Source organism: Mesorhizobium muleiense, from assembly GCF_900099905.1.
Lineage (GTDB): Bacteria > Pseudomonadota > Alphaproteobacteria > Rhizobiales > Rhizobiaceae > Mesorhizobium > Mesorhizobium muleiense.
Genome location: NZ_FNEE01000007.1, coordinates 168,600 through 225,109, shown reverse-complemented (window position 1 = coordinate 225,109; position 56,510 = coordinate 168,600). Strand labels below are relative to the sequence as shown.

The 56,510-nt window shown below is 61.0% G+C and carries 52 protein-coding genes, 1 tRNA gene, 2 pseudogenes and 1 riboswitch (1 of these 56 only partly in view); of the genes and pseudogenes, 14 read left to right on the top strand and 41 right to left on the bottom strand.

Annotated features, from left to right (window positions below):
• Positions 1–1,012 carry the 5' portion of a threonine-phosphate decarboxylase CobD gene (gene cobD, locus BLT09_RS15545; protein ID WP_091594391.1) on the bottom strand. The gene continues 44 nt to the left of window position 1, outside the view, so 1,012 of the gene's 1,056 nt are visible here — the first part of the coding sequence; its start codon is at positions 1,010–1,012; its stop codon lies beyond the left edge, outside the window.
• Between cobD and cbiB the strand changes: the two genes are divergently transcribed.
• A complete protein-coding gene (gene cbiB / locus BLT09_RS15540) occupies positions 1,011–1,979 on the top strand; it encodes an adenosylcobinamide-phosphate synthase CbiB (protein ID WP_091594389.1) in 969 nt (322 codons plus the stop codon). The genes cobD and cbiB overlap by 2 nt on opposite strands.
• 207 nt (positions 1,980–2,186) lie before the next feature.
• On the opposite strand, the gene cobO is transcribed toward cbiB, so the two are convergent.
• From cobO to BLT09_RS15520, 4 genes are read right to left on the bottom strand one after another with little or no spacing between them, the layout of a single operon-like run.
• On the bottom strand, positions 2,187–2,801 hold the full coding sequence (gene cobO / locus BLT09_RS15535) for a cob(I)yrinic acid a,c-diamide adenosyltransferase (RefSeq protein ID WP_091594387.1): 615 nt from the start codon (positions 2,799–2,801) through the stop codon (positions 2,187–2,189).
• 1 nt (position 2,802) lies between these two features.
• The gene (cobU, locus tag BLT09_RS15530; RefSeq protein ID WP_091594522.1) at positions 2,803–3,300 is read right to left on the bottom strand and encodes a bifunctional adenosylcobinamide kinase/adenosylcobinamide-phosphate guanylyltransferase; all 498 of its coding nucleotides are present in this window, start codon (positions 3,298–3,300) and stop codon (positions 2,803–2,805) included.
• A gap of 22 nt (positions 3,301–3,322) precedes the next feature.
• Positions 3,323–4,087, bottom strand: a complete 765-nt coding sequence (locus BLT09_RS15525) for a CbtA family protein (RefSeq protein ID WP_091594385.1) — start codon at positions 4,085–4,087, stop codon at positions 3,323–3,325.
• 15 nt (positions 4,088–4,102) lie between these two features.
• Entirely contained in the window at positions 4,103–4,282 is a 180-nt protein-coding gene (locus BLT09_RS15520) for a CbtB domain-containing protein (RefSeq protein WP_023798882.1), read from the bottom strand.
• 37 nt (positions 4,283–4,319) lie between these two features.
• A riboswitch (cobalamin riboswitch) is annotated at positions 4,320–4,529 on the bottom strand.
• A gap of 296 nt (positions 4,530–4,825) precedes the next feature.
• Here BLT09_RS15520 and BLT09_RS15515 point away from each other — a divergent pair.
• Together BLT09_RS15515 and BLT09_RS15510 are read left to right on the top strand one after the other, a co-directional pair.
• Positions 4,826–5,818: a heparan-alpha-glucosaminide N-acetyltransferase gene (locus tag BLT09_RS15515; RefSeq protein ID WP_091594383.1), complete on the top strand. Its 993-nt coding sequence runs from the start codon at positions 4,826–4,828 to the stop codon at positions 5,816–5,818.
• Positions 5,815–6,321 carry a methyltransferase family protein gene (locus BLT09_RS15510; RefSeq protein WP_091594381.1) on the top strand — a complete coding sequence of 169 codons (507 nt, stop codon included), beginning with the start codon at positions 5,815–5,817 and terminating at the stop codon, positions 6,319–6,321. Before BLT09_RS15515 ends, BLT09_RS15510 begins: the two co-directional genes overlap by 4 nt.
• Before the next feature lie 12 nt (positions 6,322–6,333).
• On the opposite strand, the gene BLT09_RS15505 is transcribed toward BLT09_RS15510, so the two are convergent.
• From BLT09_RS15505 to BLT09_RS35475, 7 genes are all read right to left on the bottom strand, one after another.
• On the bottom strand, positions 6,334–6,720 hold the full coding sequence (locus tag BLT09_RS15505) for a MerR family transcriptional regulator (RefSeq protein ID WP_023685221.1): 387 nt from the start codon (positions 6,718–6,720) through the stop codon (positions 6,334–6,336).
• Positions 6,721–6,856: 136 nt separating this feature from the next.
• The gene (gene mgtE / locus BLT09_RS15500; protein WP_023798879.1) at positions 6,857–8,269 is read right to left on the bottom strand and encodes a magnesium transporter; all 1,413 of its coding nucleotides are present in this window, start codon (positions 8,267–8,269) and stop codon (positions 6,857–6,859) included.
• Between the two features lie 1,093 nt (positions 8,270–9,362).
• Positions 9,363–10,625, bottom strand: coding sequence for a M15 family metallopeptidase domain-containing protein (locus BLT09_RS15495; RefSeq protein ID WP_091594380.1), 1,263 nt, complete (start codon positions 10,623–10,625; stop codon positions 9,363–9,365).
• A 286-nt stretch (positions 10,626–10,911) separates the two neighbouring features.
• Positions 10,912–12,009, bottom strand: a complete 1,098-nt coding sequence (locus tag BLT09_RS15490; protein ID WP_091594378.1) for a hypothetical protein — start codon at positions 12,007–12,009, stop codon at positions 10,912–10,914.
• A gap of 741 nt (positions 12,010–12,750) precedes the next feature.
• The gene (locus BLT09_RS15480; RefSeq protein ID WP_091594374.1) at positions 12,751–14,076 is read right to left on the bottom strand and encodes an McrC family protein; all 1,326 of its coding nucleotides are present in this window, start codon (positions 14,074–14,076) and stop codon (positions 12,751–12,753) included.
• Positions 14,077–14,184: 108 nt separating this feature from the next.
• Positions 14,185–14,349 (bottom strand): hypothetical protein, encoded by a 165-nt coding sequence (locus BLT09_RS34305; RefSeq protein WP_167366441.1) that lies wholly within the window; start codon positions 14,347–14,349, stop codon positions 14,185–14,187.
• Complete coding sequence (locus BLT09_RS35475; protein ID WP_139172601.1) at positions 14,346–16,934, bottom strand: AAA family ATPase; 2,589 nt, start codon at positions 16,932–16,934, stop codon at positions 14,346–14,348. The genes BLT09_RS34305 and BLT09_RS35475 overlap by 4 nt, the downstream gene beginning before the upstream one ends.
• 471 nt (positions 16,935–17,405) lie before the next feature.
• Here BLT09_RS35475 and BLT09_RS15470 point away from each other — a divergent pair, with 471 nt between their 5' ends.
• The 5 genes from BLT09_RS15470 to BLT09_RS15450 all read left to right on the top strand — a co-directional run bounded on the left by BLT09_RS15470 (position 17,406) and on the right by BLT09_RS15450 (position 22,649).
• Positions 17,406–18,365: an SEC-C metal-binding domain-containing protein gene (locus BLT09_RS15470; protein ID WP_091594370.1), complete on the top strand. Its 960-nt coding sequence runs from the start codon at positions 17,406–17,408 to the stop codon at positions 18,363–18,365.
• Between the two features lie 102 nt (positions 18,366–18,467).
• Positions 18,468–19,382 carry a hypothetical protein gene (locus BLT09_RS15465; RefSeq protein WP_091594368.1) on the top strand — a complete coding sequence of 305 codons (915 nt, stop codon included), beginning with the start codon at positions 18,468–18,470 and terminating at the stop codon, positions 19,380–19,382.
• 205 nt (positions 19,383–19,587) lie between these two features.
• Complete coding sequence (locus BLT09_RS15460; protein WP_167366440.1) at positions 19,588–20,277, top strand: DUF2971 domain-containing protein; 690 nt, start codon at positions 19,588–19,590, stop codon at positions 20,275–20,277.
• Between the two features lie 270 nt (positions 20,278–20,547).
• Entirely contained in the window at positions 20,548–21,879 is a 1,332-nt protein-coding gene (locus tag BLT09_RS15455; RefSeq protein WP_091594364.1) for a glycosyltransferase, read from the top strand.
• Complete coding sequence (locus BLT09_RS15450; RefSeq protein ID WP_091594362.1) at positions 21,876–22,649, top strand: HAD-IIB family hydrolase; 774 nt, start codon at positions 21,876–21,878, stop codon at positions 22,647–22,649. Before BLT09_RS15455 ends, BLT09_RS15450 begins: the two co-directional genes overlap by 4 nt.
• A gap of 20 nt (positions 22,650–22,669) precedes the next feature.
• Here the strand turns inward: BLT09_RS15450 and BLT09_RS15445 are convergent, their stop codons facing one another.
• Complete coding sequence (locus BLT09_RS15445) at positions 22,670–24,382, bottom strand: GH32 C-terminal domain-containing protein (RefSeq protein WP_091594360.1); 1,713 nt, start codon at positions 24,380–24,382, stop codon at positions 22,670–22,672.
• A 410-nt stretch (positions 24,383–24,792) separates the two neighbouring features.
• Between BLT09_RS15445 and BLT09_RS15440 the strand changes: the two genes are divergently transcribed.
• On the top strand, positions 24,793–25,704 hold the full coding sequence (locus BLT09_RS15440; protein ID WP_091594358.1) for a dihydrodipicolinate synthase family protein: 912 nt from the start codon (positions 24,793–24,795) through the stop codon (positions 25,702–25,704).
• Positions 25,705–25,769: 65 nt separating this feature from the next.
• Here BLT09_RS15440 and BLT09_RS15435 read toward each other — a convergent pair.
• Positions 25,770–26,417, bottom strand: a pseudogene (locus BLT09_RS15435) (DUF2213 domain-containing protein).
• 35 nt (positions 26,418–26,452) lie between these two features.
• Between BLT09_RS15435 and BLT09_RS15430 the strand changes: the two are divergent.
• Together BLT09_RS15430 and BLT09_RS15425 are read left to right on the top strand one after the other, a co-directional pair.
• The gene (locus BLT09_RS15430; protein ID WP_091594356.1) at positions 26,453–26,989 is read left to right on the top strand and encodes a hypothetical protein; all 537 of its coding nucleotides are present in this window, start codon (positions 26,453–26,455) and stop codon (positions 26,987–26,989) included.
• A 113-nt stretch (positions 26,990–27,102) separates the two neighbouring features.
• Complete coding sequence (locus BLT09_RS15425; protein ID WP_091594354.1) at positions 27,103–27,438, top strand: hypothetical protein; 336 nt, start codon at positions 27,103–27,105, stop codon at positions 27,436–27,438.
• Positions 27,439–28,286: 848 nt separating this feature from the next.
• Here the strand turns inward: BLT09_RS15425 and BLT09_RS15415 are convergent.
• Positions 28,287–28,723: pseudogene (locus BLT09_RS15415) on the bottom strand (DnaB-like helicase N-terminal domain-containing protein).
• Between the two features lie 62 nt (positions 28,724–28,785).
• Here BLT09_RS15415 and BLT09_RS15410 point away from each other — a divergent pair.
• The gene (locus tag BLT09_RS15410; RefSeq protein WP_091594351.1) at positions 28,786–29,832 is read left to right on the top strand and encodes a hypothetical protein; all 1,047 of its coding nucleotides are present in this window, start codon (positions 28,786–28,788) and stop codon (positions 29,830–29,832) included.
• 72 nt (positions 29,833–29,904) lie between these two features.
• A complete protein-coding gene (locus BLT09_RS15405; RefSeq protein WP_091594350.1) occupies positions 29,905–30,378 on the top strand; it encodes a methyltransferase domain-containing protein in 474 nt (157 codons plus the stop codon).
• 197 nt (positions 30,379–30,575) lie between these two features.
• Here BLT09_RS15405 and BLT09_RS15400 read toward each other — a convergent pair.
• A tRNA-Leu gene (locus BLT09_RS15400) sits at positions 30,576–30,660 on the bottom strand.
• A 180-nt stretch (positions 30,661–30,840) separates the two neighbouring features.
• Here BLT09_RS15400 and lipB point away from each other — a divergent pair.
• On the top strand, positions 30,841–31,584 hold the full coding sequence (gene lipB, locus BLT09_RS15395) for a lipoyl(octanoyl) transferase LipB (protein WP_091594348.1): 744 nt from the start codon (positions 30,841–30,843) through the stop codon (positions 31,582–31,584).
• A 482-nt stretch (positions 31,585–32,066) separates the two neighbouring features.
• Here lipB and BLT09_RS15390 read toward each other — a convergent pair whose 3' ends face one another.
• The 25 genes from BLT09_RS15390 to BLT09_RS15270 all read right to left on the bottom strand — a co-directional run bounded on the left by BLT09_RS15390 (position 32,067) and on the right by BLT09_RS15270 (position 56,254).
• Entirely contained in the window at positions 32,067–32,750 is a 684-nt protein-coding gene (locus BLT09_RS15390; RefSeq protein ID WP_206072800.1) for an ABC transporter ATP-binding protein, read from the bottom strand.
• Positions 32,747–34,033 carry a lipoprotein-releasing ABC transporter permease subunit gene (locus BLT09_RS15385; RefSeq protein ID WP_091594346.1) on the bottom strand — a complete coding sequence of 429 codons (1,287 nt, stop codon included), beginning with the start codon at positions 34,031–34,033 and terminating at the stop codon, positions 32,747–32,749. The genes BLT09_RS15390 and BLT09_RS15385 overlap by 4 nt, the downstream gene beginning before the upstream one ends.
• Positions 34,030–35,358 carry a proline--tRNA ligase gene (proS, locus tag BLT09_RS15380; RefSeq protein WP_091594518.1) on the bottom strand — a complete coding sequence of 443 codons (1,329 nt, stop codon included), beginning with the start codon at positions 35,356–35,358 and terminating at the stop codon, positions 34,030–34,032. The genes BLT09_RS15385 and proS overlap by 4 nt, the downstream gene beginning before the upstream one ends.
• A gap of 576 nt (positions 35,359–35,934) precedes the next feature.
• Positions 35,935–36,219 (bottom strand): DUF1467 family protein, encoded by a 285-nt coding sequence (locus BLT09_RS15375; RefSeq protein ID WP_023798870.1) that lies wholly within the window; start codon positions 36,217–36,219, stop codon positions 35,935–35,937.
• Positions 36,216–36,620 carry a methylmalonyl-CoA epimerase gene (gene mce / locus BLT09_RS15370; protein ID WP_091594344.1) on the bottom strand — a complete coding sequence of 135 codons (405 nt, stop codon included), beginning with the start codon at positions 36,618–36,620 and terminating at the stop codon, positions 36,216–36,218. The genes BLT09_RS15375 and mce overlap by 4 nt, the downstream gene beginning before the upstream one ends.
• Positions 36,621–36,737: 117 nt before the next feature.
• Complete coding sequence (locus tag BLT09_RS15365) at positions 36,738–38,408, bottom strand: ribonuclease J (RefSeq protein ID WP_091594515.1); 1,671 nt, start codon at positions 38,406–38,408, stop codon at positions 36,738–36,740.
• Positions 38,409–38,525: 117 nt separating this feature from the next.
• Positions 38,526–39,347, bottom strand: coding sequence for a biotin--[acetyl-CoA-carboxylase] ligase (locus BLT09_RS15360; protein ID WP_091594342.1), 822 nt, complete (start codon positions 39,345–39,347; stop codon positions 38,526–38,528).
• Between the two features lie 4 nt (positions 39,348–39,351).
• Positions 39,352–40,788: an NADH-quinone oxidoreductase subunit NuoN gene (gene nuoN, locus BLT09_RS15355; protein ID WP_091594340.1), complete on the bottom strand. Its 1,437-nt coding sequence runs from the start codon at positions 40,786–40,788 to the stop codon at positions 39,352–39,354.
• A 19-nt stretch (positions 40,789–40,807) separates the two neighbouring features.
• The gene (locus BLT09_RS15350; protein ID WP_091594338.1) at positions 40,808–42,313 is read right to left on the bottom strand and encodes an NADH-quinone oxidoreductase subunit M; all 1,506 of its coding nucleotides are present in this window, start codon (positions 42,311–42,313) and stop codon (positions 40,808–40,810) included.
• Positions 42,313–44,286 carry an NADH-quinone oxidoreductase subunit L gene (nuoL, locus tag BLT09_RS15345; protein WP_091594513.1) on the bottom strand — a complete coding sequence of 658 codons (1,974 nt, stop codon included), beginning with the start codon at positions 44,284–44,286 and terminating at the stop codon, positions 42,313–42,315. The genes BLT09_RS15350 and nuoL overlap by 1 nt, the downstream gene beginning before the upstream one ends.
• Before the next feature lie 11 nt (positions 44,287–44,297).
• A complete protein-coding gene (nuoK, locus tag BLT09_RS15340) occupies positions 44,298–44,606 on the bottom strand; it encodes an NADH-quinone oxidoreductase subunit NuoK (RefSeq protein ID WP_023798863.1) in 309 nt (102 codons plus the stop codon).
• A 1-nt stretch (position 44,607) separates the two neighbouring features.
• Positions 44,608–45,228, bottom strand: coding sequence for an NADH-quinone oxidoreductase subunit J (locus BLT09_RS15335; protein ID WP_091594336.1), 621 nt, complete (start codon positions 45,226–45,228; stop codon positions 44,608–44,610).
• Between the two features lie 121 nt (positions 45,229–45,349).
• Entirely contained in the window at positions 45,350–45,841 is a 492-nt protein-coding gene (gene nuoI, locus BLT09_RS15330) for an NADH-quinone oxidoreductase subunit NuoI (protein WP_091594334.1), read from the bottom strand.
• Positions 45,838–46,089 carry a hypothetical protein gene (locus BLT09_RS15325; RefSeq protein ID WP_091594332.1) on the bottom strand — a complete coding sequence of 84 codons (252 nt, stop codon included), beginning with the start codon at positions 46,087–46,089 and terminating at the stop codon, positions 45,838–45,840. The genes nuoI and BLT09_RS15325 overlap by 4 nt, the downstream gene beginning before the upstream one ends.
• The gene (gene nuoH / locus BLT09_RS15320) at positions 46,089–47,132 is read right to left on the bottom strand and encodes an NADH-quinone oxidoreductase subunit NuoH (RefSeq protein ID WP_023798860.1); all 1,044 of its coding nucleotides are present in this window, start codon (positions 47,130–47,132) and stop codon (positions 46,089–46,091) included. The genes BLT09_RS15325 and nuoH overlap by 1 nt, the downstream gene beginning before the upstream one ends.
• Position 47,133: 1 nt before the next feature.
• A complete protein-coding gene (nuoG, locus tag BLT09_RS15315) occupies positions 47,134–49,215 on the bottom strand; it encodes an NADH-quinone oxidoreductase subunit NuoG (protein WP_091594330.1) in 2,082 nt (693 codons plus the stop codon).
• Positions 49,215–49,526, bottom strand: a complete 312-nt coding sequence (locus tag BLT09_RS15310; RefSeq protein ID WP_091594328.1) for a pentapeptide repeat-containing protein — start codon at positions 49,524–49,526, stop codon at positions 49,215–49,217. Before BLT09_RS15310 ends, nuoG begins: the two co-directional genes overlap by 1 nt.
• Before the next feature lie 8 nt (positions 49,527–49,534).
• Positions 49,535–50,227, bottom strand: coding sequence for an NADH-quinone oxidoreductase subunit E (locus BLT09_RS15305; RefSeq protein ID WP_091594326.1), 693 nt, complete (start codon positions 50,225–50,227; stop codon positions 49,535–49,537).
• A gap of 150 nt (positions 50,228–50,377) precedes the next feature.
• Complete coding sequence (gene nuoF, locus BLT09_RS15300) at positions 50,378–51,682, bottom strand: NADH-quinone oxidoreductase subunit NuoF (RefSeq protein WP_091594324.1); 1,305 nt, start codon at positions 51,680–51,682, stop codon at positions 50,378–50,380.
• Between the two features lie 10 nt (positions 51,683–51,692).
• Positions 51,693–53,069 carry an NADH-quinone oxidoreductase subunit NuoE gene (gene nuoE / locus BLT09_RS15295; RefSeq protein WP_091594322.1) on the bottom strand — a complete coding sequence of 459 codons (1,377 nt, stop codon included), beginning with the start codon at positions 53,067–53,069 and terminating at the stop codon, positions 51,693–51,695.
• A 35-nt stretch (positions 53,070–53,104) separates the two neighbouring features.
• Positions 53,105–53,512 (bottom strand): hypothetical protein, encoded by a 408-nt coding sequence (locus tag BLT09_RS15290; protein ID WP_091594320.1) that lies wholly within the window; start codon positions 53,510–53,512, stop codon positions 53,105–53,107.
• Complete coding sequence (locus tag BLT09_RS15285) at positions 53,509–54,699, bottom strand: NADH-quinone oxidoreductase subunit D (RefSeq protein ID WP_091594318.1); 1,191 nt, start codon at positions 54,697–54,699, stop codon at positions 53,509–53,511. The genes BLT09_RS15290 and BLT09_RS15285 overlap by 4 nt, the downstream gene beginning before the upstream one ends.
• Before the next feature lie 9 nt (positions 54,700–54,708).
• Entirely contained in the window at positions 54,709–55,308 is a 600-nt protein-coding gene (locus tag BLT09_RS15280) for an NADH-quinone oxidoreductase subunit C (protein WP_167366445.1), read from the bottom strand.
• Positions 55,309–55,316: 8 nt separating this feature from the next.
• The gene (locus BLT09_RS15275; RefSeq protein WP_027156092.1) at positions 55,317–55,898 is read right to left on the bottom strand and encodes a NuoB/complex I 20 kDa subunit family protein; all 582 of its coding nucleotides are present in this window, start codon (positions 55,896–55,898) and stop codon (positions 55,317–55,319) included.
• Entirely contained in the window at positions 55,889–56,254 is a 366-nt protein-coding gene (locus BLT09_RS15270; protein ID WP_023798850.1) for an NADH-quinone oxidoreductase subunit A, read from the bottom strand. Before BLT09_RS15270 ends, BLT09_RS15275 begins: the two co-directional genes overlap by 10 nt.
• Between the last annotated feature and the right edge of the window lie 256 nt (positions 56,255–56,510).

Genomic DNA, 56,510 nt, shown 5'->3' with positions numbered 1-56,510 from the left:
AGTCGGCAAGAGCCGATTCGAGCCGCTGCCATTCCTCGCCCTCGCCCGGCAGCCCGGCGCGCAGCACCTCCGGCCGGCCGGAAAAATGCCGAAGCAGGATGCCGCGCTCGCCGAGCACCGAAAACAGACAGGCGGCGTCGCTCAGCCTGATATAGCGGAACAGCGTGGTGCCGCCGTCGACCGGGACACCGAAGCGGCCAAACAGCGCATCGAGCCTCGCTGCATCCTTGGCCAGACGGCGCCGCATCTCGGCCTGCCAGCCGCTGTCGGCAAGCGCGCGGATGCCATATTCGAGCGCCGGACCGGCAACCGCCCACGGCCCGAACTGGGCCTCCAGCCGTTCGACCGTCAGCGCGTCGGCCAATGCAAAGCCGAGCCGCAGGCCGGCAAGACCAAAAAACTTGCCGAAGGAGCGCAGCACGACGATGCCGCCACGGTCGACATCGCCGGCCACGCTCTCGCCAAGCGGGCCGACATCCATGAACGCCTCGTCGACGACCAGCAACCCGCCTCTGGCGCGCAAACTTTCGGCAAGCGCAAGCAGCTTCTTGCGTTCGATGATACGTCCGTCCGGATTGTTGGGGTTGACGACGATGGCAAGGTCGGCTCCTGCCAGGGCATCGAAATCGTCGACCTCCATCGCCGCGTGGCCGGCGATGGCCGCTGCCCGCTGATGCTCGGCATAGGTCGGCCCGAGCACCAGCGCCTTGCCGGGGCTGACCAGCGAAGCGATGCGCGGCAACAGGATCTGCGTGCCCGGCGCTGCCACCACGTTGGCCGCCGATGGTGCGCCATAGGCGCTCGCCGCGACATCGGCCAGATCACGGACCCGCGCAGCTTCCGGCAATCTCGACAGGGCGGTGGCGGGCAGCTCGAAAAACGGATAGGAGTGCGGATTGATACCGGTCGAGAGGTCGACGAAGGGCTGTGGCGCATGCGGAAAAAGCGCCCTCGCCCGGCCAAGGCTTCCGCCGTGATCCACCACTGCCGCCGCTCCATCAAGAGACTTCATGTCGATCCTGATCGCTTTCCTGTCACTGCTTGTTGAATTCGCTGTCGGCTATCCCAGCTGGCTGCTTGGCGCCATCGGCCACCCCGTCACCTGGTTCGGCAGGCTGATATCCTTTCTCGACCGCAGGCTCAACCGCGATGCTGATTCCGACGCCCAGCGCCGCCGGCGCGGTGTTCATGCGCTGCTGATCATCGTTCTGGTGCCGGCCACCATCGCTTTCGCGGTGGAAACCATGCTTGCGGGCATTCCAGCCGGATTGATCCTCACCGCGCTCCTGGCGACATCGCTGCTGTCGCAGAAGAGCCTGGCCGAGCATGTCGAGGCGGTGGCCGACGGACTCGACAATGGCGGACTCGACATCGGTCGTGTTGCCGTCTCGCAGATCGTCGGCCGCGATCCGGAAAAGCTCGACAGAGCCGGTGTCTGCCGCGCTGCGATCGAAAGCCTGGCCGAGAATTTTTCCGACGGCGTCGTCGCGCCGGTCTTCTGGATCGGCGTCGGCGGGCTGGCCGGCGGCGTCGCCTACAAGGCCGCCAATACCGCCGATTCGATGATCGGCCACCGCACGCCGCGCCATGAGGCTTTCGGCCGGGCGGCGGCGCGCTTCGACGATCTGATCAACCTGCCGGCGTCGCGGCTGACCGCACTGCTTATCGTGCTGGCCGCCTTCCTCGTCAAAGACTCTGACGCCGGCAACGCCTGGCGCACCGTGCGGCGCGACGCGAAAAAGCACCGCTCGCCCAATGCCGGCTGGCCTGAGGCGGCGATGGCCGGCGCGCTCGGCCTGGCGCTGGCCGGGCCGCGCTCCTACGACGGCGTCATGGTCGACGACGCGTTCATGGGCGAAGGCGGCCGCCGCGATGTCGAGAGCGTGGACATCAGACGAGCGCTAAGACTCTATCAGGTTGCCGACTTTCTGCTGATGGGACTGTTCGGCTTGCTGTCGGTGATCGTCATCGTTGCGTGACTGTGGCCTCCCCTTCTCCCCTTGTGGGAGAAGGTGGCCGCCCACGGGTCTTGCCTCCGGCAAGCCCGAGGACAGGCTCCGCGGCCGGATGAGGGGTGTTCCAGCTGGTACCGACGGCGCTCCGTCCAGCACCCCTCAACCGTCTTGGCGCTACGCGCCAATCCACCTTCTCCCACAAGGGAGAAGGAAGAAGAGGCGAACGAAACCTCAAAACTCTATGCCTTGCTGCGCTTTCACGCCGGCGGAAAAGTGATGCTTCGTAACTCCCATCTCGGTGACCAGATCGGCGGCATCGACCAGCGCCGGCTTGGCGTTGCGGCCGGTGACGAGGATATGCAGGTTTTCGCGGCGGCCCTTCAGCGCCGCCACCACCGTGTCGAGATCGAGATAGTCGTAGCGCAGCGCGATGTTCAACTCGTCGAGTACCAGCAGGCTCATCGATGGATCGGCCATCAGCTCAAGCACCTTGGCCCAGGCAGCCTCGGCGGCGGCGATGTCGCGCTTCAGATCCTGCGTTTCCCAGGTAAAACCCTCGCCCATCGTGTGCCAGACGACCCGGTCGCCGAAAGCGGCAAAGGCGTCCTTCTCGCCGGTATGCCATTTGCCCTTGATGAACTGGACGACGCCGACGCGCCTGCCGTAGCCGAGCATCCTCAGCGCCAGCCCGAAGGCGGCAGTGGTCTTGCCCTTGCCGGGCCCGGTGTTGACGATCAGCAGTCCCTTCTCGACCGTCTTGGCCGCGACCTCGGCGTCCTGCACCGCCTTGCGTTTGGCCATCTTGGCGCGGTGGCGTTGCTCGTCCCTGTCGTCGATATCGGTCATATCACTTCACCTTGAGCGGCAGTCCCGCCACCATCAGCAGCACCGTGCCGGCGACGGCGGCGACCTGCTGGTTGAGCCGGCCGGCGGCATCGCGAAACCGGCGGGCAAGCGCATTGTCGGGCACGATGCCCTGCCCGACCTCGTTGGAAACCACGAACCACGGCCCGCGCGGCCGCGACAGCACATCCGCAAGCCCTCGGCATTCGGCCTCAATGTCGCGTTCGGCCAGCATGTGGTTGGACAGCCACAGCGTCAGGCAGTCAATCAGGACTGGCCGGCCGTCAGGCAGCCCCCCGATCGCGCCGACGAGATCGAGCGGCGCGTCGATGGTCGTCCAGCCGCCGCCGCGCCGCGCCCGGTGCAGCGCGATGCGTTCGCGCATCTCGTCGTCATAGGCTTGCGCCGTGGCGATGTAGGTCCACGGCGCCGGACAGGCCTTCACCAGGCTTTCGGCATGCGCGCTCTTGCCCGAGCGTGCACCGCCGATGACCAGGGTCAGCTTGCTGCCTGGAGCAGCGCGATCAGGCAAGGCTGTCGCGCAGGCCGGTTGCGGCGCCGGTCAAGCGGCCGCGCACCACGCCGACGACAGCGCCGAGCACCAGCCAGAACACCAGATTGGTCAGCGTCACCGCCACCACGAACTGGTGGTGCAGGCCTTCCGGGATCGGCGATTCGAAACTGTCGGGCTGCGGCGCGCCGACAATATGCGGCGCCACGATCAACGCCACGGCAATCACCGCCAGCGGCAATGACTTGCGGAAGGCGAGCAGCCCAAGACCGGCCGCGGTCGCCACCACGGTCGCCGTCCACCAGATCTGGCGCTGGGCGAGATCGGCCGGCGGCATCGCCGGCAGTTCGGGCGGCAGGCCAAGGTTCGGAGCCAGCGTGAACACGGCAAAGCCGGCAAGGCCCCAGAACAGGCCCTGACGCCAATTGCCGATGCCGCCGGCGAGCTCCGAAGCGGCGACCAGGATCAGCGCAAAGCCGATGCCGGTGACGACGTTGGCAACGACGGTGAAAGCGAAGCGCTCGAAGCCATCGGCCGGAGCCCAGCCTTCGTCTTCCGCGGTGGCTGCTTCAGCCGGCACGGCGCTGCTCATGGCATTACTGCCTGCTGCGGCCGGCGACAAACCATGGTCATGCGTGTGACCACCGCCGGCCTGTTCGTAGACTTCCGCCTTAAGGATGAGTGGCACCGTGGCGTAGGCCTGCATGCAGGCGAGAACGACGCCGGCCACAAGCCCTGCGATCGCCGCGATGAACACGACGTTGCGAAACAGTGTCATGGTGTCAGCCCCTCGTCAGTGGCAGGGAAAGCCCATCGAATGGCGATAGTCGTGGGCGGCATTGTGGACCGCATCGATATGCGAGAAGCCGACAAAACCCATGACGAAAACGCCGAGAAATGCAGCAAGCGCCAACTGCACGAAGCGCGACTGCGAGGAGACGGAAGCGCCGAGCGAGACGGAAGCGGTATTCATGTCTTGTCCTTTCGCCCTCCACCCGAGGGCATAGAAGTCAGTTCTCCTGTCGCCGGCAGGTCTCCTGGCTCGCGGATCAGCGCCCTTCCCCACCTTCCCGAAGAAGCTCTTCCCGAAGAAAATCTTCAGTGGCATATGGAGAGGACTACCGCACACAGTTGCGGGGGCAGCCACGGCATCGGGCGAATTTTGCCCCTACCGCATTCCCTCTTGGTTCCAAAACGGAACCGACGACGGCTGCGACTATAGGCAGAATCGCCGCGCCCGGCAAACCAAATTCCGCCAGCTAGCAGCTCGAATGCGCCGTCTCTCGTGGGCTCTTCCTTCTCCCCTTGTGGGAGAAGGTGGCCTCGCGAAGCGAGGTCGGATGAGGGGTGTTCCAGCTTGGCACCAACAGCGCTCCGGCCAGCACCCCTCTTCCGTTTTGGCGCTGCGCGCCAATCCACCTTCTCCCATAAGGAGAAGGAAGGGCGGCGCCTGTCTTCTTTTGTCCGGGGCAACCATGATAGTCGTCTTGCAGCACTGAATCAGAATTGCGAGACCATGACCATTCCTACGCTGGCCGTTCAGGACCGATCCAGGCGCATCATCGCTATCGACGTCGCCCGCGGCATCGCTTTGCTTGCCATGGCGAGCTACCATTTCACCTGGGATCTCGAATTCTTCGGCTACACCGATCCCGGCCTGACTGCCTTTGGCTGGTGGAAATTCTACGCGCGCTGCATCGCTTCGACCTTCCTGTTCCTGGTCGGCGTCAGCCTGTTCCTTGCCCATGGCAAGCAAATCCGCTGGAACGGCTTCTGGAAACGCTTCGCCATGGTCGGCGGGGCGGCGCTCGCCATATCGGCCGCCACCAGGCTTGCCACACCCGACAGTTTCATCTTCTTCGGCATCCTGCACGAGATCGCGCTCGCCAGCCTGCTCGGCCTGGCGTTTCTGCGGCTGCCGGCGCTGCTGACGCTGGTTGTCGCAGCTTTCGTCATCACCGCGCCGCTCTACCTCAGGTCCGAGATCTTCGATCATCCGGCCCTGTGGTGGGTCGGCCTGTCGGCAACCAACCCGCGCTCCAACGATTATGTCCCGCTGTTTCCATGGTTCGGCGCTGTGCTTGTCGGCATCGCGGCGGCAAAACTCGCCTTCGCCTCCGGCGTGCTGACGCGGCTGGCGGGCCTGACGCCCGGCCACTGGACTAATCCGCTGGTCTTTATCGGCCGGCACAGCCTCGCCTTCTATCTGATCCACCAGCCGGTGCTGATCGGCTCGGTCTGGCTGATTTCGCAATTCATGCCGGCAGCGGTCGAAACCAGGCAGGTCACCTTCCTGAAAGAGTGCCAGGCATCGTGCGAGCAATCGCGCGACACGGAGTTCTGCAGCAGCTATTGTGTCTGCATGCTCGATACGCTCGAGGGCGAGGCCACGCTTGATCGGCTCTACCGCAACGACCAGGCTGCGGAATGGAAGGCGCATCTCGACGAGCTCGCCGGCGCCTGCACTGCCAAGGCCGACGGCACTTTGATGGAGGGAGGAGCACAATGACCGACCATCAGCAGAAACCGGGCCAACAGAAACCGGGACAGCAAAAACCGGGGTTTATACCGTGGCCGCCGCTGATCTATGTCGCGGCCATCGCCGTCAGCATCGCGCTTGGCTTGCTTTATCCGCTGCCATGGATCGGCGGCCTTTTGGGCGACATCCTGTTCGCGGCCGGCTGGGTGGCATTGTTCGGCGTCGTCGCACTCTGGTTCACGGCGATCCGCATCATGATCCGGGCAAAGACGACGCTCCACCCGAACGCCGTGCCGGACCATCTGGTTACATCGGGCCCCTTCGCCGTCAGCCGCAATCCGATCTATCTGGCCAACACGCTGCTGATGATTGGCGTCGCCCTTATCTCGGGGATCGTGTGGTTCCTGCCGCTGGCGATCATCGCCGCCTTCGCAACGCAGAAAATGGCGATCGAGGGCGAGGAAAAGGTTCTGGCAACGAAATTCGGCAAGAAATACCGGGATTACGCAAAAAGGGTGCGGCGCTGGATTTGAGGCGGCAACCGATCAGGTGTTGACGCCGAGTTCCACCAGCCGCTCGACGCACGACTCTTCGGCCTGGTCGAGTTCGGCCAGGGTCTCTTCGAGGTCGCGGCGCTTCTGGCGCAGATCCTCGCGCTTTTCCTCGATGCGCTTGATCATCAGGTTGAGCTGACCGACCTCGCCGGGCGGCTCCTTGTACATCTGGATGATTTCGCGGATCTCGTTGATCGAAAAGCCGAGCCTCTTGCCGCGCATGATCTGGCGGATCAGATGCCGGTCCGACGGGCGAAATAGCCGCGTGCGGCCGCGCCGCACCGGCTGCACCAGCCCCTCGTCCTCGTAGAAGCGCAGCGTCCGCGTCGAAACGTCGAATTCGCGGGTCAGTTCGGTTATCGAATAATATTCCCGCATCATCACTCCAAATGCCCGGCCGCGCTGCGGGTTCCAACCATGCGGCCTCGCTATCCGCACGCGTTTCAGAATCGGCCGGAGGCTGTTCCAAAATCTCGCATGGCATTTACGTAAAAGTCAATTGAGTAGGCGTCGCTCACACGCCGAACCACCATGTGGCGAGGCCGAGAAAGGCAAAGAAGCCGACGACGTCGGTGACCGTCGTGACGAAAACCGCCGAAGCCACGGCCGGGTCGATCTTGAACCGGTCGAGCAGCAGCGGGATCAGGATGCCGGCCAGTGCGGCCACGAACATGTTGATGATCATCGCCGCGGCGATGATGCCGCCCAGGTTGGGATCGCGGAACCAGGCGGCGGCGACGATGCCGATCAGGATGGCGAAGATGATGCCGTTGATGAAGCCCACCCCCATCTCGCGGCGGATGATGCGGCCGGCATTGTAGATGTCGAGGTCCCGCGTCGCCAGCGCCCGCACCGTGACCGTCATGGTCTGCGAGCCGGCATTGCCGCCCATGCCTGCCACGATCGGCATCAGCACGGCCAGCGCCACGATGTGCTCGATCGTGCGGTCGAACAGGCCGATCACCGAGGCCGCCAGGAACGCTGTCAAAAGGTTGACGAGCAGCCACGGAACGCGCGAGCGCGAGGTCGAAAGGATGCTGTCCGACAATTCTTCGTCGCCGACACCACCCATGCGCAGCAGATCCTCCTCGGCTTCCTGCTGGATTACGTCGACCACGTCATCGATGGTCAGCACGCCGACCAGCCGCTCGTTCTCGTCGACGACGGCAGCGGAGAGAAGGTCGTATTGTTCGAACTCGCGCGCCGCCTCCTCCTGGTCCATCGTCGCCGGAATGGCGTGCCTGGTCTCATGCATCACCTCTTCGACCTTGATCGAGCGCTTGGTGCGCAGGATCTGGTCGAGGTCGATGGCGCCGAGCAGCTTGAAGCTCGGATCGATGACGAAAATCTGGCTGAAGCGGTCGGGAAGGTTGTTGTCCTCGCGCATGTAGTCGATGGTCTGGCCGATCGTCCAGAATGGCGGCACCGCGACGAACTCGGTCTGCATGCGGCGACCGGCGGTCTCTTCGGGATAGTCGAGCGAGCGGCGCAGCCTGATCCGCTCGGTGAACGGCAGTTGCGACAGGATCTCGTCCTGGTCTTCCTTTTCGAGATCCTCGAGAATGTAGACCGCGTCGTCGGAATCGAGGTCCTGCACACCCTGGGCAATCTGCGCGTTGGGCAGGCTGTCGACAATGTCGCGGCGGATAGCCTCGTCGACCTCGGTCAGCGCGGAAAAATCGAAGTCGGCGCCCAACAATTCGACCAGCGCGCGGCGCTGTTCCGGATGAAGCGCCTCGATCAGGTCGCCGAGTTCCGATTGGTGCAGGTCGTCGACTTCACGCTTCAGCGTCAGCGTGTCGCGATCGGCGATCGCGGCGCCGATCTGGGCAAGGAACGACGACAGAATGGCGCCGTCCTCCCCATAGATGTCGGCGCTGTCCTCAGCAGTCCTGGCGCCGGTCGTCTGTTCGTCCTGGCCTTCCACCAGCGCCTCCCGCCGTCAGAATTTCGGAAAAGGTGCGTGTTAGGTCTAGCGCATGACCATGAAAATCGGAATCGATTTCCAGAAAGGATCATGGGCAGCGTTTAATTGCTACAGCGTCTGTCAGATTTCGAAGTCGATGTCAGCGGGCGCAATCATCGACCGATCGCACAACGTCTTGTCCGGCTCCCATCATCGTCGCGCCGAGGCTCCCTATCGGCGGCTTGGGGGTCAGGCGCAGATCGCCGTCCACCGCGACGAGCAAAAGCGCTTGGCAATGCTTGCGAAGCCATTGCGAGTACTGTCACGGATTTCTAACCCCCGAGGGTCGCCCACTCGCTCATGCAAGAGCGGGCCGGCCACCTGCTCAGTCCACAACGCGTTGATCCTGCGGGCGGAGTCAATATCCTAACATTGTGGCTAATTAAACACGGTCTGTCGTCGCTCCGAAACTTCCGCTGCCCTGCAGCGGCCCCTCCTACGCCTCTAAATTCCGTTGTCCTTGCATATACCTGAAGATTGAATCCAAAACTGATCACCCGAAAACTTTCGGATTTTTGCCGAGTTCGAGTCGCACAACGCTCAATCTGTGAATGCAGCAACCCTTCGCGAGCAAAAAACGGCGAGCAGGGCTCCGGTGATCCTGCAGTAAGCGCCGTCTTGAGAGTGCTCAAATCTCCGCTATATGTCGCGCGGACGGATTGTCCGCGCCAGCTAGACAACTCCCGCCGCCGCTGCGAAAAATCCTGTTATGCCAGTGGGCGTATAGGTCGGCTTCTGGACCCACCCCCTCTACTCGGAATAGGTAGGGTACATATATGAGTTGGTCGGGCAGCGACAGGTTCACGCTCAGGCCGGCGAGCAGTCGAGACACGAACAAACGCTTGACCTCGAACACGGGCCACCACCATAGCGCCCCTTCCTCAGCCTACCGCAGAAGGACGGCCAATCTGCGCCTCCGAAAACTTCTGGTTCTTCACGGAATCCTTGTTCTCCCGAGAACAGGATCAAAGTGGAAAACTCCAGCTTAGAACGCTTCGAAAATCGGCATATAGTTCAACGCTCTTTCACATTCGCCGGGATCATTGAGAGGCAGTCAAGCAAACACCGATCCCATGCCTCGCCAGTCAACGTGTATATGTCCAACACCGGACTCGTTCACGGGTTCAGTGTAAGCGGGGCCATGAGTATCAGTAATAGCCTTGAGTAACTTCCAATCCTTTTCATCGCGTGCTCCGCCACTTCCGTTAAAGTCGAATACTTGAATGTCGACGGCGTATCCATACTGATGCTGGCTCAGCCCAGACGAACGCAACGGATTCCTATAGACACTATTTAGTTGTACCGGATACCCTTTACCTTCCATATCATTTGCGATCGCATCGATATTCAGTAACAATACATCCTTCAGCACGGCCCAGGCATAATCTCCCGTGTTAAGCTGCTGAAATGAAAATTTAGTGGAACTCTTGGTCTGGGTAAATTCGCTTGGTGCCGGTACTGGAATTGCTCGTTCGACGTACTCGTTCCTCAGACGGTCTAGTTCTGTAATCGCAGAGTACCTAATTTCATCAGTTGCTGTGGCATTCGCGTTATCAAATATCGACTTGGCATCATACGGACCGTCACTCACCAACTTGTAGGAGAGTACACGCGTCAATCCATTCAAAAAATTGCTATGCGCTGCATTGATGGCCCGAATACCACCCGCGCCGTTGGAAGTCGTTTCAAACCCGTTGCGGGCCGCGCGCACTAGCGAGTTTAGCCGAGAAAGTTCAGCCAAATCCCGCTGTGCATTACCATACACTGTGGCAAACCCTGATCGAGTCGCAGCATACGCTTGATCGCTCGCATCCCACCAAGCATTGTACGCAATCTGAAGCGGCGCCAATGAGGGATCGCATCGGTAATATCTAACAGGATCAATTACATGACTGTTGTAATCGTCAACTAAAACCTTATAGTTAGACATATCGGTTGTCTTGTCATTGTACGCTGCCATATGATCTCGTATAACTACCAGCCGCTGTCCCTGTTGGTCAAAGTAACTGATCGCTTGTTTGTTTACCGCGTCTTGCGCCGCGGAGCACTGAACGGACGGCTCAACTCTGTGAATAAAGAACGACCTAGTGGAATCTCCAAAGAGTCCTGCCGTTACTTCGGCCTTGCCTCCACTCCGAACATCGAAAATCGCCGGCTTGACTTCACCAAATAATCCGGAATCGTGTTGTTCGCCCCTAAGTTGCATCTGCTTGCCGATCTCTCTTCCCCATTCATAAAGAAGGGAGGTCGACTTAGTAATAGCCGCCTCCTTCATAGACAGAAATGCGACCAGATCCTCTTCGTGTTCCCAAAACATCAAGCCACTCCTTCCATTTTTCCCTCACTGGATGAAGATGTTTGAGGGGTGTCTACATCTAATCGATGGTTGACGGAGTTCGTCTCTCCCCGCCTAGTCTTACCACTGTTTTGCGACTAACGGTAAGACTGGCGCACTTAGCAAGAAGCGCTAGCCAAGCGGCACTGTAGGCAGGCGGTTGGTAATTTCGGTAGCGATCATAGACAGACCACGCATGGCGGCCTCAGGATTCAACGCACGGAGGAGCTTGTCTGGGAGCTGTCGGCGAGGCCTATAATTCTAGCTGCTAGAGCTTCAGCGTCAGGCTCACTAGATATTCTTCCTTGTCCTCGAGCGTTTCATGAGAGGTCCCGCGCTCGTACCTGAAGCTCAAAGCGGCATTTTCGTTCTCCGTCAGGAACAATGCCACGCCGCTGGTGAACTGACCGACGTTCTGTCCGCTCACAGCATCATAGAAATTGTTGTACTCGGCATCCAGTCCGATGGCGTTCCACCCCTCCACCGGCACCACCCGCGCATGCAAGCCAACTGACCCACCGAGCCATGCGTAACTGCCCTCTTCCAGGCCAGTCCGTCCAGGATCTACGACGCTCATGACATCTGTTACCATCTTGAGCGTCCACCACCAATAGAAGCGCTGCGCGGGATCACTGCGGTATATGTTGAGGTGAACATCCCACAGCACGGGTGTCCAAGCCGCGCTAACTCCGTAGATTTCGCCTTCAAAGGCGAAATCGGTTTGGAAGTATGGCAGGATGTCTATCTGCTGGACATTGAAGATGCCGCTGAAAAGCTGGAACTCGGTATCTATACCAAACCGTAGTAGGCTGACGCCTGGCCCGTCACTGTCGCCCGCACCGTCAAACTCAACGAATGGCGACGCGGCCCATCCTGACAAATAGAGCTGACCTGGCCGCCAACCGGGAGGTTCTTCCGGGCAACGGTGACGTACTGCGTAGGTTGCTGCGCCAGAAAGCTGCCAGCTCACGGAATCGGACTCTGGGTCGCCCTGGATTGAAATTGCTGCTCCACCATTTGCTGGTGCACCGATTTCAGGGTTGAGCACCGAGGTGTCGACCATCTTGTCTGTGAGGAAGAACCGCTGCTCATCAGGGGCGCAACGAGCCTTTACTGCCTTCTCGAAAGACTCACTCACAAGAAGTTCAATCGGTATGCCGTTTTCTGTGAACTCGTCGACCGAACCGATCAGCGATTTTTGATAAGGGGTCAAATCAAGATGGCCCGCGACCAATCTCGCTTCCGTCCCAGCATTGATGTGCCTGTCGCCGTTTAGGTCGAGATCGTTGAATTCTCCTTCGGCCGCGGCTATGGCAAGGCCGACGTTGAATACGAGACATCCTGAGGCAAGAAATATGCGCTGCATTATTCTCTCCTTTCAAAGCACAACCTTCCATCCTCGGCGTTCATAGTCCGCGACGATTGCAGCGAGGAACCAGCCCACGATCGGATTATCTGGTATATCGGCCGGAGTGAGTGCGAGGCCATCGGCGCGAAATGGCGGGTATTTGTCGACGACATCGACGAAAGCCACGATTTGCAATGCGCCCGGGCCTATGTATTTGGAGATCTTGTCATTGTACCCGACCTTGTTTGGTGCCAAGGGCGAGAGCAGTTCACGCAGTCTTGATCGAATTTGCCCGAAGAGTATCTCTGGTTTGGGACCCTTTAATCATTGTGCTCACTTAGATTTTCCAAGACAGCGATACCTCGGGGACTGGGCTTAGGAGAACCAAGCCTTCCGCTTCTACCGCGTTCCTACCCATGCCCCGCAGAACGTCAGCTAAGCGCAGCATGTCGGACATTGAGATCAGCATTGCCGCTTCCTGAAAGCCGCCATTCCAACCGACCACGCTGAGGGTCGTGGTTTCACAGCAGTAGCCGTTCGGACGTGCATTTCTGAACGACCGGGACGGGCCGGAATGAGACTAGCCGCTTTTTGGAGAGCGAGGCCGCGAAAGCGGCCTTACGGTATTTGTCTATCTACCCAGTTGCCGTTCGAATCTCGTCCGACGGGCCGCGACCGATAGTGATGATCACTAGGTATTACGCTATAGCCTATGAACAGCGACGTCATCCTCAGTAAGTGTCAACGTACCGAATCGAATCAACCTGTCGCCATGCGCCGCACCATGGCTGGTAAAATCAATCCTGCCAGTCGCTCAACAACCGCAGCCTCGCCAAGCACAAGATCGACACTTGCTATCCGTAGCCGCTCATTGCCCTCAAGCATCCCATAGGCTGCATCCAGAGCCTCAGCACCGAGCCCAACATGATGAGGGTAGAGCAGCATTACTTCAGGGCAACGGTAAAGCCGGGCGTAGGCCATCATCTGGTAGACATCGGCTTGCGAGACGCCGCGTTTGGCATCCTCGGGATTGCGCCCGATACGCTTCCATTTGGTGTCGATCACCATAACGGTTTGGCCGTCGCGCTTGATGAGGATGTCGGGCGTTGTCTGGAATCGCCTCCTGCCGCCGTAACCTTCCTCGATCAAACAGTAGAGTAAGCCGCCCTGCGCATGCACGGTAAGCTCGCTGCTCCGCGACGCCCGCAGGGCGAGCGCCGCGATATAGGCCTCGAACAGATCGTTCATGGCGAACAGCAACGTAATCCCCTGACCGCCCCTCGCATCGTGGTTGGTACGCTGCCATTCACGCTTCAAGAACAGCTTTGCCATCCTGTAGAGCGTCTCCCAACGTCGGCTGGTGCGGTCGATGCGCACCCATGCCCAAGGCAGCGCGCCGACGGGAACATCGCTCACCTCGGCCAGAAGGAAGCGAAGCTCATCTAGGCGGCGCTGGGTTTCAATTGCCCGCGCATGGCGGCGCAACATCAGGACGCAAGCCTTCATGATGCGCAGTAACGGCGTATCGGGCATCAGCGAGTCGAACCGGCAGGCAAGCCGGTCCTGCCGCACCGCATGGTGCGTGAACTGGCGAATGATATCCAGCCGCCCGCGCAACGCGGAAAGATCTTGGTGCTGGGCCAGATAGGCACGCGGCAGCCCGCGCCGGGCTTCGACCAGTAGCCGATCGGCAAACAGGCGGATCAGGATATCGAGCAGTGTATCTTTCTGGCGCGCCATCGCCAGTGCCTGTCCGTCGCCCAATTTGAGACCAAGCGCGACATCGAGCATCGCGACAAGACGTGTGCGGACCGTTTCATCGTCCTCACTGGCTTCGGCATCAATCTTGGGCAAAATCTCAAGACTGCACCCCGGTGCGGCAATCACGCCTACAACCTGCTGCGTGCTGATTTCGTTGTAGCGATCAACCAGGATATTGGTGCCGGCGCGGTTTGCCAAAGGATGCGAACGTGCCGCCGTCAAGATGGCATTCGCCTCGCTGCGCGTGAAAGCCCGTTCGGGTACCTGCCCGCTACCGTTGTGGACGCCGACACGTCCCCACTCGTGAATGGTCAAATGCGTCATGGATGAATCCGCGCGATTACGCATTTGGCATGGCGGGTTTGATCTTGCGGGAATGGTGCTGGCCATTCGCGCCATGAACATGCGGCAAACGGTGGCAGCGCACCGAGGTTATCCAGAAAATGAGCCGAAGCCGTTGACGGCAAGGGCTGAACTGCTTTGTGGGCTGCCAAATTTGCCCGATGCCAGTTCCTGTCCGGGAGCAGCACCAAGCGCCGGCGCAATGAGCCCGACGGGAATGCCGGGGAAAAGATAATTGGCAGGGTCCTGCATCATTCACTTTCTGCTTCCTGCGCTCCTGCTGCCTTGCCGAGCAAGCGATTGAAAGCATCCGGCTTGAAGGGGGAAGGTACCGACCAGCTCGATAACCGATCTCCCTCGATGCCCGGCGGTGGGTCGAGTTTGTCCTCTCGGATAAACCCGTCCCCAAGTACAGCCGCGACCCGGCTCCAGTCCTCGAAGAAATATTCCTGCAACAGCGGGATCACTTTCTCGCGCATGGCCGCGTGAACCTGCTCAACAGTCACACAGCCAATGAAAAAGGCGTGGCCGATACGATGTTCGCGATCGATCAGATATTCGATCCGCTTGTTGATGGTGATGAGCACGCCGACCAGATCAATACCTGTCTGTTGGCTGGATTCTGTCAACAAGCTGGGCTCCGGAGCCATCTCCCGGAAACGAAACCGCCGCCGCAGTGCTGTGTCGAGCAAGGCGATGGACCGGTCCGCCGTGTTCATCGTCCCGATGATGTGGAGGTTGGCGGGGACGGAAAAGGAACGCTTGGAATATGGCAGCGTCACCGACAGGGCGTTATCCATACCCGCACGCTTGTCGGGCTCTAGCAGGGTTATCAGTTCGCCAAACACCTTGGACACATTGGCACGATTGATTTCGTCAATGATAAGAACGTGAGGCAACAACTCACCCACGGCTCCCTGGCCACTTGCATCTGAAACCAGACGCGCGATCAGTGGGCGATTCAGTTCGGAATCCTTGAGTCTGTAGATGGTTTTCTGGATGAACTTGGGTGAGTAGAGCTCGCCCACATCCAATCCATTCGTGTCGTGCCACAACCATCGCACCTTGCGGCGGTGGCAATATCGACCGTCGGGACGCGGAGCATACTCATACTCGCCTTCTACGATGCCAATGGCCCTGAACCGGTTGTTGCCCTTGGAAACAATCAGGACATCGCCAATTTCAAGCTGATTCCGGAAAACATCAGGCGATTGAACCAGCCCCTTATTGGGCGTGATGTCCTGATCGGGAAAGCGCTCCTTCGTCGCCGCAAAAATCTCGTCCCGATCGCCGAAACGTGGATCGCTCCAGTCTATATCGCTGAAGCCAAATAGGGCGTAATCGTTTTCAATGGATTCCGTATAGACGAAATCGGAGGCAGAATTAGCTGCTTCGCCAAGTGACATCTTGTAAATCGCGCGGTCTGCAAGACTTAAAGGCTTGCTGCCGACCACCAATTCTCCGGTCTCTGCACGCTCGGCAATCTGGCGGAAGACGCCTGACTCTGGCTGCAGATGGAAGCCGGCGGGCTCCCCGTCGCTATTTACGATAGGAACGGGCCGCAAGCCCTCGACAAAGTCCTCATAGCCGTAGCTCTGGTGGAAAGTGACAAAGCTTATTCGCTTTTCCGCAACCAGCGTGTTGTACCGCGCCATAAGGGCTGTACGCCCCTCTTCTGTTTCGGGGAAATCGGCCTGACCATCACAAAGAGCCACCGCTTCCCGCGCCGTGTGATAAGTCTTACCGGTGCCTGGGGGGCCATAGAGGATGAGGTTGGTGGGCATCTTCATGGCAGTGCCTTCACTGTTGTCAGGGGCCGGTTGGCGATAATCATCGGGCCATTTGCCGGGTCGCTGCGGGCTGTGGGGCAGCCAATTTCGGATGGAATTTTCTGCTGTAGCCATGGCAGCTCCGAACCTTTCCGCGGCTTCCGCTTTGAACTGATAATCGCCCGCAAGACCAACCAGCTCATTCTGATGGCTGAAAGTCAGAAAGGGCCCCGGCATTCTGAACTTTAGCGAGCCAAGCGTCCCTTCGGCACGACTGCCATGCGAAGATTTACGGCCGAACCTGATCTGCGGGATATCGGTATGATACCAGTCAAGCCCGATCGCGTTGACCGCGCGCGCCATTTTGCAGAATGCCCCACGCTGTTCGCTATTCCACGCCGGTCGCCGCGCCCGGAAATCGGCATTGCCGTCGAACCGCGCAAGCAGTTGCTCATCGCTCATCGGCACTTGGGCAGACAGACCATCGGCCAGAGCGAAACGATAGGTCATGTTGCCCCCTCGTCCGCTTGCTGGACCCGAGATGATTTCAGGTTCGCCCAGGCCGGTAGCTTCCTGGAGCTTTTTCCCTTCAATGACCTGGCACACATTGGGCAACTGGTTGGAAAGCCCCAATTCCTTGTGCACGTCACCTGCCCGGATCGTTATGGCGGGATCGCCACGACGCCTGGCCGGATCGATGTAACGCTTAATCAAATGCTCACGTATTAGATCGGCCTGGACCTGCTTTTCCTTGGCCTGGCGCCGATTCTCGATTTCATAGGCCAAACGACGGAACTCGGAATGAATGGGGCCGCCCTCCGCATCCCGGAAGGTATCTCTTTGGCCCTTCACACTAATGTCCGGGTTTCCGGGAATCGAGCTGTAGGCGACCAGGAAGATCGCTTTGGCCGGGTAACGCTCCGGCTCTCCGGGACGGAATACGACATAGTCGAAATTGGTGGCAAACTCATACTTCTGCATGAAGCCGGTGTCGCCCCGGTCATACTCCTGCATGACGGCTTCGACGGATTCCCTGGTCAGCAGGGCATCATGCCTGTCCTTTTCTTTCACTCTGTCGCCCCCCACTACCGGCTCAAATCGGAAGAGATTGCAATCTGAGACCTCTCAAAATTGGTATTTGCTTGGTCACGCTCCGCCAAACGTCTTGAGATCATGCGGATTGAGGCAACATAAGTCCATGCCGCGGACGAGGCGATTGAAAAGGAGATGACCTCGCGCTCTTTGCTTTCGCGAACCAGAGATCGGGAATAGCGCACCACGCCGTCTCGTCGCGTCGTTCAAGTTGCCGACCCTCCGAGCGTCCATCATGATTGAGTGCGTGGTACCATGCGGTGCCAAGTGTTCTATCCTTAAGTGGCCAAGACTGGTCATTCGCGGCCGTTTTTCGAATGGCCGAAATGGGCCGAGGGCGGCCTGTCCGACCTTGAGCGCGAGGAGCAGGCGCGGGGCTAGAACGGGCATTGATGCGGCTTCGATAAGGAGACATTCTGCCCTGCCAGAATCTGACCCCGCGAAGCACCGATGCCGACGCCGAATCAAAAGCCAAATGACCCGTGCGGCTGCAAGAGTGGCAAGCGCTATGCTGACTGTCACGGCCCTATCATTGAGGCGCCAAAGGGCAAGGCGATCGATGTCGCTCAGGGAATGTATGCCAAGAACTGGGCCGTGAACGCCCAGCACTACGAGGCTCAAGGCCTCTACGCCAAGCTCGCGGCTGAATTGGCCGTCGCGTGCGATATCCGTCGGGTGCTAGACGTAGGTTGTGGCTTGGGCCAGGGCCTGAAGGCATTGGCAGAGGCGATTCCGCAGCCAGGCCGGCTCATCGTGGGGATCGATGAGAATCCCGACTGCCTTAAGGCCGCGTCTGATCTCTTGGCAGTACCAGCAGCCGGCACCGCCCTTCGACGCATCAAGCCGGAACGTCAACTCAGCGGGTATTACGCTTCGAAGGTGGCCACCACCCCGCTGAAGCTTGGCGGCGACTTGCTTCTGGTGAACGTCGACCTGATGGTTCCTGATCCCGCGTTCGAGGCTTGGCTTGACGCGACCGGACCGTTCGATGCTATCACTTTGTGGTTTTCGGGCATCCACCCAGCGCGGTCGATGACTAAGGTTTCCCAGAAACTGGGAGCCAAGAGCGACGCCGATCTGCGTGAGGCTTTGGAAGATCGGGTGATGAAATTCGCCATTAAGCGGCTCCGGGCCGATGGCGTCTTGCAGATGGTCCAGCGTTTCGCCGGCAATGTCGACGCCGTCCGCCAACAGCGCGAGACGGAGGTCCTTTCCGCCCTTACCGGCTATCCTTTTGAGCTTATCAGCGTCAGGGATTACATCTACTCGGAGCCGACGTCCAACAAGGCCATGACTGTGGACTCGGTGTTCGTCGATCTCAGCGGTCACGCCCGCTTCGCCTTGTCAATACTAATGCGGCGGAACGATACGCCGGATGACACGATGATCGAGGCCGGAAACGGCCTTTAGGGTCGCCGTTCGAAGCTGCAGTACGGTGATCTAACGACATGACTGCGTTTTGACGAATAACATGCTGGCCAGCCGGCACGGCACCGAATATCAAACTTGCTCATGATTGTCGACATACCCACCGCCGCCGATTTCTATGCTGCCGGCTTAAAGCAGGTTCATCTTGCGTGGCAGATCGCGATGCAATCCCTCCGGGACTATGATGATGCAACCTATTACAAGCTGGCTTACGAAACCCCAGAGGAGGCCACCGCGGACTTCTGGCGGCGTTCGCAGCCATTGCTTGCCAACGCCTACAGTCTGATCCAGCATGGAATGGAGTTGGCGCTGAAAGGGCGTATCGCGGCGGTCACTCCCTACCTCCTCATAGGGGATCCGAAGGATTGGCCCAATAACGCTGCGAATGGGACCGCGTCTTTTGGCGAGTTCCGGACGCTCGATGCGGTCGACCTAGTTAAGGTACATAACAGTGTCATCGCTCCACCGCTGGACAACGATTTCAAGGTCTTTTGGGACCAGGTCCGGCGCGACCGGAACCGAATCATGCATTCTGCGGAGCCTGGAACATTCACCCCTGCGGAGGTCGTTAAGACAATCCTGACCGCCGTCGACGTCCTATTTCATGACATCCCATGGCCCCGACGGCTCCTGCAGATGGAGTATGAAAGCAAGTTCGCGTCGCTTGGCTTCGTGGACGATGCGCAGAACAATGTTCTATTCGAGATCGGCAGCGCAATCCGGCAACTGACGCCGGCAGAGGCGAAGCGGTTCTTCGGCTTCGACAACGATCTCCGCGGGTATGTCTGCCCATACTGCTATTTTGCAGCCAATCGCGACTGGCAAGATGAGTGGCCACATCTTGCACAGTTTACAACCAAGACCCCCGGGGCCACGTCACTTTACTGCTTCGTTTGCGAACGGACCACGGAGGTAGAGCGAGCGGCCTGTTTAGACGAGGCGTGCAAAGGGGACGCAATCGCCGAGGGAATCTGTCTCACCTGCACCCGGCTTCAATGATGTAATTCGAAGTCAGCATCGGTCGGGCGGCGTTGAGTTTTTCTCCATCGATCGCCGCGTTTGTTCGTCGACTATCCGCAATTCAAAGGGCATCATTAGGTCGCGCTGGGGTTGCGGTCTTCGAAGCGATGTGGAGGGGCAGTTGGTAAAGCGCAACGACAAGGACGAAGACGCGGTTATCTATCGGTACACTTAGATCCCGGGCGTGATCGATGTTCTGCGACGGCGACAGATGGCGATCCTGAACCCTCAGCAATGGGACGACCGCAACGACCGCTACTTCATGGAACTGTATCAGGAGTACCGGGGAGCTAAAGGCCTTTACGGCCTCTGCGCGGCGATGTGCGCTGAAACGTACCATCATTGGCGTGTCTTCACTGGGGGCTCGGGTGGGGCATGCATCGTCCTGAAGCGCGCGCCGCTGGCGGAGTACCTGGATGCCGCGAGTAAAAAACCTGCCGTTCCCGTGACCAACGTTCGGTTCGGCGAAGTCGAGTATCTTAAACTGCCAAAGGTCAGAAAAATCGGCCGCACCGACATCATGCGTCTGCCGTTCTTGAAACGCGTCGGCTTTGCTGATGAGAAGGAGTTCCGGATCGTCATAGAGACGAGCGCCGACCAGCAGGGAGCGATCTACATCGATTGCCCGTCGGAATGGATCGACCGCATCTACATCAACCCGTGGCTGCCACAGCAGCAGGCCGCCAGTCTGATCGCCACGTTGAACGAGATTGATGGCTGCGTGGACGTAGACGTCAGGCGCTCGATCCTTATCGACAGCAGCACGTGGAAGATGGCGGGTGATCGGGCAGCGGGCAAGAAGACCGGACGCAAGTTGACGCTGAAAGCCCCGGTGAAGAAGGCTCTAAAAGGGCCCCCGGTGAAAAGGTTCTAAAAAAGGGCCCGGTAAAGAAGTCGTGACTACAGCCAGATCCCCAGTCCATGAAAGGAAAAAACTAAACGGCGAGCGATCGTCGCTGCTTCGTGCCCCACACTCCGTCTTTGAAAGCGCGACGATCTGGCGGGTGTCACTTGTCCACCGACGTGCCACCAGCCTGGCGGCCGCCTGGCGCTTTCGCCATTTGCGGATGGCGGCTGGAAACCTTATATAATTGACCTTGTGCATGCTGCGGCGTGCGCAGATCAATCGTAGAGAAGGATACAGATGCCGGACTCGGATGCGGCGATACCTCGAATTGCACTCATTTCAACCCACGGCTACGTAGCAGCCAACCCACCACTCGGCGCGGCCGATACCGGCGGACAGGTGGTCTATGTCCTGGAACTTGCCAAGAAGCTGGCCCAGTTGGGTTATGCCGTCGATATCTGGACGCGACGATTTGAAGACCAGCCTCCTGTCGATGACGTGGCCGACGGGGTTCGCGTCCTGCGTGTCGCCTGCGGCGGACCCGATTTTATTCCGAAGGAATATCTCCACCGCCACCTTCTCGAGTGGTGTGAAAACGCGCTGCGGCTGATTCGCCGGGAAAATCTCTCCTACGACTTCATCAACAGTCACTACTGGGATGCGGGCGTGGCGGGGCAGCGACTGTCGGAAGCGCTCACTGTCCCGCACATCCATACGCCGCATTCGCTTGGCATCTGGAAGCAGCGCCAGATGAAGACGGACTACCCTGACAAGGCCGATACGTTCGAGGCCGAGTTCAATTTCAGCGAGCGCATAAAGCACGAGACGATCATCTATCGAAGCTGCGCCATGGTGATCGCAACAACGCCGCCGCAGGTCGACATGCTGGTCGAGGACTACAGCCTCGAGCGCGACCGCGTGCACATGATCCCGCCCGGTTACGACGACAACCGGTTCTTCCCGGTCAGCGAGGCGTCTCGCCGGTTGATCCGCCATCGGCTCGGCTTCGAAGGGCGGACGGTCCTGGCGCTCGGCCGGCTCGCCACCAACAAGGGCTACGACCTGCTGATCGATGCGTTTTCAGTGGTGGCGCCGCGTGTGCCGGATGCGGTCCTGAGGCTCGCTGTCGGCGGCGAGAACATGGACGAACAGGAACAGAAGATCCTGAACCAGCTCAAGCAACAGGTCGAACAGCTAGGCTTGCAGGATCGTGTCGTCTTCTCCGGCTATGTTGCCGACGAGGACCTGGCCGACACCTATCGGGCGGCGGACATGTTCGTCCTGTCGAGCCGCTACGAGCCGTTCGGCATGACCGCGATCGAGGCAATGGCTTGCGGAACGCCGACCGTGGTTACGATCCATGGCGGCCTCTATCGCGGGATCAGCTATGGCCGGCATGCGCTTTTTGGCGATCCGTTCGACAAGGAAGACCTCGGCATCACCATCGTCAAGCCGATGAAGCACCAGCGCCTCTACGGCCGCCTGGGCCGCATGGGCGCGCACAAGGCGCGCAGCCTGTTCACCTGGACAGGCATCGCGCAGCAGCTGGTCAGCCTTGTCGAAGGACGTCCGGTGCTGAAGGCGGTCGACGATCATGACTGGGACGAGCCGTGGAACGACGGCGATTGAAACCGATCGCGCTTTTGTCGAGTGATCTCGACGGGACCCTGGCGGGCGACGCGCCGGCGACGTCACGATTTCGGTTGAAATGGCAAGCGCTCGATCCCGAGCACCGGCCGGTTCTCGTCTACAACAGCGGTCGCCTGGCCGACGATATCTTGAACTTCGTCGACGAAGTCGCCCTGCCGGCGCCGGACTATGTGATCGGCGGTGTCGGCACGATGCTCGCCGGTCCGCGGCACACCTCGCGCCTCGCACACTTTACTGATTTGGGGCATTTTACCCAAAGATTTTCGGAAGGCTGGTCGCTTGAAAAGATCGATGCGGTGCTCGGGTCGCTCAAAGACACCGTCCGCCAACCCGACGGCTATCAACACGCCTTCAAATCGAGCTGGTACCTGCTCGACGCAAGTCCGGAAGCCCTTGCCAGCATCGAGCGTGCTTTGGCCGAGGCCGGCCTGTCGGTGACAATGGTTTATTCGAGCGGACGCGATCTCGACATCCTGCCGCGCTCAGCAGACAAGGGCCAGGCGCTGGCCTGGCTGTGCAATGAGCTCGGCATCGGCCTCGATGAGGTGGTCGTCGCCGGCGATACCAACAACGACCGCAGCATGTTCGAGCTGCCCGGTGCGCGCGGGATTGTCGTTGCCAATGCGCTTCCCGAACTGCTTGACATGGCGCGGGCCAACCCGCTGATCTACAGCGCCAAGGAACAGTTCGCCCTTGGCGTCGTCGAAGGCCTCGTTCATTGGTCGGTATTTGCGGACGCCCGATCCTGAACTGGAAATATATCTCCTTGTCACGGTTTGAGCGCCCATACCGTCGCGTGTAGAATGGCGCCCGTTTCGGCGATGAGGCGTGCCGATTGCACCGCATCAAAACCGCTGATCCGTTTCGTGCCGGCCCAACGGCCGCGATCCGCAAAAACCTCGATCGATCCGTAGTCGAGGAATATCCGCAGCCGTTTTGGACGGGCTCCCTTGGCAATATAGTGAGGGGATTCCACTGCGTCGTCTCCATGACGAATGGCAAGTCCCTCGTCGTCGACGACAACCTCGAGCCGGACAGTTGGATGTTGCAGCTTCAAGTGGAAATGGGCACCCGGCTTTTCCAGCTCGAACAGGATTTCGACGGCGCCGTTGATAAAGCTTACCTGCTCTCCGGCTGCGAGGCGTGTCCGGTCCAGAATATGGCTCCGCAGGCTCTCGGCAGCGCCGATGGGCGGGGTGTGCAACTCGCCTGCAGACAGATGGATATTGCGAGGCAACGTCATGGCTGTGGGGAAATCGATTGCCGGCCCGGTGTCGGCCCAGTTGGCAAGCCAGCCTATGCCAACAATGGCATCGCCGTCGGCGAAGGCCTGGAAGGCGTAATTATCCGTCCCGAAGTCCAGTTCCTGTTCGAATTCCTTGGCAAAGGTCCGACCATCGAACCAGCCGACAATGGCCATTGTCAGGTTCTTGCGCCGGGTCGACTGGTCTTCACTGTTCATCAGCCCGAGAATCAGAACCCAGCGCGTCGCGGGATCGGTCGCAGGCCCGTCGAGCGGCAGCAGACAGGGGCATTCGATCGCCGTCGTCCGATAGTGTTTCTCGACCAGAAGCTTGCCGACATACGTCCAGCCGGTGGCGGCCGTATGGTCACGGGTTTCGTAGAGCAGGACAACGCCGCCTTCATCGCTCTGGCTGCCCAGCAGCATTTTCCAAAGGCCATCCGGTCCCCTGAAGACGTATGGGTCACGAAAATCCGCTGTCAATCCCTGGTCAAGCGGGCGGTATGGCAGGATGACGTGCGCATCTCCCGCCATGATGAGGTCGCTGGAAGTGGCCGTGAGTTGGATCTGCTGTTCCGGGATACGGTCCTGTACCTGCTCGGTGAAAAAGACGCGAATGCCCGGGCCATCGGCAAGCGGGATGGCCGAGCCGGAATAGGCGCCGCCCCGTTTGTCGGGCCTGGCGGTGAGATCTTCCGACGGAAACAGGAAGATGGGCATATGACGCCACCGCAAATAATCCGAAGAGACGGCGTGCCCCCAATGCATCGTGTTCCAGCGAAGGCCATGCGAATAATGCTGATAGAACAGATGTGGGCGGCCTCCAAACCGGCCAAATCCGTTCGGATCGTTCATCCAGCCGAACGGCGGACGAAAATGATAGCTGTCGGGGATGTTCGGTGGGGCATTTCCCGGATTGGTGTGGAGAACTGTAATGCCTGTCTCCAGCACGTCGGCCAATGCGAACCAGTAGGCAACCGAAACCGAGGTCTGATCCGCATCGTAATCCAGTTCGACACTGCCGCCGCCGAAGACGTGAAAAATTCTGAATTCATGCTCTTCGGCGTTCGCGACGCTCACCTCGCCGAACTTGCCACGGACATTGGAAAACGACAGCGAGCCCGGAACGTCCGGCTTGGTCGCCTTGAGCCAGATATGGAAGGTGGCGTTGACCGGCAGATCGGCATGCAGGCTTCGAATGGTGTTCCCGGCCGCAATCCTTACCTGGCTGTCACTCATAAATAGGGCTCCGTTGCGTGCGGCTTTCCCAGGCAAAACCGGATGCTCGACCTGGAATGCATTGCGGAAGGTTAAAGCTGGATTTTCACTTTGGCAAAGTCATTCCCCAGGATCGACAGCCCTTGACGTCAATCGCCGCACGGATCGCCGCCTGCAGCTGCTGAACTCGCGGCGTAAGAAGGTTGACGGCTCGCTGAGCATGATTGCATTGTCCGACGGCTCAACACCTTCTCTTTTCCGCGGGTTTCGACCCACGGCGCAATCCCGTGCAGCCATTGTCCAGAGCGGCCAACCATTTGTCCGCATACGATGGAACGACGGACGGGACCCCGCCCGTCCGGACCGACTGCCGGGTTGGATCGGACCGTCGGTCCTGCGTTATGATTGAAAGCTGGATTTAGGAGGAACTCATGGCCATCGGCCCTGACACCAAAGGCGTCTACACCATTGCCCCGACGCCGTTCGAGGCGGATGGCAAGATCGACTGGGAATCGCTTGATTCGATGGTCGATTTCTACGAGCGCTGCGGCGTCGATGGCATGACAATCCTCGGCATCATGGGTGAGGCCCCGAAGCTCGACGCCGGCGAATCGATCGAGATCGTCAAACGTGTCGTGGCGCGCACCAGGCTGCCGGTCATCGTGGGCGTCTCCGCCCCTGGCTTCGCCGCCATGCGCAGCCTTGCGCGCGCCGCGATGGAGCTTGGCGTGCAGGGCGTGATGATCGCGCCGCCGCCGGCGCTGCGCACCGACGACCAGATCGTCACCTATTTCCGCAACGCATCCGAAGCGGCCGGCGAGGATGTTCCTTTCGTCCTGCAGGATTATCCACTGACCCTTTCGGTCATCATGACGCCGGCCGTCATCCGCCGCATCGTCACCGACAACCCGGCCTGCTTCATGCTCAAGCACGAGGACTGGCCGGGCCTGGAGAAGATCAGCGCGCTGCGCGGTTTCCAAAACGACGGCTCGCTGCGGCCGCTGTCGATCCTTACCGGTAATGGCGGCCTCTTTCTCGACTTCGAGATGGAGCGCGGTGCCGACGGCGCGATGACCGGCTATGCCTTCCCCGATATGCTGGTCGACATGGTGAAACTGTCCGCCGCCGGCGAGCGCGACAAGGCGCACGATCTTTTCGACGCCCACCTGCCCTACCTGCGCTATGAGCAGCAACCCGGCGTGGGACTTGCGGTACGCAAATATGTGATGATGAAGCGCGGCGCCATCGCGTCGGACGCCCAGCGCAAGCCGGGCAGTGCATTGTCGGGGGCGGCCAGACAAGAGGTCGACTATATGCTCATGCGGCTGGAAAGTCGCGTCTAGAGCGCTTGCGTCTCGATGGAACCAAAACCACAAAGTCGCGCCCTTACTCTTTGTTTTGACGTACCTTATCGAACGCCAAACGAAGACGTTTGGCTGCCTGATGCTCCAGCTTTTGTCTTCAGTTTTTCGACTTTTGGTCGCGGATGTGAGCCTCGACCGAAGGCGCATTGACGCCCGGTCCGGCCGGCGAACATCACCGGTGCGAGCCTTGGAACCAGCCCGGGCCGATCGACGAGCGCGAGGTGGTTGATCTTGATATCTCGCTGCTGGGCATCGAAGGCCTGCCCATCAGGAGACGTGCCTGGCGTCCAGTCCAGCGTGCAGGAGTAGCCGGCGCTGAGTTCGCGCTTGCCATCCTCGACGGATTTGATGGCGGCGGCATCTTAGAGGATCAGCGGCAGCATGATCCACTCGCCGTCCTTCTTGGCGGCGGTGCTGACCTCGCCGACGGCCAGATCCTTCCAGGTCTCGGCCGTCACCATGTCTTTCGGGTGATTGACCGTCACCGGCGCATGGCTGAACGACTGCAGCGAGGCGCCGGCGAACACATGATCAGGACCGCGATAGACCCGCACCGTCTTGAGCTCTGGCTTGCCGACCTCGTCGCCGGCGTAAACCGGAATGCCGGTACGCACGCAGCGCGCCTCGGCGACAAGATAGCCGTCTTCAGTCCGGCGCGTTCCCGCGACGGTTACAGCGTCGGTGAATTGCATTATTAGTTTCTCCGCACCAATGAGGAGCCAGCCCGATGGCAGAGATGAGAGATATCGATTGGTCAGAGCATTATCTGGCCATCGGGACGTTTGTTGTTGAGTTCGAGAAGATCGCGACGAGGTTGCGATTCTGCTATAATTGCGTCTTACAGACACAAGGTCTGAAGGTCTGGGACCTTGGCGCGAACCTCCTGTCCATCGTAACGATCTCGCCGGAAAGCCTAGCAATTGCGTACGGCTCGGCAATGAAGATTCTGAGCAACGACACAGAGCTAGGAACTCTGACCGACGACATCTACAAACGCACCAAAGTTCTAGCCGAACGCCGCAATGAAATCGTCCATGGTGAATGGCGGATTGGGCCAGAGATGGTCATTGTTGGCGCAGACGAACTGCCATCTCGCGTAGGCATCAAACGGAAATCAACGAGGGCCGGGCAACGCGTCACGCAACTGGCAACGATCGACGAGATTTCGCAGCATATCGCAGAAGCCAGAGCAGTAGTGCGTATGATCGATCATGCCTTCTATTTGCTGCTGGTTTCGATAGATCCATCCGATGCCCAACAATAGCCGTGACGCCTTGACGGTTTAATTACGAATTCCTCGAACACCTCCGTCCCGAGCACGATCTTGCCGCGGTTCGGCTCGATTTCTTTAAACAGGCCAGCAGCGCGGAGGCACAAATGACCGATTTCAGCACGTTAGATGTAGACGGTAGGACGTTTTTTATCGGCCTCGCCGAGAGCGCTTACCGCGAAGTAGAGCACAGCCTGAGAGAATACGACAGTGACGGCGGCCAATTGCTCGATGCGAGACTCTTAACGGCAGCAGGCGGCATTCGCCGTAAGGCAAAACGGCTGGCCGAACTATGCGCAACAGAGCAGGCAGCGGAAATGACAAACGCTGAAGTGGCCCTCTACGAAGCCGGCCTTCTTGCTAATGGCATCAGCCCCAGTAGCGTTGCACGACCGGAGCGCTATCGGGCCTATGATCAGTCGTTATTGACAGGCGGGATTTAATCCTCCCTGACTCCCTACTACCCGACCACTCCCCGAATACTTCCGGTCCGAGCACGATTGCGCGACCGGTACAGCCTGCCGTCGCGCCCAAAAGTACTAGACTGCCCTTTGCGCTGCCTGAGTGTTCACGTTAACCTTCGACCAAACGAAGGGGATGGGAATGCGGGGTGTTTTAACTTTGGCTTTGATCATGTGCGCCGTGACCGCGCGTGCTGATGAAGCGAGCCGGCTCGAACGGCAAATCTCGAAATGTCTTGTGTTACCGGCTGCCACTCCGGACATTCCGGGATTGAAAGCTGATTTTCAGGTGGTACTAAGCAAGGCCGGCAACGTGAAGACGATCACCGTTACGTCCTACAGTCCACATTCTGACGCCGCCAAGAGCGTTGCGGAAGGGCTATCCCGGTCGATACCGAAGTGTTGGCCACCAGGCGTCAAGAACGGTCCAATAAATATTCACCTCGATTTTGGCGAGTGGCGCTAGCGTTCTGGCGGGGCGGCTATGTCGTTGGCGGCTCCGTGGCCCTTTCAGCGTTGAAGCGGCCGTCAATTCTTCTACGCTCGGCTCCTGCTCGCTCAGCTTGCCATACTCGTCGATCGCCGCTTCCAACCCGGGAAGGCTGCCATCCTCGACGAACGCGTTCACCAATGCCTCGGACAACCAAGTTGCCGCGGCGGATATCGCCGAGCGCGGAAGTGATTTCCGGCAGAAACCATGGAATGCGGGAAGTCGCGTCACCGCTGGACTTGGCAGCTTTGGTGACGGCGTTCGGAAGGATGACACCGTATTGGACCGAAGCAGAACGCACGTTGCCTTCCCTGGCAATGCGGGTGAGCTCGTCGGCCGTCTACCCGATGATCTTCTCCAGCGTCATGTCGACGGGCATGTTGCGGGCCAGCGCGTCGAGATCCTGTGCCGTCGCAATCAGCTGATGTCTGGCCCACATCTCAATGACGCCGCGGCCGTAGTCATAGGCGCTTGAGATGGTGACCGCCTCAGACGCGAGTCGGATCACATAGGCGAACATCGTCAGGTCGCCGACCATCTGGTCAGCAGGGAAGTAGGGCTTGATCGTAATCGGATTGACCGGCCGTCCCTCGGCGATCATCGTGCCCATAGTTTCGTAAAGCGCGCCGTCGGCTTGTCGGCGAAATGGTTCGGCTTCAGGAACCCGGCGACGCGCCAGTAGGCGTCATTCGAGTTCAGTATGGCGCCGAGAAGGGGTTGCTCGGCTTCGATTGCGTCGGGGAATGGTAGCCGAAATTCACGGGGATGCGTGTTCATCTCGCCTCCATTCCTTGGGGGGGAGCACATCTAGATTTAGCGTAGAGGCTGGGGGAAGTTCGATGTCTGAGATGGTACCCTTTGGGGTTGTCGCACTGTTGCTGGTGTGCGCATTCGTTTGCCTTCGGTTTTTGCCTGACAAATTCGCCAGAAGAGCCACAGATTTTTGTGTTCACAGCGAACAAGCGAAGATCCTCGCAGCTGTGTCCGGTGCCATAGCTTTTGTCGTGGTGATCGCAACTGCTTATCAGATCTGGACAGACCTTAGAGACCGCGCCACGGAGCGGGAAATAAGACGAGATGAATCTATTGCTCGCGCATGGGATAGATTGCTGAGACCCGCGGTAGGCAACACCGGCAAAGGCGAAGCTCTCACCCTTCTGCATAAACAAGGGAGCCGCCTCGTCGGTATCGACCTGTCCTGCCAGACTTACGGAAGTTGGGATAACGAAAGCGCAAAGTGCCGGAAGCGGCCAATCATTGCTGGGGTGACGTTTGCCCTCCATGAGGGTCGCTCTGATTACATGAACGTAGCCGCCATGACTGACGCTGACCTTAAGCACACAGAGCTCCAAGGGTGGAAAATCGACAAGATGGCCTTCAGTGCAGATTTCAGAAACGTGGTCGCAACCGACTTCACAGTTGTGTTCGGCCAATTGAGCGGGAATTTTGAAGGGGCGACGATTAGCTATTCGTCGATACTTGGCAGCACACTCGTTATAAGGCCCGGCGAACACCCCAAGATGAACAAAGTGAACATCAGCGGGACCCGATATGGTTATCTTGCCGATACACCATTTGAGGAGATATTTTACTGGGCCGACTGGCCACCGGTTCGTTACGTGAAGTTTAGCCCAGGTCTCAAGGACGCAAGCGGACTTACACCAGACCCCTACTATGGCATGCAGGTTCTGTCCAAACTGACGGCCTGTGCTCCCCCGAAGGAGAACGATGGCAAAGTCATGCCACAGAATCTGCGCCACCTTGTGACCCCACCTTGGAGGTCCTGCGACCGCATGTCCGCGGAGGCGTCGCAGAGACGTTACCCTGACGCCTATGCCATCTCGCACCGCACGGTTCGGAAGCTCCCGAAGCCCCCGCCCATCTAGGCTATTCACCACTCGCGGCTTCATGCCGTCTCCATCATTCGAACAAGGCGAGTTGCGCCGGCGGGCGCCGCGTTGGTCTATATCCGGTTCGTACTCACGCATCTCGCGAGGCCGGAGAATGTGCTGGCGAGAGCGAGGGCGGGACTGGCGCCCGGCGGCGTCTTGATCGTCGAGGACATCGACTATGCCGGCCAGTTCTGCGATCCGCCTTGTCCGGCCGTCGAACGCTATCGCGAGCTCTTTGTCGCGACGCTCAAGGCGCGCGGCGGCGACCCGTTCATCGGGCGCCGGCTGGTCCGCCTTCTGGAGAGCGCGGGCTTTGCCAGTGTCGATACCTGTCTCGTCCAGCCCTTCGGGCGAAGCCGCGACATCAAGCAGACCACGTCGCTCACCATGGCGGCGATCGCCGAGGCGATCATGACATCGGGCATCGCTTCCGCCGAAGAGGTCGACCATGTGACGCGCGAGAGCAAAGCCTTTGCCGACCGGTCGGACACGACCATATCCCTGCCGCGCATCTTTCAGGCGTGGGGGCGAATGACGTAGCTGAGAGATGCATTGCCTTCCGGCAACGGCCTTGCCGTATGACGGCTTTGCGTCAAACCACGCGGTCAGGACGCGGCATTCCGCATCCAACCAGCAACGGGTTCGTGCAGTGTTCAGTTCGGTTTGCACAAACAGTCTTGGAAGGATTGCAGGGAAACAAAAAAGCACAATAAAAATAACAGCTTGTTGGACAAAGCTGGTGCGGTCGAGAAGACTCGAACTTCCACGGGTTGCCCCACAGCGACCTCAACGCTGCGCGTCTACCAATTCCGCCACGACCGCACGTGGTAGGAGCCGGAACGAACCGGCTCGCGGCGTGTAGCAAATCGTTTCCAGCGAAACAAGGGCGCGTCGCGCAATAATTGCCCGGGCTTCGGCATAACCCTCCAAAGAGCTGAAACGCGCTCGCAACTGGACGTTTCAGCCGATTGCCGCCATATGTGAGGCGACACGAGACACACCATGACAGAACGCAGCCAGATCGCCACGTCGTTCCTGCCCCTGCCCGGTTCGGCACCGGTCGAATGGCGGATCGAACCCGGCCTCACCGCCTATCCGGATGCGCTTGCCGTGATGGAGGGGCGTGCCGAAGCGATCCGAAGCGGCGGCGCCGGCGAGATGGTCTGGCTGGTAGAGCATCCGCCACTCTACACCGCCGGCACCAGCGCCCGCATAGAGGACCTGATCGAGCCCGACCGTTTCCCGGTGTTCGCAGCTGGGCGCGGCGGCGAATACACCTATCATGGGCCGGGCCAGCGGGTCGCTTATGTGATGCTCGATCTGAAGCGGCGGCGCGAGGATGTCCGCGCCTTCGTCGCGGCACTTGAACAATGGATCATCGGCACGCTCGCCGCCTTCAACGTGCGCGGCGAACGGCGCGAGAACCGTGTCGGCGTCTGGGTGGTCCGGCCGGATCGCCCCGCCCTGCCCGACGGATCGCTCGCCGAGGACAAGATCGCCGCCATCGGCATCAGGCTGAGGCGCTGGGTGAGCTTTCACGGTATCGCCATCAATGTCGAGCCGGATCTCGCCCACTTCAGCGGCATAGTGCCGTGCGGCGTGCAGGACCACGGTGTCACCAGCCTCGTCGACCTCGGCCTCCCCCTGGCAATGGCCGATCTCGATGTGGCGCTGAAATCCGCCTTCGAGGATGTCTTCGGACCCACCGCAGCTCTGCTTGTCGAAACGGCCCGCAAGGCCGGCTGACAAAGCGGCGCTGAACCACAGAGCTCCGACGCAGCCCCTCACCCCGTGAAGAACCGGCGCGCTGCCTCACATCGCTCCGATCCAGATCGCCATGGAAATGAGAAACGTGCTCATGCACACCAGTGACACGACATCCTGAACAAGACCGGTCATAACGCTCTCCTGTTTTCAGTATGTTCGCATTTTGTTCTGATTTTGTTCGAATGTCAACGGCCGGAGTCAGAGCGTATCGCGAAATTCGGGCGCTCAGTTCGGCAGGGTTAAGGAAAGGTTGAGAACGGATTTCACTGTTTCCGCGCTGGCGGCGTGCGGGAAAACACGGCCGCTGGTGATCAGCCCGTTAGGTGTGTCGAGATTCAGGTCAGGCCGCGCCGAGAATGGTGGTTTCCGAGAACCGGAGCGGAGCGTACTTTAAGTACGTGAGCACCGGAAGCGCAAGAAACCGCCGTTCGTAGGCCGGCCTCACCTGAATATCGATACAGCTAAAGCGGAACGACCTTGCCGTCGGCGAGCGTGACGCGACGGTCCATGCGCGAGGCAAGCTCGTGATTGTGGGTGGCGATCAGCGCCGCCAGGCCCGACTGCCGGACCAGCGCCGCCAGTGCCTCGAAGACATAGGAGGCGGTGACCGGGTCGAGGTTGCCGGTCGGCTCGTCGGCCAGCAGCACCAGCGGCGCATTGGCGACGGCGCGCGCGATGGCGACGCGCTGTTGCTCGCCGCCGGACAGTTCGGACGGCCGGTGCTGCGCGCGTTTGCCGATCTGCATGTAGTCGAGCAGTTGCGCCGACCGCTCGGCAGCCTCCTTGCGCGTCAGCCCTTTTATCAGTTGCGGCATCATGATGTTTTCCAGCGCCGTGAACTCGGGCAGCAGGTGATGGAACTGGTAGACGAAGCCGACATCGTTACGGCGGATCGCCGTGCGCTCGTCGTCGGAAAGCCGCCCGCAGGCGCGGCCGGCCAGAATGACATCACCGGCGTCCGGCCGCTCCAGCAGTCCGGCGGTATGCAACAGCGTCGATTTGCCGGTGCCCGAAGGCGCCACCAGCGCCACGATCTCACCGCGCTTCAGCGAAAAATCGGCGCCGTTGAGGATGGTCAGCTTGCGCGGCCCCTGGACATAGTGCCGCTCGACGCTCTTCAGCTCGATAATGGCCTCGGCCATCATTCGTACCTCAGCGCTTCGACCGGATCGAGCCTGGCCGCGCGCCATGCCGGAAACAGCGTCGCCAGGAACGACAGCACCAGCGCCATCAGCACCACCGAGATCGTCTCGCTGGCGTCCATGCGGGCAGGCAACTGGCTCAGGAAGTAGAGCTCGGGATTGAACAGCCTTTCGCCGGCCAGCCAGGAGAAGAACTGGCGAATGCGCTCGACGTTCAGGCAGATAACGACGCCGAGCAGGACGCCGGCAAGGGTGCCCACCACGCCGATCGCCGCCCCCGTCATCAGGAAGATGCGCAGGATCGCGCCGCGCGTGGCGCCCATGGTGCGCAGGATGGCGATATCGTGGCCCTTGTCCTTGACCAGCATGATCAGCCCCGAAATGATGTTGAGCGCCGCGACCAGCACGATCAGCGTCAGGATCATGAACATGACGTTTCGCTCCACTTGCAGCGCATCGAAGAATGTCCGGTTGCGTTCTCGCCAGTCGACCATGGTGATCGGCCGCTGCGACGCCTCCTCGACCTTCGGCTTCAGCGCGTCGACATTGTCGGGATTGTCGACATAGATCTCGATCGCCTGGGCCCGGCCATCCATGTTGAAATAGAGCTGCGCTTCCGAAAACGGCATGTAGACGATGGAGCTGTCATATTCCGACATGCCGACCTCGAAGATCGCCGTGATCGGGTAACCCTTCATGCGCGGTGTCGTGCCGAGCGGCGTGACATCGCCGTCGGGGGCGATAAGCGTGATGGTGTCGCCGAGCACAAGACCGAGATTGTCGGCCATGCGGCTGCCGATGGCGACGCCCTCGCCTGTGTCGAAGCCGGCGATCGAGCCCTGCTTGATATTGTTGGCGACGATTGAAATCTTGCCCAGGTCCTCGCCGCGTATGCCGCGCACCAGCGCCCCCGACCCGCCGCCGACATTGCCTTGCGCCAGCACCTGGCCGTCGATCAGCGGAATGGCGTATTGGACGCCGGGCACGCCGTTGATGCGGCCGGCGATCTGCGCATAGTCCTCCAGCGGCATGTCGAGCGGCTGCACGATCAGATGGCCGTTGACGCCGAGGATGCGCGTCAGAAGCTCGGCGCGAAAGCCGTTCATGACAGCCATCACGACGATCAGCGTGGCGACGCCCAGCATGATGCCGAGGAACGAGATCGAGGCAATGACGGAGATCACCGTCTCCTTGCGGCGCGAGCGCAGATAGCGCCACGCGACCATGCGTTCAAACACGGAAAAAGGTCCGGCGGCCATGGGTTTAGCTGCTGCCGCTCCACTCATCCGGCAAAACCGAAGCGTTTCTTCACGTCTTCGATCGGCAGCGTCTCACGCTCGCCGTTCCTGCGGTTCTTGATCTCGACCTCGCCGGCGGCCACGCCGCGCGGCCCGACGATCACCTGCCACGGCAGCCCGATCAGGTCGGCTGTGGCGAACTTGCCGCCCGGCCGCTGATCGGTGTCGTCGTAGAGCACGTCCTTGCCGACGGCGACAAACGCTGCATAGAGTTCATCGCAGATGCGGTCGCAGTCGGCGTCGCCGGCTTTCATATTGATCAGGCCGATGTCGAAAGGCGCCACCGCCTCCGGCCAGATGATGCCGTTGTCGTCGTGGCTGGCCTCGATGATCGCCGCCACCAGCCGCGTCGGGCCGATGCCGTAGGAACCTCCGGAAGCAAAATGATCCTTGCCGTCGGGCCCGGTCACCTTGGCGCCCATCGGCTTCGAATATTTGTCGCCGAAATGGAAGATGTGGCCGACCTCGATGCCGCGCGCCGAGACCCGGTCGCTTGTCGCGACCTTCTCCCACGCCGCCTCGTCGTGCATCTCGTCGGTCGCCGCGTAGGGCGTCGTCCATTTCTTGACGATGTCGCCGATCTCGGCATCGTTGGAGAAGTCCGTGTCCGCCTCCGGCACGTCAAGTGCGAGATAGTCGCGATGGCAATAGACCTGGCTCTCGCCGGTGTCGGCCAGGATGATGAATTCGTGGCTGAGGTGGCCGCCGATCGGCCCGGTGTCGGCACGCATCGGGATTGCCTGCAGCCCCATGCGCGTGAACGTCCTGAGATAGGACACGAACATCCTGTTATAGGCCGCCCTGGCGCTTTCGAAGTCGAGATCGAAGGAATAGGCGTCCTTCATCAGGAACTCTCTGCTGCGCATGACGCCGAAGCGCGGCCGCACCTCGTCGCGGAATTTCCACTGGATGTGATAGAGATTGAGCGGCAGATCCTTGTAGGACTTCACATAGGCGCGGAAAATCTCGGTGACCACCTCCTCGTTGGTCGGTCCATAGAGCATGTCCCGATCCTGCCGATCCTTGATGCGCAGCATCTCCTTGCCATAGTCGTCATAGCGGCCGCTTTCGCGCCACAGCTCGGCCGACTGGATGGTCGGCATCAGGATCTCGAGCGCGCCGGCCCGGTCCTGCTCCTCGCGAACAATCCGGCAGACCTTGTCCAGCACCCTCTTGCCGAGCGGCAGCCAGGAAAAACTGCCTTGCCCCTGCTGGCGGATCATGCCGGCGCGCAGCATCAGCCGGTGCGAGACGATTTCGGCCTCGCGCGGATTTTCTTTAAGGATAGGCAGGAAATAGCGCGACAAACGCATGGACCGGTCCGTGAGAGAGAGGATTGCCGCACCGGAATCGGCGCAGCGCAGGCTTGCTTGCCCCGGCTTCATAGCCATTTCATGACGGAATGGAAACCCGCCCCCCAAGCCAACTGGCAGCCAACTGGGCGCCCGATGGGGCGTCGCAAAGGCGCCGCAGTGCCGCGTTCGCCTTGCTGGTCGTTTCGCAAGCAACGCCTGCCATACTATTGTGCAGTGCAGCACGAGATTGCTTATTTCCGGGCAAAATTCTGCGTGACATTTTCACCCGGCTTGGTCTAATGTGCGCCGATAAACGAGAGGGCGGAAAGAAATCTGCTCTCCTACGCGGTCAAAGTCTTGGGAGGATGCGATCTAGGCGCGGTTACTCGCTGCCGCCGGATACCGGAAACAGATCGGACGCGTTTAAATTGCAAGGCCTCGTGCCTTGCATTTTTTTTGTGCAATCATTTGGTTAGCACAACAAATTGCTAAACCACTTTACCTGGTCCCCAGCACAGCCGGTTCGGAACCTGCATCGGCTTCCAGCCCGGATTGGTGCTCGCATGCAAGATGTGGCCAGCCGTACCCGGCGGTCTAGTTTTCGGGACTCCGGCTGAAATCCGGCACGATGTGCGGGATGTCGTCGATGCCGAGGCCGAGCCCCCGCGTCATGCCATAAAAGATGCCAAGCAGAACCAGCGTGACGATCGTCGTCCGCAGCACCGCGCGCAGCATATGCGGTCCGCGCGGCGCGCTGGATACCGTGCCCAGCGTCACGTCCTCATCCTCGTCCTGCGTCCTCAGGCTGAACGGCAGGATGGCGAACAGCACCACCCACCATGTGATGAAGAACAGGGCGAGAAATGAAACCCAGCTCATGCTTGCTCCAGTTCGACCAGCGTGCCGAAGAAATCCTTGGGATGCAGGAAAAGCACCGGCTTGCCGTGCGCGCCGGTCTTCGGGTTGCCGTCTCCCAGGACGCGGGCGCCGCTGGCCTTGAGGTGATCTCGCGCGGCAAGAATGTCGTCGACCTCATAGCACAGATGATGCATGCCGCCCGAGGGGTTCTTCTCGAGGAATGCCGCGATCGGCGAAACCTCACCAAGCGGCTCCAGCAATTCGATCTTGGTATTGCCGACATCGACGAACACCACCGTCACGCCATGCTCCGGCAACGCCTGCGGCGCCGTCACCCGAGCGCCGAGCGTGTCGCGATAGGCCGCTGTCGCCGCAGCCAGATCCGGCACGGCAAGCGCGACATGGTTCAGGCGTCCAAGCATAGGAACTCCAAAAGTTAGGGGAGTAGGGCAGTAGGGGAGTAGGGGAATAGGGAGGAGATCGTTTGCACTTCTTCGCCTGTCTTTCCCTACTCCCCTACTGCCCTACTCCCTTGTTCGTCACCTTGTGACGAACACCGTCACCAGCGGCTTCTTGCCCCAGGCTTCATTGGCGGCGCCACGGACGGCGCGACGCACTGCCTCCTGCACGAGGTCGAGATCTCTTCGGCGCTGGCGGGGGATGGAGTCCACGGCGCCGATTGCCGCATCGATCATCAGGTCCTCCAGGCTCTCGCCGCGGCCATCGGCCTCGGCGACGCCGATGGCGACCAGATCGGGATCGCCGGCGAGCTCATATTTGTCGTCGAGCACGACATTGACCGCGACATGGCCGGCGAAAGACAGCTTGCGCCGGTCGCGAATACCCATCGCCTGGTCGGTGCCGATCAGCCTGCCGTCCTTGTAGACGCGGCCGAACGGCACCTGGTCGATGATCGTCGCAGCACCGGGATAGAGCCGCAGCATGTCACCGTTGCGCACCTGCGCCACCTGGCCGATGCCGGACACCGACATCAGCGATCCCTGCGCCACCAGATGCGCCGCCTCGCCATGCACGGGAACACCGATCTGCGGCCGCACCCATTCATACATCTTGCGCAGCTCGCTGCGGCGCGGATGGCCCGAGACATGCACCAGCGCATCGCCGTCCTCGATGATCTTGATGCCGAGGTCGATCAGCCGGTTCTTGATCTCGAGGATACCCTTCTCGTTGCCGGGAATGGTACGTGAGGAAAACACCACCGTATCGCCTGCCGTCAGCGACACCGATTTCATCTCCTCGCGCGACAGTTTCGCCAGCGCCGCAAGCGGCTCGCCCTGGCTGCCGGTGCAGATGATGACGAGGTTTTCGCGCGGGATGAAGCCAAAGTCCTCCTCGGCGATGAATTCGGGCAGCCCATCCATGTAGCCGAGTTCGCCGGCAACATCGATGACCCGCTTCAGCGAGCGGCCGAGCACCAGGCACTGCCGGCCGGCATCGCGTGCCGCCTTGGCAATGGAGACGATGCGTCCGACATTGGAGGAAAAGGTGGTGACCGCAACGCGGCCCTTGGCGCTCTGGATGACGCCCTTGAGGCCCTCGCCAACCGCGACTTCCGACGGCGACACCCCTTCCCGCAGCGCATTGGTGGAATCGCAGATCAACGCCAGCACGCCCTTGTCGCCATAGGCGCGAAAGCGCGCCTCGTCGGTCAGCGGACCGATCGTCGGCGCCGGATCGATCTTCCAATCACCGGTGTGGATGACGGTGCCGGCCGGCGAGGTGATCGCCAGCGACATCGGCTCGGGGATCGAATGCGCGACCGGGATGGCCTCGATCTCGAACGGGCCGACGCTGAACTTTTCACCGGCGCGGTAGATCGTCACCGGGATCTTTGGTGCGCCCTGCTCGCCCTGCCGCTTGGCTTCCAGCAATCCAGCGCCGAACGGCGTCATCCAGACCGGCGCCTTGAGCTTCGGCCATGTGTCGAGCAGCGCGCCGTAGTGGTCCTCATGCGCGTGCGTGATGACGATGCCACGCAGATTGGCGATGTTCTCCTCGATGAAGCGCGTGTCAGGCAGCACCAGGTCGACGCCAGGCAGGCTGGCATCGGGAAAGGTCACGCCGACATCGACGACGATCCAGTCGCGCGCATTGGCCGGCCCGTAGCCATAGAGGGCGAAGTTCATGCCGATCTCGCCGACGCCGCCAAGCGGCACGAAGACGAGTTCGGCGTTTTCCGCTGTCGCCATGATCATTCCTTTCCTGGCCGGTCAACCCAAGCCCGTCAAACTCTGGGGCCAGTCAAACCTGAGCCCGTAAAAAACTTGGCCTATCAAAACCTTGGCCTGCCAAACCTGGGGGGCCTGTCAAACCTGGGCCGACGCGACCGCACCGAAATGCACGTCGCCGGCGGCGATCGTCAGAACCGAACCCTCATCGTCGCGGATCACGAAACGGCAGTCCTCGTCAATGGTTTCGAACGTGCCGCGCACCACATTACCGTCAATTCTGACAGCAACCTGCCCGCCAAGCCCTGCCGCACGCGCCAGCCAGCGCCGCCTGACGGCGGCCAGCCCGCGCCCATCGTTCCACAGCCGCGCATTCTCGCTCCAGGCATCCGACAGCGCCAGAAACAATGTCTCGGCATCGCAAGCAGCGCCCAGCGCGCTAAGCGATGTCGCGGGATAAGGCAAATCCTTGGGGTATGCCACAACATTGACACCGATGCCGACCGCCACCGCAAAGCGATCGCCTTCGAGTATCGCCGATTCCAGCAGGATGCCGGCAAGCTTGGCGCCGGAGGCAAGCACATCGTTCGGCCATTTCAGCTCGAAACGGTTTTTTCCATCGCTGCCGCCGTCGAGGCCGATTGCGATCCTGCCCTTCGGCACGACGGCGTCGAGCGCATCGGCCAGCGCCAGCCCGGCGACGAAGCCGAGCGTCGCGGCCAGGCGAAGCTCGGCATTGGTGACCACCAGCAGCGTCGCCGCCAGATTGCCCTCGGGCGTCGCCCAGACCCGGCCGCGCCGGCCACGCCCGCTTTCCTGTTTTTTCGAAACGACCCAGAGCTTGCCCGGATCTCCCGCCCGCGCACGGTCGAGCGCCAGCGCATTGGTCGAACCGACGGTGTCATGTGCCTCGAGCCGGAACCCTTCCGAGGCCGCTGTTGGAGCCAGCCGAAATGCCATCCCGTCAGAAGAATGTCTTGGCGGCGGCTTCGGCATAGGTGCCGATCGGCCCGCCGATCAGCACGTAGAACAGCACGAAGGCGCCGCAGACGCCAAGCACGATGCGAAGCTCGGTCGCCATCGGCACGAAGCCGCCGACCGGTTCGTCGAACCACATGATCTTGATGATCCGCAGATAATAATAGGCGCCCACCACCGAGGCCAGCACGCCGATGATCGCCAGCGCGTAGAGGTTGGCGTTAATGGCGGCAAGGAACACGTACCACTTCCCCCAGAAGCCGGCGAGCGGCGGAATGCCGGCCAGCGAGAACATCAGGATGGTCAGGATCGTCGCCATGATCGGATTGGTCGACGACAGCCCGGCGAGATCGCTGATCTGTTCGACATTGCCTTCCTTGCGCCGCATGGCGAGGATGAAGGCGAAGGTGCCGAGCGTCATCACCAGATAGATCAGCATGTAGATGGCGACGCCGCGCACGCCGGCCTGGCTGTTGGCGGCGAGGCCGACCAGGGCGTAGCCCATATGGCCGATCGAGGAATAGGCCATCAGCCGCTTGATGTTGGTCTGGCCGATAGCCGCAAAGGCGCCGAGCAGCATCGAGGCGATCGAGATGAAGACGATGATCTGCTGCCAGTCGGCGGCGATCGGTTGGAAGGCGTCCATGGTGACGCGCACGATCAGCGCCATCGCCGCCATCTTCGGCGCCGCAGCGAGGAAGGCCGTCACCGGCGTAGGCGCGCCTTCATAGACGTCGGGCGTCCACATGTGGAACGGCACCGCCGATATCTTGAAGGCAAGGCCGGCCAGCACGAAGACCAGGCCGAAGACCAGGCCAAGCTGCCGCTCGCCGCCGCCAAGTGCTGCGGCGATCTCCTGGAAGCCGGTGTTGCCGGTGTAGCCGTAGACGAGGCTGATGCCGTAGAGCAGCATGCCCGACGACAGCGCGCCGAGAACAAAATATTTCAACCCCGCCTCGGTCGAGCGCAGATTGTCCCGGTTGATCGCCGCCAGCACGTAGATCGCCAGCGACTGCAGTTCGAGGCCGAGATAAAGCCCGATCATGCCGTTGGCCGAGATCATCAGCATCATGCCGAGCGTGCACAGCAGGATCAGCACCGGATACTCGAACTTGTCGAAATGCTCCGCCTTGGCGAAGCGCATCGACATGACCAGCGTCACCGCCGACCCGATCAGCGCCAGCACCTTCATGAAGCGGGCGAAGGGATCCTGGACGAAGGCTTCGCCGTAAGCATTGCCCTGCCCGGTGGAAAGGATCGTCCAGAGGCCGGCAACCACCAGGACGGCGACGGCAAGGCCGCTGACCGTGGTGGTGGTGTTGGCGCGCGAATAGGCGCCGAGCATCAGCAGCGCCAGGGCGCCGACGGCGAGGATCAGCTCTGGCGTCGATAGCGACAGGCTGGAGAGAAGGTCCGGCGTCATGGTTCGCAAACCTCTCGGGTCAGTTCGCCGCCGCGGTCTGCGCGGTGTCGATGGATGCGGTGACATTGGTGACGAGCGCCTTGACCGATGCGGCGGTCGCGTCGAAGACCGGCGCCGGGTAGACGCCGAAGAAGATGACCAGCACGGCCAGCGGGTAGATGATCACCTTCTCGCGCGTCGACAGGTCGAGCAGGCCTTTCAGGCTGTCCTTGGTCAGCGCGCCGAAGATCACCCGGCGATACAGCCACAGCGCATAGGCCGCCGACAGGATGACGCCGGTGGCGGCGAAGAACGCCACCCAGGTGTTGACCCGGAACACGCCGAGCATGGTCAGGAACTCGCCGACGAAGCCGCTGGTGCCGGGCAGGCCGACATTGGCCATGGTGAAGATCATGAACACGGTGGCGTATTTCGGCATGTTGTTGACCAGCCCGCCATAGGCGTCGATGTCGCGCGTGTGCATGCGGTCGTAGATGACGCCGACGCACAGGAACAGCGCGCCGGAGACCAGGCCGTGCGACAGCATCTGGAAGATCGCCCCCTGGACGCCTTCCTGGTTCATCGCGAAGATGCCCATGGTGACGAAGCCCATATGGGCGACCGACGAATAGGCGATCAGCTTCTTCATGTCCTCCTGCATCAGCGCCACCAGCGAGGTGTAGATGATGGCGACGACGGACAGCGCGAAGACCAGCGGCGCAAACATCTCCGAGGCGATCGGAAACATCGGCAGGGAGAAGCGCAGGAAGCCATATCCGCCCATCTTCAGCAGGATGGCGGCCAGGATCACCGAACCGGCCGTCGGCGCCTCGACATGCGCGTCCGGCAGCCAGGTGTGCACCGGCCACATCGGCATCTTCACGGCGAAGGAGGCGAAGAAGGCGAGCCATAGCCAGGTCTGCATGGAGGCCGGGAAGTCGTGCGTCAGCAGCGTCGGGATGTCGGTGGTGCCGGACTGGAAGAACATCGCCATGATGGCGAGCAGCATCAGCACCGAGCCGGCCAGCGTGTAGAGAAAGAACTTGAACGAGGCGTAGACGCGCCGCTTGCCGCCCCACACGCCGATGATGATGAACATCGGGATCAGGCCGGCTTCGAAGAAGACGTAGAACAAGACGATGTCGAGCGCGCAGAACACGCCGATCATCAGCGTCTCCAGCAGCAGGAAGGCGATCATGTAGGCCTTGACGCGCTTCTCGATCGATTCCCACGAAGCCAGGATGCAGAGCGGCATCAGGAAGGTGGTCAGGATGACGAACAGCATGGAGATGCCGTCGACGCCCATATGGTAGGAGATGCCGGAATCCAGCCAGGCAAACTTCTCGACGAACTGGAAGCCGGGCTCCGCATTGTCGAAGCCGGTCCAGATGAACAGCGAGATGATGAAGGTGATACCAGTCGTCCACAACGCTATGGCGCGGATGTTGCGGCGGGCATTCTCGCTGTCGTCGTTGATCAGCAGAATGAACAGCACACCAACCAGCGGCAGGAAGGTGACCAGCGAGAGGATCGGCCAGGCGGTCATCAGAGCATCATCCAGGTGACGAATGCGGCAACGCCGATCAGCATGGCGAAGGCATAGTGATAGAGGTAGCCGGTCTGCAGTTTGACGACCCGGTTGGTGACGTCGACGACGCGCGCCGAAACCCCGTCAGGACCAAGTCCGTCGATCACGGTGCCGTCGCCGGTCTTCCACAGGAAGTGGCCGAGGCGTTTTGCCGGCCGCACGAACAGGAAATCGAAGAGCTCGTCGAAATACCACTTGTTGAGCAGGAAGGCGTAGAGCCCGCGATGCTGCGCCGCCAGGTTTTTCGGCATCTCCGGCGCGCGGATGTAGAATTGCCAGGCAATCGCAAAGCCGATCAGCATGGCGACGAACGGCGACAGCTTCACCCAAAACGGCACTTCGTGGATGTCGTGCAGGATGTGGTTCTCCGGCAGCGTGAACAGCGACGCCTTCCAGAACTCGGCATAGCCCTCGCCGATGAAGGCGCCATGGAAGATCACGCCGGCGAACAGCGCGCCCGCCGCCAGGATGTACAGCGGCACCAGCATGACCGGCGGCGATTCATGGACATGGTGCATGACCTCGTGGCTCGCCCGCGGCTGGCCGTGGAAGGTCATGAAGATCAAGCGCCAGGAATAGAAGCTGGTGAAGCAGGCAGCGACGACCAGCAGCACGAAGGCAAGGCCGGCGACCGGATTGTGCGCGGCAAAGGCGCTTTCGATGATCGCGTCCTTGGAGAAGAAGCCGGCGGTGCCGATGACCGTCACCGGAATGCCGACGCCGGTCAGCGCCAGAGTGCCGATCACCATCATCCAGTAGGTCTTCGGAATGAGCGTTCTGAGGCCGCCCATCCTGCGCATGTCCTGTTCATCGGAGACGGCGTGGATCACCGAGCCCGAGCCGAGGAACAGCAGCGCCTTGAAGAAGGCATGCGTGAACAGATGGAAGATCGCCGCGCCATAGGCGCCGACGCCGAGCGCCACGAACATGTAGCCGAGCTGCGAGCAGGTCGAATAGGCGATGACGCGCTTGATGTCGTTCTGGACGAGGCCGACGGTCGCCGCGAAGAAGGCGGTGAAGGCGCCGATGAAGGTGACCACGATCAGCGCCGAATGCGACAGTTCGAACAGCGGCGACAGCCGCGCCAGCATGAACACGCCGGCCGTCACCATGGTGGCGGCATGGATGAGCGCCGAGACCGGCGTCGGGCCTTCCATGGCGTCGGGCAGCCAGGTGTGCAGCGGCACCTGGGCCGACTTGCCCATGGCGCCCATGAACAGCAAGAGGCAGACGACGGTCATCGCAGCCTGCTTGTCGAGCGCATAGCCGAGGAAGGTCAGCACGGCAGCGCCCTCCGGCGCGCCTTCGGCCGGAATGAACGTCGCCGCATTGGCGAAGATGGTGCCGAGATTGACCGAGCCGAACAGCACGAACACGCCGAAGATGCCGAGCGCGAAACCGAAATCGCCGACGCGGTTGACGACGAAGGCCTTGATCGCGGCGGCATTGGCCGACGGTTTCTTGTACCAGAAGCCGATCAGCAGATAGGAGGCGAGGCCGACGCCTTCCCAGCCGAAGAACATCTGCACGAGGTTGTCAGCCGTCACCAGCATCAGCATGGCGAAGGTGAACAGCGACAGATAGGCGAAGAAGCGCGGCCGGTTCGGGTCGTGATGCATGTAGCCGATGGAGTAGATGTGGACCAGCGCCGACACCGTGTTGACGACGACCAGCATCACCACCGTCAGCGTGTCGATGCGCAGTGCCCATGCCGCCTCCAGCCCGCCCGACTGGATCCAGCGCAGCACCGGCACAGTGAACACCTCGCCCTCGCCGAAGCCGACGGCGAAGAAGGCGACCCACGACAGCACGGCTGATATCACCAGGAAGCCGGAGGTGATGTATTCGGACGCCTTGGCGCCGAGCGACGTGCCGAACAGGCCGACGATCAGGAAGCCGAGCAGAGGAAGGAAGACGATGGCCTGATACATGGTGGTTTCCGTCAACCCTTCATCATGTTCACGTCTTCGACCGCGATCGAGCCGCGGTTGCGGAAGAAGACGACGAGAATGGCGAGGCCGATCGCCGCTTCAGCCGCTGCGACCGTCAGCACGAACAGCGCGAACACCTGTCCGACGAGATCGCCGAGTGCTGCCGAGAAGGCGACGAAATTGATGTTGACCGCGAGCAGGATCAGCTCGATCGACATCAGGATGACGATGATGTTCCTGCGGTTGAGAAAAATGCCGAACACGCCGAGCGTGAACAGGATCGCCGATACGGTCAGATAATGTGCGATGCCGACGACCATCTCAGATTCCTTCGCCCGTCTTGACCTTGCGGATTTCCATCCCCGTTGCCGGCGTGCGGCCGACCTGTGCGGCGATCGACTGCCGTTTGATGCCCGGCTTGTGGCGCAGCGTCAGCACGATGGCGCCGATCATGGCGACCAGCAGCACAAGGCCGGCAATCTGGAAATAGTAGAGGTAGTCGGTGTAGAGGATGTCGCCGAGCGCTGCCGTGTTCGAGCGCGCGGCAAGGTCCGGAATGGGTTTTGCGACCGTCGCCGCCAGTTGCGGCGCGAACGTGTAGCCGCCGAGCACGACGATCAGCTCAGCCGCCAGGATCAGCCCGACCAGCGCGCCGATCGGCGCATATTGCAGGGCGCCTTCCTTCATTTCGGCGAAATCGACGTCGAGCATCATGACGACGAACAGGAACAGCACCATGACCGCGCCGACATAGACAACGAGCAGGATCATCGCCAGGAACTCGGCGCCGGTCAGCATGAACAGGCCGGCGGCATTGAAGAAGGTCAGGATCAGGAACAGCACCGAATGCACGGGATTGCGCGCCGAAATGACCATGAACGCCGACGCCACCGCGACAAAGGCGAAGAGGTAGAAAAAGGCCGCCTCTAATCCGTTCAGCATGGGTTCCCCCGGTTTCCTGTACAAACAGGACGTTCGTCCTGTTCGATCTTTGCCACCGCCTCCGGTCGGCAAGTTTCGTGTTCCTTAGACGAGGCCTCTCGCCCCGTCCATGCGTCAAATGTCAGCGGTACGGCGCGTCCAGCGAGATGTTGCGCGCCAGTTCGCGCTCCCAGCGGTCGCCATTGGCCAAGAGCTTGTCCTTGTCGTAATAAAGTTCCTCGCGCGTCTCGGTCGCGAACTCGAAATTCGGTCCCTCGACGATTGCGTCGACCGGGCAGGCTTCCTGGCAGAAGCCGCAATAGATGCACTTCACCATATCGATGTCGTAGCGCACGGTGCGGCGGGTGCCGTCGTTGCGGCGCGGGCCGGCCTCGATGGTGATCGCCTGCGCCGGACAGATCGCCTCGCACAATTTGCAGGCGATGCAGCGTTCCTCGCCGTTCGGATAGCGGCGCAGCGCATGCTCGCCGCGAAAGCGCGGGCTGGTCGGCCCCTTTTCGTGCGGATAGTTGATCGTCTCCTTCGGCGCGAAGAACTGGCGCATCGACAGGAAGAACGCGCTGACGAAATCCTGCAGCAGCAGCGATTTTGCGGCTTGATACAGCGTGCTCATTCAGCACCCCCAAACATTTGCAACGCGACCGCGGCGCCCATGACGCCACACGCAAGCGGAGAAACCACAAGGTAGAGTCTACGGATCAAATGCTCGCGCATTTGCTTTTCCTCGACGGAAACGGGCAGGCCGAGCCCTTTTGAACGCCCAAACATGTGCAGCGCAGTCGGCAACGCGAAAACAGACGTCAGCCATGCCACCAAGGCGCCAGCAGCGGCGCCAAGCACCAGGATTGCCGGATCGCCCATCACGCAAACCCCGTGATCTTGAGGAACGCGGCGACAATCACCACCATCGCCAGCGAGATCGGCAGGAAGACCTTCCAGCCGAGCCGCATCAGCTGGTCGTAGCGGTAGCGCGGCACAAAAGCCTTCACCATCGAGATCATGAAGAACACCAGGCAGACCTTGAGCACGAACCAGATCAGCCCCGGCACCCAGGTGAAGGGAGCGAAGTCGAACGGAGGCAGCCAGCCGCCGAGGAACAGGATGGTGGCCAGCGCGCACATCAAGACGATGGCGACATATTCGCCTAGGAAGAACAGCAGGAACGGCGTCGACGAATATTCGACCATATGGCCGGCGACGAGTTCCGATTCGGCTTCCACAAGGTCGAAGGGCGGGCGGTTGGTTTCGGCCAGCGCAGAGATGAAGAAGATGACGAACATCGGGAACAGCGACAGCCAATGCCAGTCGAGGAAGGTGTTGGGCAGGCCAACCCTTGTGCCAAGGCCGTCCTGCTGCGACAGCACGATGTCGGACAGGTTGAGCGAGCCGACGCAAAGCAGCACCGTGACGATGACGAAACCGATCGAGACCTCGTAGGACACCATCTGCGCGGCCGAGCGCAGCGCGCCCAGGAACGGATATTTCGAGTTGGACGCCCAGCCGCCCATGATCACGCCATAGACCTCGAGCGAGGAGATGGCGAAGACATAGAGGATGCCGACATTGACGTTGGCGATCGCCCAGCCCTCATTGACCGGGATCACCGCCCAGGCCGAGATCGCCAGCACCGCCGAAACCAAGGGCGCCAGCAGAAAAACGCCCTTGTTGGCGCCGGACGGAATCACCGGCTCCTTGAACACGAACTTCAGAAGGTCGGCGAAAGCCTGCAGCGTGCCCCATGGGCCGACGACGTTCGGGCCGCGGCGCAGCTGCACCGCCGCCCAGATCTTGCGGTCCGCGTACAGGATGTAGGCGACGAAGATCAACAGCACGACGATCAGCACGACCGACTTCAGCAGGATGAGAAGCGCCGGCAGCACGTAGAAGGAGAAGAAGGTGTCCATGCTATTCCGCCGCCTGCCTAAAACCGTTTTTCGCCAGCGCCGAGCACTCCGCCATCACTGCGGAAGCCCGCGCGATCGGGTTGGTCAGGTAGAAATCCTTGACCGGCGAGGTGAAGGCGCCCTTGCCAAGCCGCCCGCCAAGCTTCGCCACCTCAGCGATATCGTCAGCATTGCCGGCCGCGACCTGGTCGATGCGGGCAAGATGCGGGTATTCGCCGTAGAGTTTTGCGCGCAGCTGCGGCAGCGAATCGAACGACAATCTCTTGCCCAGCACATCCGACAGCGCCCGCAGGATCGCCCAGTCCTCGCGCGCATCGCCCGGCGCGAAGCCGGCGCGGTTGGTCTGCTGCACCCGGCCCTCGGTGTTGACGTAGGTGCCCGATTTTTCGGTATAGGCGGCGCCCGGCAGGATGACGTCGGCGCGGTGCGCGCCGTGGTCGCCATGCGTGCCGATATAGACGACGAAGGCGCCGCCGGTGCTGGCCATGTCGATCTCGTCGGCGCCGAGCAGGAACAAAACGTCCATCTCGCCCAGCATGCCGGCGACGTTCTTGCCGCCCTCGCCCGGCACGAAGCCGACATCGAGACCGCCGACACGTGCCGCCGCAGTGTGCAGCACGGCAAAGCCGTTCCAGTCGGCTCTCGCGGCATTGACGGCCAGGCTGAGCTTCGCCGCCTGGCCGAGCACGGCCGCGCCGTCCGAGCGCGACAGTGCGCCCTGCCCGACGATAACAAGCGGATGCGTCGCCTGCTTCAGCACCTGGAAGAATTTGCCGTTGCCGTCGGCCAGATCTTTCAGCGATTCCGGTCCGGCGCCGAGCTGCTCATAGTCGTAGCGCGTATCGCCGACATCGCCGATGACGGCGACCGGCAGGTTGCCGACCCGCCAGCGCTTGCGGATGCGGGCGTTGAGCAAGGACGCCTCGAAGCGCGGATTGGCGCCGATGATCAGCACCGCGTCGGCCTGCTCGATGCCCTCGATGGTCGGGTTGAAGAGATAGCTTGCCCGGCCGAGCGACGGATCGAGCGCGGCGCCATCCTGGCGGCAGTCGGTGTTCTTCGAGCCGAGCGAGGCCATCAGCAGCTTCAGCGCATAGATCTCCTCGACGGCGGCGAGATCGCCTGATATGGCGCCGATCTTGTCGGGCGCGGTTCGCGACACCGCTTCCTTGATCGCGGAAAAAGCCTCGGCCCAGCTTGCCGGAGCCAGCTTGCCGTTCTTGCGGACATATGGCCGGTCGAGGCGCTGGGTGCGCAGACCGTCCCAGATGAAGCGGGTCTTGTCGGAAATCCACTCCTCGTTCACCGCCTCGTTGGTGCGCGGCAGGATGCGCATCACCTCGCGGCCTCTGGAATCGACGCGGATCGCCGAGCCGACGGCGTCCATCACATCGATGGATTCGGTCTTGGTCAGTTCCCACGGCCGCGCCTGGAAGGCGTAGGGCTTGGAGGTTAGCGCGCCGACCGGGCAAAGGTCGATGACGTTGCCCTGCAGTTCCGATGTCATCGCGCTTTCGAGATAGGTGGTAATTTCGGCGTCCTCACCGCGGCCGATCAGGCCGAGCTCGGAAATGCCGGCAATTTCGGTGGTGAAGCGGACGCAGCGCGTGCAATGGATGCAGCGGTTCATGATCGTCTTGACCAGCGGCCCGATATATTTGTCTTCGACCGCCCGCTTGTTCTCGTGATAGCGCGAGGAATCGACGCCGAACGCCATCGCCTGGTCCTGCAGGTCGCACTCGCCGCCCTGGTCGCAGATCGGGCAATCGAGCGGATGGTTGATCAGCAGGAATTCCATCACGCCTTCCCGGGCCTTCTTGACCATCGGCGTGTTGGTGAAAATTTCCGGCGTTTCGCCATTTGGTCCCGGACGCAGATCGCGCACGCCCATGGCGCAGGACGCCTGCGGCTTGGGCGGCCCGCCCTTCACCTCGATCAGGCACATGCGGCAATTGCCGGCGATCGACAGCCGCTCATGGAAGCAGAAGCGCGGCACTTCGGCGCCGGCGTCCTCGGCTGCCTGCAGCAGCGTGTAGTGGTCGGGTACAGTAATCTCTTTCCCGTCGACCTTGAGCTTTGCCATCAATTGCCCCCGGCGGTCTTCGCCGTCTCATATGCCTGGAACAGGTCTTCAAGGCTGATGCCGTTGATCATCATGCCCGCAACCTGCGCGTTTTCTATCTTCACGTTGCTCATGTTCACGTTGGTGAAATACGCGTTCGAAAGATTGGCGTCTTCCACCTTGGTGTTGCTCAGGTTGCTGCGGTGGATCCTGGCCGCCGACAGGTTGACGTCGTGAAACCGGGTGTTCGACATGTTGACGTCATCGAAACTGGAATTGCTGACAATGGCGTTTCGCACGTCGAGAACATCGCGCCTGTCGTGGACCTCCATCGCGTCGCCTACCTCTCGGCCTTGGCGGCCAGCGCCGCCGCCTGGCCAAGCCAGTTGTCGCGACCGATGCGGCCCTTGAACGACAGATAGTCGTCGACCCAGGCGATCTCTTCCGGCGTCCATGTCGCGATCTGGCCGTAGGTCCAGATGCCCAGGCCGTTCAGCACCTGTTCCAGCTTCGGCCCGATGCCCGATATTGCCTTGAGGTCTGCCGGGTTTTCCGGACGATCCATTGCCTTGGGCTGCTTGAAATCCTCCGGCATCAACCCGGCCGGTGCGGCAGCCGCATCCACCACGCTGCGTGCATCATCCATGCTGTTCGCGGCTATGTCATTCACGTTCCTGGCGAAGGACTGCGCCTCGGCGATCAAGGTTTTTGTCGCCGCGCGCGCCTTGGTCGAGGAGCTTGTCCCTGTCTGCGAAAAGCGTTCTACCCTGGCATCGAAATCGTCGACGATCGGCTGGAAGAGCCGCTGCGAGGTCTCGGCGGCTCCCGAGAGCACGCCCATCCACACCCCAAAGGCATGATTGGCAAGCCCGATGCCGAGCGCCGACATCGCTGCCGCACTCGCGACAGGGTGCGCCAGGAGATTGACGGCGCTGGCCATCTCCTTCGGCATCATCCTGGTCAGGTCCTGGTTCATCTTCTCGAACGGGTCCAAATCTGGCATCAAATGTTCGGGTCTCGAATTCAGCGACATAGGTAGTCTCCTGGTCGTTTCTTCCGTATGCCCCGGCCTGTTTCCTCAAATCGGGCACTTGCCCGTATTTCAGATCGGGCATTCGCCCGTATCTCAGATCGGGCACCTGCCCGCATTCCAATCGGGCAATCGCCCGCTTCAAATTCTTCTCTATTCCGCCGCCACCATCACCGGCTCTGCCCGGTGCGCATTGCGCGAAAACTCGTCGATACGCCGCTCCACCTCGCCGCGGAAATGCCGCATCAGGCCCTGGATCGGCCACGCCGCCGCATCGCCCAGCGCGCAAATCGTGTGGCCTTCGACCTGTTTGGTCACGTCGAGCAGCATGTCGATCTCGCGCTTCTGCGCCTCGCCGCGCACCAACCGCTCCATCACCCGCCACATCCAGCCGGTGCCTTCGCGGCACGGCGTGCACTGGCCGCAGCTCTCGTGCTTGTAGAAGTAGGAAAGCCGGGCGATCGCCTTCACGATATCGGTCGATTTGTCCATGACGATGACAGCCGCCGTGCCGAGACCCGATTTCAGGTCGCGCAGCGCATCGAAATCCATCGGCGCGTCGATGATCTGCTCCGCCGGCACCAGCGGCACCGAAGCCCCGCCCGGAATGACCGCCAGCAGATTGTCCCAGCCGCCGCGAATGCCGCCGCAATGCGTCTCGATCAGCTCGCGGAACGGGATCGACATCGCCTCTTCGACGGTGCACGGCGTGTTGACGTGGCCCGAAACGCAGAACAGCTTGGTGCCGACATTGTTGGGCCGGCCGAAGGACGAGAACCACGCCGCGCCGCGGCGCAAAATGGTCGGCGCCACCGCGATCGACTCGACATTGTTGACCGTCGTCGGGCAGCCATAGAGGCCGACATTGGCCGGAAACGGCGGTTTCAGCCGCGGCTGGCCCTTCTTGCCTTCGAGGCTTTCGAGCAGCGCCGTTTCCTCGCCGCAGATATAGGCGCCGGCGCCATGATGCATGTAGATGTCGAAATCGTAGCCGGACGTGTTGTTCTTGCCGATCAGCTTGGCCGCATAGGCCTCGTCGATGGCGCGCTGCAGCGCCTCGCGCTCGCGGATGAACTCGCCGCGCACATAGATGTAGGCGGCGATCGCGCCCATGGCGAAGCCGGCGATCAGGCAGCCTTCGACCAGCGTATGCGGATCGTGACGCAAGATGTCGCGGTCCTTGCATGTGCCGGGCTCGGATTCGTCGGCATTGACGACGAGATAGCTCGGCCGGCCGTCGCTCTGCTTGGGCATGAACGACCATTTTAGCCCGGTCGGGAAGCCGGCGCCGCCGCGGCCGCGCAGGCCTGATGCCTTCATCTCGTTGACGATCCAGTCGCGCCCCTTGGCAATGATGCCGGGCGTGTTGTCCCAGGCGCCGCGCGCCATCGCACCGGCCAGCGACTTGTCGAAGCGGCCGTAGATGTTGTTGAAGATGCGGTCTTTGTCCTGAAGCATTGTTCGTCCCTCAGACCGGCTTCTTGCCGAAGACGCGGATATATTCGGCGACCCCGCCCTTGGCCAGCGCCTTGGCCTGCTTGACCCAATCTTCGCGCTCGATGCGGCCGTGGAAACTGAGATAGCCATCGACCCACTCGCGCTCGGCCTTCTTCCAAGACGCGACTTGCGCGTAGGTGAAGATACCAAGCGAATGCAGGATGCCTTCGATCTTCGGGCCGACGCCCGAGATCAGCTTGAGATCGTCGACCATTGCCGGCCTCGCGATGCCGGCCGGACGGTTCTTGTCCTCGAGCGAAGGCTTGCCCGTCTTGGCATTGGTCGGCTTGGCATTGGTCGGCTTGGCACTGGTCGGCTTGGCATTGGTCGTCTTCGCGGCGGCCGTCTTACCGGCAGCGCCGAGCTGCGTGCCCTTGGCTTCCGGCGCCTTGAAAGCAGCCGCTGGCTCAGCCTTGACTATCGGACCGCTGCGCTGTTTCAAAACCTTTTCGACTTCCGGCGCGGCCTTGTTGGCGTTGGCCGCCGAATGCCGCGGTGCTCTGACGCTCGCCGCCTTTTCCGTCTCCGGTGCGACCTTTGCCGGAGAAGGCGTCTCCAGCGCCGGGCTGGTTTCGGGCGCATCGGTCTTCGGCTTGCTGGCCTTCGACGGCGCAACGGGGCCGGCCGATGCCTGGGCCGGAGCCGCTGGCGCCGCGACAATTGCCGCTGGCGCTGCCTCCCTGGCGGCCTTGGCGGCTGCCTTGGCGTCCTTGTCGCGGGTCGTCTTCAGGATTGCCTTTTCGCTCTTCAGCGTCGTCAGGCCGGTGATCGGCTCGGAGGTGATGCGGCCGTTCTGCGGCCCCGGCGTCACCGAGGCGCCCTTGCCGGCATCATAGAGGTCGATGATCTCGGCAAGCCGCTCCGGCGTCAGATCCTCGAACGTATCCTTGAAAATCATCACCATCGGCGCGTTGACGCAGGCGCCAAGGCATTCGACCTCTTCCCACGACAGCGTGCCCTTGTCGTTGGTGTGGAACTGGTCGCGATGGATTTTCGAGCGGCACAAATCCATCAGCGCTTCCGAGCCGCGCAGCATGCAGGGCGTGGTGCCGCAGACCTGGATATGCGCGCGGGTGCCGACCGGATTGAGCTGGTACTGGGTGTAGAAGGTCGCGACTTCGAGCCCTCTGATGTAGGGCATGCCGAGCATGTCGGAGATCGTCTCGATCGCCGCCTTGGTCACCCAGCCTTCCTGCTCCTGCGCCAGCATCAGCAAGGGGATGATCGCCGACTGCTCGCGGCCCTTCGGATATTTGTTGATCCATTGCTTCGCCGCTGCCGCATTCGCCCGGTTGAAGGCGAAGGCGGCTGGCTGGAGGCTGGCTTCTGCGAGTCGGCGGACTGACATCTAGCGATCGACCTCACCAAACATGTATAGGTTCGTCATCTTGCTGCAGCCTCCTTACAAAGTTTCGCCGTACCGTCGAAACAATGGAAAGTCGGCGAATTTGTCATGACAGGCGGGCAAATGCCGGACTTGCCATTCAATCGAGCGACTAGCCGCACGAGCCCTGCTTTGCCGGAAGCGGCTGCTGATACTTCCGCCTTAGAGAAACTCGCGCCATCCGGCGCTGCGACGCTACACTCGCACGTATCTCTCTTGAAATAGAAAGCATCGACATCAGCAGATTCAGCGGTCGCACTTTCTTGCATGCCAAGCGTGACGTAGCTCAGCCTGAAGTGCTGCTTCACAAGATCGGACGCATCGATAGACGCCCCGCACTCAAATGCATGTGCAGGGTGCAGTGCGACAGCAGTGAAGATCAACATTGAGCTCAGAAGGCGAATCACCGATCCACCTCCCCGAAAACAATATCGAGGGAGCCGAGAACGGCGGTGACATCGGCAAGCATGTGGCCGCGGCACAAAAAATCCATGGCCTGCAGATGCGCGAAGCCGGGCGCCCGCAGCTTGCAGCGATAGGGCTTGTTGGTGCCGTCCGAGACGAGATAGACGCCGAACTCGCCTTTTGGGGCTTCGACCGCCGCATAGACCTCGCCGGCCGGCACGCGGTAGCCCTCGGTGTAGAGCTTGAAGTGATGGATCAGCGCTTCCATCGAGCGCTTCATCGCCGCGCGCTTCGGCGGCACCACCTTGCCGTCGAGGTTCGACACCGGCCCGCTGCCTTCCTTGCCGAGCAGCAGGTCGACGCACTGGCGCATGATTTTCGCCGACTGGCGCATCTCTTCCATGCGCACGAGATAGCGGTCGTAGCAGTCGCCGTTCTTGCCGATCGGAATGTCGAAATCCATCTCGGTATAGCATTCATAGGGCTGCGACTTGCGCAGATCCCAGGCGACGCCGGATCCACGCACCATGACGCCCGAAAAACCCCAGGCCCAGGCGTCGGCTAGCGAGACGATGCCGATGTCGACGTTGCGCTGCTTGAAGATGCGGTTGCCGGTCAGCAGTGCGTCGAGGTCGTCGAGCGATTTCAGGAACGGGTCGATCCACGTGCCGATGTCCTCGACCAGCTGCTGCGGCAGGTCCTGGTGGACGCCGCCGGGCCGGAAATAGGCTGCATGCATGCGCGAGCCGCTGGCCCGCTCGTAGAACACCATCAGCTTTTCGCGCTCGACAAAACCCCACAGCGGCGGCGTCAGCGCGCCGACATCCATCGCCTGCGTCGTCACGTTGAGAATGTGCGACATGATGCGGCCGATCTCGCAATAGAGCACGCGGATCAGCTGGCCGCGCTTCGGCACCTCGATGCCGAGCAGCCGCTCGGCGGCCAGCGCGAAGGCATGCTCCTGATTCATCGGCGCGCAATAGTCGAGCCGGTCGAGATAGGGCACGGCCTGCAGATAGGTCTTGGCTTCGATCAGCTTTTCAGTGCCGCGATGCAACAGTCCGATATGCGGATCGACGCGATCGACGACTTCGCCGTCCAACTCAAGAACCAGCCTCAAAACACCATGCGCTGCAGGGTGTTGAGGTCCAAAGTTGATGTTAAAATTGCGGACGGAGGTTTCAGCCATTCTGGCGTCTCAATTCGTCTTGGCTTTCTCGTCGCCCGGCAGAACGTAGTCCGTCCCTTCCCATGGCGAGAGAAAATCGAAATTGCGGAATTCCTGCTTCAATTCCACCGGCTCGTAGATGACACGCTTGGCTTCGTCGTCGTAGCGCACCTCGACGAAACCGGTCAGCGGGAAGTCCTTGCGCAGCGGATGGCCTTCGAAGCCGTAGTCGGTCAGGATTCGCCTGAGATCGGGGTGGCCCGAGAACAGCACGCCGTAGAGATCGTAGGTTTCGCGCTCGAACCAGTCGGCGCCCGGAAACACTCCGGTGATCGACGGCACCACCGTCTCCTCGTCCGCCTGCACCTTGATGCGGATGCGAATATTCTGCTTCGGCGACAGCAGGTGATAGACGACGTCGAAGCGCTTGGCCCGCGATGGATAATCGGCGCCGCAGACGTCGATGATCGAGATGAACTGGCATTTTGGATCGTCGCGCAGGAAGCTCACCACCTCGATCAAATCGTGCGGCTCGAGCGAGATCGTGAGTTCGCCATAGGCAAACACCGTATCGCCGATCCGGCCGCTCAGCCTCTCGCCGAGATAGGTCGAGAGTTCATTCAGGCTCATCATCGCGCTCACCGCTCGATCGTGCCGGTGCGGCGGATCTTCTTTTGCAACAGAAGGATGCCGTAGAGCAGCGCTTCCGCGCTCGGCGGACAGCCGGGCACATAGATGTCGACCGGCACGACGCGATCGCAGCCGCGCACCACCGAATAGGAATAGTGATAGTAGCCGCCGCCATTGGCGCAGGAGCCCATCGAGATGACGTAGCGCGGCTCCGGCATCTGGTCGTAGACCTTGCGCAGCGCCGGCGCCATCTTGTTGGTCAGCGTGCCGGCGACGATCATGATGTCGGACTGGCGCGGCGAGGCGCGCGGCGCAACGCCGAACCTCTCCGAGTCATAGCGCGGCATCGAGGTGTGGATCATCTCGACCGCACAGCAGGCAAGACCGAAGGTCATGAACATCAGCGAGCCGCTGCGCGCCCAGGTGATCAGCGCCTCGGTCGAGGTGACGAGAAAGCCCTTGTCGGCAAGCTCGTTGTTGATCTCGAGGAAGAAGGGATCATTCGCCCCCACCGGCTTTCCGGTGCTGGGGTCGAGAATGCCTTTTGGCTTCGGCGCGACGAGCGTGCCGGAATTGTCGCTCAATCCCATTCCAGCGCTCCTTTCTTCCATTCATAGGCAAAGCCGATGGTCAGCACCGCCAAAAACACCATCATCGACCAGAAACCGAGCATGCCGATCTGGCTGAAAGACACTGCCCACGGAAACAGGAAGGCCACTTCCAGATCGAAGATGATGAACAGGATCGACACCAGGTAGAAGCGGATATCAAACTTCATGCGGGCGTCATCGAACGAGTTGAAGCCGCACTCATAGGCGGAAAGCTTTTCCGGATCTGGGTTGCGGTAGGCCACCAGGAAGGGTGCGGCAAGCAGCGCCAGGCCGACGACCAGCGCCACGCCGATGAACAGGACGATGGGCAGGTACGAACTCAACAATGCGTTCATGCTGCAGCTTTCCGTTGGCGGCCAATCCACTCTGATTACAGCACCGGACCCACTTGCGGAAGCGTGACAGTTTAACCACTGAACCGTTTTAGGGGGCTCTATGCTGCAACGCGGCGAGGGTTAGCGCAGGGCTTTCGGCGAAGCAAGTCAAACCTTGTTCAAAACACGGTGCTCGACGGCATATCCGGATAAACTGGTCCAATCCGCTCCTGTTTGATTTCCTTCGCTTTTTACTCCACTTTTCTCTCCTGACATA

Excerpts from the sequence above, each read along its gene's own strand:
- cbiB (WP_091594389.1), top strand. The coding sequence starts at position 1,011 with ATGTCGATCCTGATCGCTTTCCTGTCACTGCTTGTTGAATTCGCTGTC.
- cobO (WP_091594387.1), bottom strand. The coding sequence starts at position 2,801 with ATGACCGATATCGACGACAGGGACGAGCAACGCCACCGCGCCAAGATG.
- BLT09_RS15525 (WP_091594385.1), bottom strand. The coding sequence starts at position 4,087 with ATGACACTGTTTCGCAACGTCGTGTTCATCGCGGCGATCGCAGGGCTT.
- BLT09_RS15520 (WP_023798882.1), bottom strand. The coding sequence starts at position 4,282 with ATGAATACCGCTTCCGTCTCGCTCGGCGCTTCCGTCTCCTCGCAGTCG.
- BLT09_RS15515 (WP_091594383.1), top strand. The coding sequence starts at position 4,826 with ATGACCATTCCTACGCTGGCCGTTCAGGACCGATCCAGGCGCATCATC.
- BLT09_RS15510 (WP_091594381.1), top strand. The coding sequence starts at position 5,815 with ATGACCGACCATCAGCAGAAACCGGGCCAACAGAAACCGGGACAGCAA.
- BLT09_RS15505 (WP_023685221.1), bottom strand. The coding sequence starts at position 6,720 with ATGCGGGAATATTATTCGATAACCGAACTGACCCGCGAATTCGACGTT.
- BLT09_RS15495 (WP_091594380.1), bottom strand. The coding sequence starts at position 10,625 with ATGTTTTGGGAACACGAAGAGGATCTGGTCGCATTTCTGTCTATGAAG.
- BLT09_RS15490 (WP_091594378.1), bottom strand. The coding sequence starts at position 12,009 with ATGCAGCGCATATTTCTTGCCTCAGGATGTCTCGTATTCAACGTCGGC.
- BLT09_RS15480 (WP_091594374.1), bottom strand. The coding sequence starts at position 14,076 with ATGACGCATTTGACCATTCACGAGTGGGGACGTGTCGGCGTCCACAAC.
- BLT09_RS34305 (WP_167366441.1), bottom strand. The coding sequence starts at position 14,349 with ATGATGCAGGACCCTGCCAATTATCTTTTCCCCGGCATTCCCGTCGGG.
- BLT09_RS15470 (WP_091594370.1), top strand. The coding sequence starts at position 17,406 with ATGCCGACGCCGAATCAAAAGCCAAATGACCCGTGCGGCTGCAAGAGT.
- BLT09_RS15465 (WP_091594368.1), top strand. The coding sequence starts at position 18,468 with ATGATTGTCGACATACCCACCGCCGCCGATTTCTATGCTGCCGGCTTA.
- BLT09_RS15455 (WP_091594364.1), top strand. The coding sequence starts at position 20,548 with ATGCCGGACTCGGATGCGGCGATACCTCGAATTGCACTCATTTCAACC.
- BLT09_RS15445 (WP_091594360.1), bottom strand. The coding sequence starts at position 24,382 with ATGAGTGACAGCCAGGTAAGGATTGCGGCCGGGAACACCATTCGAAGC.
- BLT09_RS15440 (WP_091594358.1), top strand. The coding sequence starts at position 24,793 with ATGGCCATCGGCCCTGACACCAAAGGCGTCTACACCATTGCCCCGACG.
- BLT09_RS15430 (WP_091594356.1), top strand. The coding sequence starts at position 26,453 with ATGGCAGAGATGAGAGATATCGATTGGTCAGAGCATTATCTGGCCATC.
- BLT09_RS15425 (WP_091594354.1), top strand. The coding sequence starts at position 27,103 with ATGACCGATTTCAGCACGTTAGATGTAGACGGTAGGACGTTTTTTATC.
- BLT09_RS15410 (WP_091594351.1), top strand. The coding sequence starts at position 28,786 with ATGTCTGAGATGGTACCCTTTGGGGTTGTCGCACTGTTGCTGGTGTGC.
- lipB (WP_091594348.1), top strand. The coding sequence starts at position 30,841 with ATGACAGAACGCAGCCAGATCGCCACGTCGTTCCTGCCCCTGCCCGGT.
- BLT09_RS15390 (WP_206072800.1), bottom strand. The coding sequence starts at position 32,750 with ATGATGGCCGAGGCCATTATCGAGCTGAAGAGCGTCGAGCGGCACTAT.
- BLT09_RS15385 (WP_091594346.1), bottom strand. The coding sequence starts at position 34,033 with ATGAGTGGAGCGGCAGCAGCTAAACCCATGGCCGCCGGACCTTTTTCC.
- proS (WP_091594518.1), bottom strand. The coding sequence starts at position 35,358 with ATGCGTTTGTCGCGCTATTTCCTGCCTATCCTTAAAGAAAATCCGCGC.
- BLT09_RS15375 (WP_023798870.1), bottom strand. The coding sequence starts at position 36,219 with ATGAGCTGGGTTTCATTTCTCGCCCTGTTCTTCATCACATGGTGGGTG.
- mce (WP_091594344.1), bottom strand. The coding sequence starts at position 36,620 with ATGCTTGGACGCCTGAACCATGTCGCGCTTGCCGTGCCGGATCTGGCT.
- BLT09_RS15365 (WP_091594515.1), bottom strand. The coding sequence starts at position 38,408 with ATGGCGACAGCGGAAAACGCCGAACTCGTCTTCGTGCCGCTTGGCGGC.
- BLT09_RS15360 (WP_091594342.1), bottom strand. The coding sequence starts at position 39,347 with ATGGCATTTCGGCTGGCTCCAACAGCGGCCTCGGAAGGGTTCCGGCTC.
- nuoN (WP_091594340.1), bottom strand. The coding sequence starts at position 40,788 with ATGACGCCGGACCTTCTCTCCAGCCTGTCGCTATCGACGCCAGAGCTG.
- BLT09_RS15350 (WP_091594338.1), bottom strand. The coding sequence starts at position 42,313 with ATGACCGCCTGGCCGATCCTCTCGCTGGTCACCTTCCTGCCGCTGGTT.
- nuoL (WP_091594513.1), bottom strand. The coding sequence starts at position 44,286 with ATGTATCAGGCCATCGTCTTCCTTCCTCTGCTCGGCTTCCTGATCGTC.
- nuoK (WP_023798863.1), bottom strand. The coding sequence starts at position 44,606 with ATGGTCGTCGGCATCGCACATTATCTGACCGTATCGGCGATCCTGTTC.
- BLT09_RS15335 (WP_091594336.1), bottom strand. The coding sequence starts at position 45,228 with ATGCTGAACGGATTAGAGGCGGCCTTTTTCTACCTCTTCGCCTTTGTC.
- nuoI (WP_091594334.1), bottom strand. The coding sequence starts at position 45,841 with ATGAGCACGCTGTATCAAGCCGCAAAATCGCTGCTGCTGCAGGATTTC.
- BLT09_RS15325 (WP_091594332.1), bottom strand. The coding sequence starts at position 46,089 with ATGGGCGATCCGGCAATCCTGGTGCTTGGCGCCGCTGCTGGCGCCTTG.
- nuoH (WP_023798860.1), bottom strand. The coding sequence starts at position 47,132 with ATGGACACCTTCTTCTCCTTCTACGTGCTGCCGGCGCTTCTCATCCTG.
- nuoG (WP_091594330.1), bottom strand. The coding sequence starts at position 49,215 with ATGGCAAAGCTCAAGGTCGACGGGAAAGAGATTACTGTACCCGACCAC.
- BLT09_RS15310 (WP_091594328.1), bottom strand. The coding sequence starts at position 49,526 with ATGGAGGTCCACGACAGGCGCGATGTTCTCGACGTGCGAAACGCCATT.
- BLT09_RS15305 (WP_091594326.1), bottom strand. The coding sequence starts at position 50,227 with ATGTCGCTGAATTCGAGACCCGAACATTTGATGCCAGATTTGGACCCG.
- nuoF (WP_091594324.1), bottom strand. The coding sequence starts at position 51,682 with ATGCTTCAGGACAAAGACCGCATCTTCAACAACATCTACGGCCGCTTC.
- nuoE (WP_091594322.1), bottom strand. The coding sequence starts at position 53,069 with ATGTCAGTCCGCCGACTCGCAGAAGCCAGCCTCCAGCCAGCCGCCTTC.
- BLT09_RS15285 (WP_091594318.1), bottom strand. The coding sequence starts at position 54,699 with ATGGCTGAAACCTCCGTCCGCAATTTTAACATCAACTTTGGACCTCAA.
- BLT09_RS15280 (WP_167366445.1), bottom strand. The coding sequence starts at position 55,308 with ATGAGCCTGAATGAACTCTCGACCTATCTCGGCGAGAGGCTGAGCGGC.
- BLT09_RS15275 (WP_027156092.1), bottom strand. The coding sequence starts at position 55,898 with ATGGGATTGAGCGACAATTCCGGCACGCTCGTCGCGCCGAAGCCAAAA.
- BLT09_RS15270 (WP_023798850.1), bottom strand. The coding sequence starts at position 56,254 with ATGAACGCATTGTTGAGTTCGTACCTGCCCATCGTCCTGTTCATCGGC.